Origin of the sequence: Thalassospira sp. TSL5-1 (assembly GCF_001907695.1) — a bacterium.
Classification (GTDB): Bacteria; Pseudomonadota; Alphaproteobacteria; order Rhodospirillales; family Thalassospiraceae; genus Thalassospira.
This window is the reverse complement of the sequence record NZ_KV880643.1, coordinates 57,672-115,342: the sequence shown is the minus strand read 5'-3', so window position 1 is coordinate 115,342 and position 57,671 is coordinate 57,672. Positions and strand designations below refer to the sequence as shown.

General features: G+C 54.7%; 49 protein-coding genes (2 of these 49 cut by a window edge). 21 read left to right on the top strand and 28 right to left on the bottom strand.

Annotated elements, in window-relative coordinates; all coding sequences use genetic code 11:
* Positions 1 to 237 carry the 3' end of a substrate-binding periplasmic protein gene (locus LF95_RS21970; protein WP_143182145.1) on the top strand. The gene continues 699 nt to the left of window position 1, outside the view, so the window shows 237 of its 936 coding nt (coding positions 700-936); the start codon falls outside the window, past its left edge; the stop codon is at positions 235 to 237.
* 100 nt (positions 238 to 337) lie between these two features.
* Here the strand turns inward: LF95_RS21970 and LF95_RS21965 are convergent, their stop codons facing one another.
* From LF95_RS21965 to LF95_RS21955, 3 genes are all read right to left on the bottom strand, one after another.
* Complete coding sequence (locus LF95_RS21965) at positions 338 to 1,615, bottom strand: Zn-dependent hydrolase (RefSeq protein WP_073957346.1); 1,278 nt, start codon at positions 1,613 to 1,615, stop codon at positions 338 to 340.
* Between the two features lie 69 nt (positions 1,616 to 1,684).
* Positions 1,685 to 2,962 (bottom strand): NAD-dependent dihydropyrimidine dehydrogenase subunit PreA, encoded by a 1,278-nt coding sequence (gene preA / locus LF95_RS21960; protein ID WP_073957345.1) that lies wholly within the window; start codon positions 2,960 to 2,962, stop codon positions 1,685 to 1,687.
* Between the two features lie 25 nt (positions 2,963 to 2,987).
* Positions 2,988 to 4,334, bottom strand: a complete 1,347-nt coding sequence (locus tag LF95_RS21955) for an NAD(P)-dependent oxidoreductase (RefSeq protein WP_073957344.1) — start codon at positions 4,332 to 4,334, stop codon at positions 2,988 to 2,990.
* 714 nt (positions 4,335 to 5,048) lie between these two features.
* Here LF95_RS21955 and LF95_RS21950 point away from each other — a divergent pair.
* Both LF95_RS21950 and LF95_RS21945 read left to right on the top strand, forming a co-directional pair.
* Positions 5,049 to 5,483: a universal stress protein gene (locus LF95_RS21950; RefSeq protein ID WP_073957379.1), complete on the top strand. Its 435-nt coding sequence runs from the start codon at positions 5,049 to 5,051 to the stop codon at positions 5,481 to 5,483.
* Between the two features lie 86 nt (positions 5,484 to 5,569).
* The gene (locus LF95_RS21945) at positions 5,570 to 7,090 is read left to right on the top strand and encodes an alanine/glycine:cation symporter family protein (protein ID WP_073957343.1); all 1,521 of its coding nucleotides are present in this window, start codon (positions 5,570 to 5,572) and stop codon (positions 7,088 to 7,090) included.
* A 72-nt stretch (positions 7,091 to 7,162) separates the two neighbouring features.
* Here LF95_RS21945 and LF95_RS21940 read toward each other — a convergent pair whose 3' ends face one another.
* The 6 genes from LF95_RS21940 to LF95_RS21915 form a co-directional block, all read right to left on the bottom strand.
* Complete coding sequence (locus tag LF95_RS21940; RefSeq protein WP_073957342.1) at positions 7,163 to 8,224, bottom strand: osmoprotectant NAGGN system M42 family peptidase; 1,062 nt, start codon at positions 8,222 to 8,224, stop codon at positions 7,163 to 7,165.
* Positions 8,225 to 8,267: 43 nt separating this feature from the next.
* Complete coding sequence (locus LF95_RS21935; protein WP_073957341.1) at positions 8,268 to 9,134, bottom strand: FadR/GntR family transcriptional regulator; 867 nt, start codon at positions 9,132 to 9,134, stop codon at positions 8,268 to 8,270.
* Between the two features lie 77 nt (positions 9,135 to 9,211).
* On the bottom strand, positions 9,212 to 10,189 hold the full coding sequence (locus tag LF95_RS21930; RefSeq protein WP_073957340.1) for an ABC transporter ATP-binding protein: 978 nt from the start codon (positions 10,187 to 10,189) through the stop codon (positions 9,212 to 9,214).
* Positions 10,182 to 12,167 (bottom strand): dipeptide/oligopeptide/nickel ABC transporter permease/ATP-binding protein, encoded by a 1,986-nt coding sequence (locus LF95_RS23605; RefSeq protein ID WP_083607894.1) that lies wholly within the window; start codon positions 12,165 to 12,167, stop codon positions 10,182 to 10,184. The genes LF95_RS21930 and LF95_RS23605 overlap by 8 nt, the downstream gene beginning before the upstream one ends.
* Positions 12,164 to 13,111 carry an ABC transporter permease gene (locus LF95_RS21920; protein WP_073957339.1) on the bottom strand — a complete coding sequence of 316 codons (948 nt, stop codon included), beginning with the start codon at positions 13,109 to 13,111 and terminating at the stop codon, positions 12,164 to 12,166. Before LF95_RS21920 ends, LF95_RS23605 begins: the two co-directional genes overlap by 4 nt.
* Before the next feature lie 111 nt (positions 13,112 to 13,222).
* Positions 13,223 to 14,791, bottom strand: a complete 1,569-nt coding sequence (locus LF95_RS21915) for an ABC transporter substrate-binding protein (RefSeq protein ID WP_073957338.1) — start codon at positions 14,789 to 14,791, stop codon at positions 13,223 to 13,225.
* Between the two features lie 231 nt (positions 14,792 to 15,022).
* On the opposite strand from LF95_RS21915, the gene LF95_RS21910 reads away from it, so the two are divergent.
* The 3 genes from LF95_RS21910 to LF95_RS21900 all read left to right on the top strand — a co-directional run bounded on the left by LF95_RS21910 (position 15,023) and on the right by LF95_RS21900 (position 18,781).
* A complete protein-coding gene (locus tag LF95_RS21910) occupies positions 15,023 to 15,688 on the top strand; it encodes a DUF1028 domain-containing protein (protein WP_073957337.1) in 666 nt (221 codons plus the stop codon).
* 46 nt (positions 15,689 to 15,734) lie between these two features.
* Positions 15,735 to 16,973, top strand: a complete 1,239-nt coding sequence (locus LF95_RS21905; protein ID WP_073957336.1) for an allantoate amidohydrolase — start codon at positions 15,735 to 15,737, stop codon at positions 16,971 to 16,973.
* A gap of 161 nt (positions 16,974 to 17,134) precedes the next feature.
* Positions 17,135 to 18,781, top strand: coding sequence for a U32 family peptidase C-terminal domain-containing protein (locus LF95_RS21900; protein ID WP_073957335.1), 1,647 nt, complete (start codon positions 17,135 to 17,137; stop codon positions 18,779 to 18,781).
* 42 nt (positions 18,782 to 18,823) lie between these two features.
* On the opposite strand, the gene LF95_RS21895 is transcribed toward LF95_RS21900, so the two are convergent.
* The 3 genes from LF95_RS21895 to kduI form a co-directional block, all read right to left on the bottom strand.
* Positions 18,824 to 19,360 (bottom strand): hypothetical protein, encoded by a 537-nt coding sequence (locus LF95_RS21895; RefSeq protein WP_073957334.1) that lies wholly within the window; start codon positions 19,358 to 19,360, stop codon positions 18,824 to 18,826.
* Positions 19,361 to 19,674: 314 nt separating this feature from the next.
* Positions 19,675 to 22,143 carry a hypothetical protein gene (locus LF95_RS21890; protein ID WP_073957333.1) on the bottom strand — a complete coding sequence of 823 codons (2,469 nt, stop codon included), beginning with the start codon at positions 22,141 to 22,143 and terminating at the stop codon, positions 19,675 to 19,677.
* Between the two features lie 3 nt (positions 22,144 to 22,146).
* Entirely contained in the window at positions 22,147 to 22,977 is an 831-nt protein-coding gene (gene kduI / locus LF95_RS21885; RefSeq protein WP_083607893.1) for a 5-dehydro-4-deoxy-D-glucuronate isomerase, read from the bottom strand.
* A 226-nt stretch (positions 22,978 to 23,203) separates the two neighbouring features.
* On the opposite strand from kduI, the gene LF95_RS21880 reads away from it, so the two are divergent.
* Positions 23,204 to 24,220, top strand: coding sequence for a LacI family DNA-binding transcriptional regulator (locus LF95_RS21880; RefSeq protein WP_073957331.1), 1,017 nt, complete (start codon positions 23,204 to 23,206; stop codon positions 24,218 to 24,220).
* A gap of 58 nt (positions 24,221 to 24,278) precedes the next feature.
* Here LF95_RS21880 and kduD read toward each other — a convergent pair whose 3' ends face one another.
* The 3 genes from kduD to LF95_RS21865 are packed head-to-tail and all read right to left on the bottom strand — an operon-like array spanning position 24,279 to position 26,877.
* The gene (gene kduD / locus LF95_RS21875; protein ID WP_073957330.1) at positions 24,279 to 25,019 is read right to left on the bottom strand and encodes a 2-dehydro-3-deoxy-D-gluconate 5-dehydrogenase KduD; all 741 of its coding nucleotides are present in this window, start codon (positions 25,017 to 25,019) and stop codon (positions 24,279 to 24,281) included.
* Positions 25,020 to 25,049: 30 nt separating this feature from the next.
* Positions 25,050 to 26,372 carry a TRAP transporter large permease gene (locus LF95_RS21870; RefSeq protein ID WP_252509859.1) on the bottom strand — a complete coding sequence of 441 codons (1,323 nt, stop codon included), beginning with the start codon at positions 26,370 to 26,372 and terminating at the stop codon, positions 25,050 to 25,052.
* Between the two features lies 1 nt (position 26,373).
* Positions 26,374 to 26,877, bottom strand: coding sequence for a TRAP transporter small permease (locus LF95_RS21865; protein ID WP_168173742.1), 504 nt, complete (start codon positions 26,875 to 26,877; stop codon positions 26,374 to 26,376).
* A 428-nt stretch (positions 26,878 to 27,305) separates the two neighbouring features.
* Between LF95_RS21865 and LF95_RS21860 the strand changes: the two genes are divergently transcribed.
* Together LF95_RS21860 and LF95_RS21855 are read left to right on the top strand one after the other, a co-directional pair.
* Complete coding sequence (locus LF95_RS21860) at positions 27,306 to 28,280, top strand: TRAP transporter substrate-binding protein (protein WP_073957328.1); 975 nt, start codon at positions 27,306 to 27,308, stop codon at positions 28,278 to 28,280.
* Between the two features lie 50 nt (positions 28,281 to 28,330).
* Positions 28,331 to 29,425, top strand: a complete 1,095-nt coding sequence (locus LF95_RS21855; RefSeq protein ID WP_073957327.1) for a beta-galactosidase BglB — start codon at positions 28,331 to 28,333, stop codon at positions 29,423 to 29,425.
* 60 nt (positions 29,426 to 29,485) lie between these two features.
* Here the strand turns inward: LF95_RS21855 and LF95_RS21850 are convergent, their stop codons facing one another.
* The 3 genes from LF95_RS21850 to LF95_RS21840 form a co-directional block, all read right to left on the bottom strand.
* Positions 29,486 to 30,712, bottom strand: coding sequence for a serine hydrolase domain-containing protein (locus tag LF95_RS21850; RefSeq protein ID WP_073957326.1), 1,227 nt, complete (start codon positions 30,710 to 30,712; stop codon positions 29,486 to 29,488).
* 70 nt (positions 30,713 to 30,782) lie between these two features.
* The gene (locus LF95_RS21845; RefSeq protein WP_073957325.1) at positions 30,783 to 32,033 is read right to left on the bottom strand and encodes a thiolase family protein; all 1,251 of its coding nucleotides are present in this window, start codon (positions 32,031 to 32,033) and stop codon (positions 30,783 to 30,785) included.
* A gap of 1 nt (position 32,034) precedes the next feature.
* Positions 32,035 to 33,900: a feruloyl-CoA synthase gene (locus LF95_RS21840; protein ID WP_252509858.1), complete on the bottom strand. Its 1,866-nt coding sequence runs from the start codon at positions 33,898 to 33,900 to the stop codon at positions 32,035 to 32,037.
* A 299-nt stretch (positions 33,901 to 34,199) separates the two neighbouring features.
* On the opposite strand from LF95_RS21840, the gene LF95_RS21835 reads away from it, so the two are divergent.
* The 9 genes from LF95_RS21835 to LF95_RS21795 all read left to right on the top strand — a co-directional run bounded on the left by LF95_RS21835 (position 34,200) and on the right by LF95_RS21795 (position 42,685).
* On the top strand, positions 34,200 to 35,672 hold the full coding sequence (locus tag LF95_RS21835; RefSeq protein ID WP_073957323.1) for a benzaldehyde dehydrogenase: 1,473 nt from the start codon (positions 34,200 to 34,202) through the stop codon (positions 35,670 to 35,672).
* Positions 35,673 to 35,759: 87 nt separating this feature from the next.
* Positions 35,760 to 36,875, top strand: a complete 1,116-nt coding sequence (locus tag LF95_RS21830) for an NAD(P)-dependent alcohol dehydrogenase (protein WP_073957322.1) — start codon at positions 35,760 to 35,762, stop codon at positions 36,873 to 36,875.
* Positions 36,876 to 37,010: 135 nt separating this feature from the next.
* Complete coding sequence (locus LF95_RS21825) at positions 37,011 to 37,775, top strand: SDR family NAD(P)-dependent oxidoreductase (RefSeq protein ID WP_073957321.1); 765 nt, start codon at positions 37,011 to 37,013, stop codon at positions 37,773 to 37,775.
* 40 nt (positions 37,776 to 37,815) lie between these two features.
* Positions 37,816 to 38,595: a crotonase/enoyl-CoA hydratase family protein gene (locus LF95_RS21820; RefSeq protein ID WP_073957320.1), complete on the top strand. Its 780-nt coding sequence runs from the start codon at positions 37,816 to 37,818 to the stop codon at positions 38,593 to 38,595.
* A 171-nt stretch (positions 38,596 to 38,766) separates the two neighbouring features.
* Complete coding sequence (locus tag LF95_RS21815) at positions 38,767 to 39,819, top strand: TRAP transporter substrate-binding protein (protein ID WP_073957319.1); 1,053 nt, start codon at positions 38,767 to 38,769, stop codon at positions 39,817 to 39,819.
* Position 39,820: 1 nt separating this feature from the next.
* A complete protein-coding gene (locus LF95_RS21810; protein WP_073957318.1) occupies positions 39,821 to 40,372 on the top strand; it encodes a TRAP transporter small permease in 552 nt (183 codons plus the stop codon).
* Positions 40,369 to 41,691 (top strand): TRAP transporter large permease, encoded by a 1,323-nt coding sequence (locus LF95_RS21805; protein WP_073957317.1) that lies wholly within the window; start codon positions 40,369 to 40,371, stop codon positions 41,689 to 41,691. Before LF95_RS21810 ends, LF95_RS21805 begins: the two co-directional genes overlap by 4 nt.
* A 22-nt stretch (positions 41,692 to 41,713) precedes the next feature.
* Entirely contained in the window at positions 41,714 to 42,193 is a 480-nt protein-coding gene (locus tag LF95_RS21800) for a MarR family winged helix-turn-helix transcriptional regulator (RefSeq protein ID WP_143182144.1), read from the top strand.
* 21 nt (positions 42,194 to 42,214) lie between these two features.
* The gene (locus LF95_RS21795; protein WP_073957315.1) at positions 42,215 to 42,685 is read left to right on the top strand and encodes an acyl-CoA thioesterase; all 471 of its coding nucleotides are present in this window, start codon (positions 42,215 to 42,217) and stop codon (positions 42,683 to 42,685) included.
* A 35-nt stretch (positions 42,686 to 42,720) separates the two neighbouring features.
* On the opposite strand, the gene LF95_RS21790 is transcribed toward LF95_RS21795, so the two are convergent.
* The 7 genes from LF95_RS21790 to LF95_RS21760 all read right to left on the bottom strand — a co-directional run bounded on the left by LF95_RS21790 (position 42,721) and on the right by LF95_RS21760 (position 49,329).
* Complete coding sequence (locus tag LF95_RS21790) at positions 42,721 to 43,551, bottom strand: phosphodiesterase (RefSeq protein WP_073957314.1); 831 nt, start codon at positions 43,549 to 43,551, stop codon at positions 42,721 to 42,723.
* Positions 43,552 to 43,571: 20 nt separating this feature from the next.
* Positions 43,572 to 44,657: an ABC transporter ATP-binding protein gene (locus tag LF95_RS21785; protein ID WP_073957313.1), complete on the bottom strand. Its 1,086-nt coding sequence runs from the start codon at positions 44,655 to 44,657 to the stop codon at positions 43,572 to 43,574.
* Entirely contained in the window at positions 44,654 to 45,478 is an 825-nt protein-coding gene (locus LF95_RS21780) for an ABC transporter permease (RefSeq protein ID WP_371440840.1), read from the bottom strand. The genes LF95_RS21785 and LF95_RS21780 overlap by 4 nt, the downstream gene beginning before the upstream one ends.
* Positions 45,475 to 46,383 (bottom strand): ABC transporter permease, encoded by a 909-nt coding sequence (locus tag LF95_RS21775; RefSeq protein WP_252509857.1) that lies wholly within the window; start codon positions 46,381 to 46,383, stop codon positions 45,475 to 45,477. The genes LF95_RS21780 and LF95_RS21775 overlap by 4 nt, the downstream gene beginning before the upstream one ends.
* On the bottom strand, positions 46,384 to 47,394 hold the full coding sequence (locus LF95_RS21770) for an ABC transporter substrate-binding protein (RefSeq protein ID WP_215905734.1): 1,011 nt from the start codon (positions 47,392 to 47,394) through the stop codon (positions 46,384 to 46,386).
* 11 nt (positions 47,395 to 47,405) lie between these two features.
* Entirely contained in the window at positions 47,406 to 48,440 is a 1,035-nt protein-coding gene (locus tag LF95_RS21765) for a LacI family DNA-binding transcriptional regulator (RefSeq protein ID WP_073957311.1), read from the bottom strand.
* 241 nt (positions 48,441 to 48,681) lie between these two features.
* Positions 48,682 to 49,329: a TetR/AcrR family transcriptional regulator gene (locus LF95_RS21760; protein WP_073957310.1), complete on the bottom strand. Its 648-nt coding sequence runs from the start codon at positions 49,327 to 49,329 to the stop codon at positions 48,682 to 48,684.
* Between the two features lie 292 nt (positions 49,330 to 49,621).
* Here LF95_RS21760 and LF95_RS21755 point away from each other — a divergent pair, with 292 nt between their 5' ends.
* From LF95_RS21755 to LF95_RS21745, 3 genes are read left to right on the top strand one after another with little or no spacing between them, the layout of a single operon-like run.
* On the top strand, positions 49,622 to 51,784 hold the full coding sequence (locus tag LF95_RS21755; protein WP_073957309.1) for a TonB-dependent siderophore receptor: 2,163 nt from the start codon (positions 49,622 to 49,624) through the stop codon (positions 51,782 to 51,784).
* Positions 51,785 to 51,844: 60 nt separating this feature from the next.
* Positions 51,845 to 52,957, top strand: coding sequence for an ABC transporter substrate-binding protein (locus tag LF95_RS21750; protein WP_252509856.1), 1,113 nt, complete (start codon positions 51,845 to 51,847; stop codon positions 52,955 to 52,957).
* 44 nt (positions 52,958 to 53,001) lie between these two features.
* Positions 53,002 to 54,105 (top strand): siderophore-interacting protein, encoded by a 1,104-nt coding sequence (locus LF95_RS21745; RefSeq protein ID WP_073957307.1) that lies wholly within the window; start codon positions 53,002 to 53,004, stop codon positions 54,103 to 54,105.
* An 82-nt stretch (positions 54,106 to 54,187) separates the two neighbouring features.
* Here the strand turns inward: LF95_RS21745 and LF95_RS21740 are convergent, their stop codons facing one another.
* The 3 genes in view from LF95_RS21740 to LF95_RS21730 are tightly spaced (at most 7 nt apart) and all read right to left on the bottom strand, a layout consistent with a single transcriptional unit that may run on beyond the window.
* Positions 54,188 to 54,649, bottom strand: coding sequence for a hypothetical protein (locus tag LF95_RS21740; protein ID WP_073957306.1), 462 nt, complete (start codon positions 54,647 to 54,649; stop codon positions 54,188 to 54,190).
* Entirely contained in the window at positions 54,649 to 55,890 is a 1,242-nt protein-coding gene (locus LF95_RS21735; protein ID WP_073957305.1) for an MFS transporter, read from the bottom strand. Before LF95_RS21735 ends, LF95_RS21740 begins: the two co-directional genes overlap by 1 nt.
* A gap of 7 nt (positions 55,891 to 55,897) precedes the next feature.
* Positions 55,898 to 57,671 carry the 3' portion of a TonB-dependent siderophore receptor gene (locus LF95_RS21730; protein ID WP_168173741.1) on the bottom strand. It continues 713 nt past the right edge of the window, so 1,774 of the gene's 2,487 nt are visible here — the last part of the coding sequence; the start codon falls outside the window, past its right edge — the gene reads right to left on this strand; its stop codon occupies positions 55,898 to 55,900.

The window sequence follows — 57,671 nt, the reverse complement described above, 5'->3', positions numbered from 1 at the left end:
GTCGATTACGTGATGCTGGGGCGATATGACGGGTTGGCAAATATCGCCAATGACAGAATAGCCGACCAAATACATATGGTAGAAACCCCACTGGTCAAAAATCCGGTCATGTTCATGTTTTCACGCAAGTCACCCTGCCTGGAACTCGTGCCGCAGCTTAATCATTTTATCGCCGAGCTGGAAAAAACGGGTCGTTTGATGGAAATGACCGAAATCCACCTGCCAACCGTGCCGTAAAACTGACCGCATTGGACGACATAAAAAAGCGGGCCACCCAAAAGGCGGCCCGGAGGTAACACTTTCACCAGATAAATCGGCTTTGTCCTTAAATGCTGCGTCAGGCGGCGGTTTCCGCCGGTTTTTCATCCGCCTTGGCCAAAACCGCATCCAGCAGCACCTGCCCGCCCGCATCTGACCAGTGTTTATGCACTTCCTCGATCTCGTTATGGGAAATGCCATCCACACAGGGGATGAAGATCATCGCGGTGGGTGTGACCTTGGCAAGATAGCAGGCATCATGCCCGGCACCGGAAACGATTTCGCGGGCCTTATACCCGCCGCGTTCCGCGCCCTTGCGCACCGCGTCCACACAGGCCGGGTCAAATGGCACCGGTGCGTAATAGAAGATCTGCTCAAATTCGCAGTCAAGGCCAATGCCGGATTTAATCTCCTCCACCCCTTTGCGAAGGGCGGCATCCATATCGGCCAGAACGGCATCATCGGGGTGGCGGAAATCGACGGTCAGGAACACACGACCGGGGATGACATTGCGCGAATTCGGGTGGATTTGCATCATGCCGACCGTGGCACAGGCCAGCGGCCCGCGATCGAGGCCAATTTTATTGACCAGTTCAATAATGCGTGCCGCCCCCAACAGCGCATCCTTGCGCGAGGTCATCGGGGTCGGTCCGGCATGGGCCTCCACCCCGGTCAGGGTAATTTCATACCACCGTTGACCTTGCGCATCGGTGACAATGCCAATATCCATGCCTTCATCTTCCAGGATCGGCCCCTGCTCGATATGGGCTTCAAAATAGGCCCCCATCGGATGGGCATCAATCGTGGCATCGTCATCGCCCATATAGCCGATGCGCTGAAGTTCCTCGCCCATGGTTTTGCCATCAACATCGGCGCGGGAATGGCCGTATTCCAGGTCAAACACTTTGGCAAACACGCCCGATGCCACCATTGCCGGGGCAAAGCGCGATCCTTCCTCGTTGGTCCAGCACACAACCTCTACCGGGGCTTCGGTTTCGTATTTGGCATCATTCAGGGTGCGGATCACCTCAAGCCCGCTTAGCACCCCATAAACGCCATCATATTTGCCGCCGGTCGGCTGGCTATCAAGGTGGCTACCGGCAACAATTGGCGGCAGGTCGGGGTTTTTGCCTTCGCGACGGGCAAAGATATTGCCCATCTTGTCAATGCGGATCGAGCAGCCTTCATCCTTGCACCATTTGATGAACAAATCACGGCTTTCCCGGTCCAGATCGGTCAGGGCCAGGCGGCAGACCCCATCCTTGGCGGTTTTGCCGATTTTCGCCATTTCCATCAGGCTGTCCCAAAGGCGGTCGCCATTGATGTTCAGGTTACGGGCGGTTGACGCAGCAGTCATCAATCAAAGTCCTTTCATATGTGGGGCATATAAATGCACATAAATGCACAATTTGCGGGGCTGCTGCGCCTATTCGGCGGCGTCACGCATCGGGTTAAGCGGATGTTGCGGCCAGGTCATATAGGGCTTGTCGGTTTTGACCGGTTCCATCGTGATACAGTCGGGCACCGGGCAAATGTGGTAACACAGGTTACAACCCACACATTCCTCGTCAATCACAACAAATTCCTTGCCGCCTTCGGGCTTGGCATTCATGGCAATCGCCTGGTGCGATGTATCTTCGCAGGCAATATGGCAACGGCCACATTCGATACATTTATCCGGGTCAATCACGGCCTTGGTATCGAAATTCATGTTCAGTTCGTTCCAGTTCGCCACCTGCGGCACCGCCTTGCGGGTAAACTGGTCAACACTGCTATAGCCCTGATCATCCATCCATTGCGACATGCCATCGATCAAATCATCGACAACGCGGAAACCATAAATCATCGCGGCCGTACAAACCTGCACCGCATTGGCGCCTAACGCCATAAATTCGGCGGCGTCTTTCCAGGTGGTAATGCCGCCAATGCCGGAAATTTCCAGCGCCCGGGTTTCCGGGGTGCGGGCAATTTCGGCCACCATATTCAGCGCAATCGGCTTCACCGCCGACCCACAATAACCCCCGTGGGTTCCTTTGCCATCCACCATCGGTTCAGGCACCATCTGATCAAGATCGACGGAAATGATGGAGTTAACAGTGTTAATAAGCGAAACGGCATCCGCCCCGCCCTTAAGCGCGGCCTCGGCCGACCACAGGATATTGGTAATATTGGGCGTCAATTTGGTGAAAACGGGAATATCGACGGCTTCCTTAACCCAGCGCGTGACCTGCTCCACCATTTCCGGCACCTGACCAATGGCGGAACCCATGCCGCGTTCGCACATGCCATGCGGGCAGCCAAGGTTAAGTTCAATGCCATGCACCCCGCTTTCGGCAATCTGCTGGGCCAGGTCTTTCCAGGCGCGTTCTTCAATCGGGGCCATCATCGACCCGATGATCACATGATCGGGCCATTCTGCCCGGCATTCGCGAATTTCCTGAAGGTTGAGCGCCAATGGGCGGTCGGAAATCAGTTCGATATTGTTAATGCCCAAAAGGCGACGGTTTTGGTCGTGATGCGCCCCATAACGTGACGATACATTGACCACGGGCGGGTCAATCCCCAGCGTTTTCCAGACAACGCCGCCCCAACCGGCCTGAAAGGCGCGCACGACATTGTATTTCTTGTCCGTCGGCGGTGCGGATGCCAGCCAGAACGGGTTAAGGCTATCGATACCAGCAATCTTGCAGCTTAAATCAGCCATGTTCTCTCTCCTCGGCGGGCAATGCTCAGGCGGTTTTCAAAAAGGCATCAATGGCGATGGCGGCACATTTGCCATCTTCAACCGACTGAACGGTCAAATCCTCGCCGCTTTTGATACAGTCGCCCCCGGCAAAAATACCCGGTGCCGTTGTTTGATAGGTGTCATCCACCACAATCTTGCCGCCGGAAATTTCCATGCCTGCAAGGTCATCGGTTTTGATCTTCTGACCAATCGCCTTTAAAACCTGATCGGTTTTGACCTCAAAGGTCTCGCCGGTTCCCACCAGCTTGCCGCTGGCATCCAGGGCGGTTTTTTCAAACACCATGCCCATCAGGCGGCCATTGGCCTTGATCTCAACCGGTTTGGCCCAATACCGCACGATCACGCCATTGATCTTCGCCAGTTCCTGTTCAAATTCAGTGGCGGACATATGTTCGGGACCGCGACGGTAAACCAGGGTTACTTCATCGGCCCCCAGGCGCTTGGCCTGCACGGCGGCATCAATCGCGGTATTGCCCCCGCCAATCACCACAACCGAATTACCGACCGGCAGGGTGGATTTGTCACTGGCCTGACGCAGGTTTTCAATAAAATCAATCGCATCATCAACGCCGCTGGCGGCCTCTCCGGCCAGGCCCAGATTATTGGTGGCGCCAAGGCCAACGCCAACAAACACCGCATCAAAGGATGATTTAACATCCGCAAGCGCAATGTCACGGCCCAGCGCCTTGCCATATTCAATGGTGATGCCGCCGATACCCAGCAGGAATTCAACCTCGCGCTGGGCGAAATCGTTGGTCATTTTATAGGCCGCAAGGCCATATTCATTCAGGCCGCCCGGTTTCGGCTTGGCTTCAAATACCGTCACATCATGGCCCAGCATGGCTGCCCGGTGTGCGCAGCTTAACCCGGCGGGACCGGCACCAATCACGGCAATTTTTTTGCCAGTGGCCTCTGCCCGTTTAAACGGATGCGGCAGGTTTCGCGCCATTAAATGGTCAACGGCGTAGCGTTGCAAACTGCCAATTTCGACGGCTTCGTCTTCGGCAACGTTGCGCACACAGGCCTGTTCACACAGAACCTCGGTCGGGCAGGCCCGGGCACAGGTGCCGCCCATGATATTGGCCGACAAAATGGTTTTTGCCGCCCCATCCGGGTTGCCGGTGCTGATTTTACGAATGAAACTGGGAATATCAATCGATGTCGGGCACGCCGTGACACAGGGTGCATCATAACAATACAGGCACCTGTTGCTTTCGGCCATGGCCTGCAAGGTGGAAAAAGGCGGGTGCAGATCGGAAAAATTATCGGCAATGGCAACAGCCGACATCTGGCCGGTTTGCAAAGCGGGCTTTGCCTGCTGGGTCGTCATTTCATGTCTCCCTGCGCTAAAGGCGTCCTCTCCTGCGCCAGCGAGAGACATGCGACAGAAATACAGCAAACAGATACATCACGAGCGTTGATGGCATGCACGATGCTGCCAACCCTGATATATCCGGTATTTTGTAATCCTGGCGTTTTTCAACAGACCCGCCGCATTTTTGCGATCAGGGCCGTCGATCCCTTATTTTTATCCCGCCGTGTTTTTGTCTTTTAACATTGCTTACACGGTCAGGAGCCTCTCTCTGACTTTGACAGCATGATCAATCCTGATCATTTGGTCAAGATTAATTTTACCCGCAAAATTGCACTTTTCCTGTCTCGAAAAAAACACTGTTATTTCAAAGATGTTTCCGCAAAACCCGCCAGATGGACGGGTTAAATCATAAATTGATTTCGTTTTTTTCGGAACAACCTGCAAACCGGCACGTTGAATTTCTAATCTGCCGATGCCAACGTCCGCAGCAAACGACCTACCGCGAACCGGCGCCACATCGGTACGATTACAGCGCAAGGCACATCCCGCGGGTAGGGGAGGCAAAGATGACCACGATTGAGGCACAATCGGGCAGTTCGCAGGGCGATGGCACACAAGCAGGCCCTATTGCCGTTCGCCGCAATTTTCAGGTGGCGAACATCGTTGACATCGGGCTTTTCCAACACGCCGCCGGACGCTTTAAAAACCATCCCTTATGGAGCAAAAGCCATGTCCGATCATCCCATCCTTGTCGGGTTTGATGGCACTGATGCGGCACATCGTGCCGTTGAATTTGCCGGTTCCCGCGCCGAAGCTGCAGGATGCCCCATTCATATTGCCTATATTCTTGAATGGTCGCCCTACAGCTTTCTTTCCGCCCAGGAACTTGAAGAACGCCACCAACGCCGCACCGAAGAACTTGGCCGCGCCGAAGCCACACTTAACCCCGCCCTTGAAATCCTGCGTAAACGCAACATCGCCGTAACTTACGAAGTCCGCTACGGGCATTCGGGCGAATTGATGTGCAAAATCGCCAAGGAAAAACAGGCCTGCCAAATTGTGATTGGCCGTAAGGGGGGATCGGGTCTTGGTGCCCGTCTGCTCGGCAGTCTGGCCCTGACCCTTGTTCAGGCGGCCCCCCTGCCTGTTACCGTTGTTCCCTAAGCCCTGCCCTTTTCGACATCACACAACCTCAGACGGCGCAAAGCCGCAAATACGGGAAATAAAAAAGACAAGATCAGGAGCATCTCATGTTTTCAACAAAATGGATTCCCGCCTCGGTGGCGGGTGTGGCCATTTTATCCTGTGCGCATGTGGCACAGGCCCAGCAGGGCGGTATGGACCAGGCGATTAACGAAACAGTCGCCCCAATTTCCAATGTGATTGCCGGTGCCATTTTTTACAGCGTGTCAGTAGGCGATGTTGACTTTCCGCTGATTGTTGGCTGGCTGGTTCTCGCCGCAACCATTTTCACCCTTTATTTTGGATTTGTTCAATTTCGCAAATTTGGTCATGCAATCTTGCTGGTCAAGGGGGATTATTCCGACCCCAACGATGCGGGCGAAGTATCCCATTTCCAGGCCCTGGCAACCGCGCTTTCCGGCACCGTCGGGCTGGGCAACATTGCCGGGGTCGCCGTTGCCATCTCCATTGGCGGCCCCGGCGCCACCTTCTGGATGATTTTGGCCGGGCTTTTGGGCATGGCGTCAAAATTCACCGAATGTACGCTGGGCGTTAAATTTCGCAATGAATATGCCGATGGCCGCATTTCCGGCGGGCCGATGTATTATCTGTCTAAGGGACTAAAAGAACAGGGAAAACCCGGCCTTGGCCGCGTGCTTGCCATTCTGTTTTCCATTTGCTGCATTGGCGGTGCCATTGGCGGCGGCAATATGTTTCAGGCCAACCAGGCCTTTCAGCAAATTGTCAATGTCACCGGCGGCGAACAAAGTTTTCTTAGCGGAAATGGGTGGTTGTTCGGCCTGGTCATGGCCGCCATTGTCGGGATGGTCATTATTGGCGGCATCAAGTCGATTGCCAAAGTGACGGAAAAAATCGTGCCCTTCATGGCGGTTATTTACGTTATTTCCGGCCTTATCATTATTGGCATGAATCTGGACCATGCCGGGGATGCCATCTATCGCATTTTCAACGGGGCCTTTACCGGTGCCGGTGTGGCCGGCGGCATGATCGGCGCGCTGATTCAGGGTTTCAAGCGGGCGGCTTTCTCTAACGAAGCCGGTATTGGCTCTGCCGCGATTGCGCACTCGGCCGTGCGGACCAAGGAACCGATTACCGAAGGTTATGTTGCCCTTCTCGAACCGTTTATTGATACGGTTGTTATTTGCACCATGACCGCCATTGTCATCACCATTTCCGGCGAGCTGCAAACCGACCTGACCGGTGTTGAGCTGACATCCGCGGCCTATGCCACCGCCTTTACCTGGTTCCCCATCGTTCTGGCGCTGGCGGTTGTGCTGTTTGCCTTTTCCACCATGCTGTCCTGGTCCTATTACGGGCTTAAGGCATGGACTTATCTGTTTGGTGAAGGCAAAGGCAAAGAAACGGTGTTCAAGGGCTTTTTCTGCCTGTGCGTCATTATCGGGGCTAGCATGAATCTTGGCCCGGTCATCGACTTTTCCGATGCCATGATCTTCGCAATGGCCCTGCCCAACGTGGTTGGCCTGTATTTCCTGATGCCGGTTGTCAAACGCGAAGCCGCCCAATACTGGCAAAAAATCGAACGTGGCGAGATCAAAAAGGTCAAATAAACCTGCTTTACCAACACCGTCAAATCAGAACCGGCACCTTCTGAAGGTGCCGGTTCTGTCGTTCCAAACGCCTCAGGATACCACCGGCGGGCTTTGCACATAAGCCAGCAACAGGCGGGCAACGGCAACAAAACTGTCCATATGGGCCCGTTCATGCCCGTGCGAGGCATCAAGGCCAAAACAGATCAGCGCAGCGCGGGTGTCGTACCCCGCCTCAAGGGCGGAGGCCACATCGCTGCGGTAAAATTTGAACACATCGCGCGAATGTTCAATATCGCTGGTCTTGCATAAATCAATCAGATGGCGGTTCAGCTTCCGGTCAAACGGGCCGGACATATCCATCATGGCGATGGTGACACCATATTCGCTGGTATTTTGTCCCGGTGCATGAGTGCCATTATCCACCGCCACCAGTTCCCCTACATCACCATCAAGCACATGCGCCCCGCCCAGGCCGACTTCCTCGGCAATAGTGAAAATCACCCGGCAATTGACCGGCAGGGAAATGCCGTTTTCCATCACGGCCCTGATCATCGCCAAAACCGATGCCACACCGGCCTTGTCATCGAGATGGCGCGACACGACAAAGCCGCTATCGGTAAATTCGGTATTGGTATCAATGGCAATCAAATCGCCAATATTAACCCCGATCGCCATCACATCCTTACCATTGGCAACCCGTTCATCCAGGCGAACTTCCACCTGGCTCCAGGCCACCGGCTGGCTGTCAATTTCGGTATTATAGGTATGGCCCGATGCCTTGTTGGGCACAATCGTGCCGCGCCATTTTTTGCCATCATCACCATAAACCGTCACCCGCGCCCCTTCGGCAAAGCGCGATGACCAGTGCCCGACCGACATAATCGCCAGGCGGCCATTATCCTTGATTTCCTTCACAATCGCGCCCAGCGTATCCAGATGCACCGCAACTGCCCTGTCCGGCGTTTTGCGCTTGCCTGGCAGCAGGGCACGAATAGCCCCGCGCCGCGTCAGCTCAAATTCAACACCCAGCCTTTCCAGTTCATCGCAAACAAAGGCGACAATCTCGTCGGTCATTCCCGTCGGGCTGTGAATTGCCAGCATTCGGGCCAGAATATCGGCCAGATAATCGCGATCAATGTGCGGGGCAGACATGGATACTCCTGTCAGTCTTAAGCCGGGTACAATCCCGGTTCCGTCAATGTTTGGTGATAATCGAGGATAGCGCCTGCAATTCCGGGCTCAGGGGCTGGTCAGGCGGCACATCATTGCTGCCCACCCGCAAAAACCGGCGTTCCACCACCGCTTCCTGTTCTTCCATCAAACGCTGGGCGGCACACATATGCTGGTAAATCATCGCCCGCGCCGTTTCGCCGTCGCCATTTTGCAGGGCTGTAATCAAACGCAATTGATAATTGCGGCCCACCTCGCGCAGTTCGGCATTGGGTTCATCATAAATCTTTTTGCACACTGTCAAATTCATCAACAGGTCAATCATGAACCGGCAAACAAAGGCCAAAAGCGGATTGGGGCAGATCTCGACCAGAACCAGATGAAATTCCAGTTCCTTGATGCGCTGACGATGCGCTTCCTCGATACTGGCGGGCTGGCGGGCATACCAGGTCATCTTTTCTTCCAGCCGGGCAAAATCATCCTCGGTCATATGACCAATGCAGGCGGCCGCCATTTCGGGTTCCAGCAGGATGCGCAATTCGTAAATATCGCGGATCGACAAATCCTTGAAAAAGAAATAATTGCCCAGCAATTCCACCGCACGCTGTTCGGGAACGCGGTCAATAAATGCCCCGCCGCCAGGCCCGGTGCGGGTGGCAATCAGGCCTTGCGTTTCCAGCGATTTAAGGGCTTCGCGCACCGTTCCCTTCGATGCCCCCAACAGCGAAATCAGCTCTGCCTCCTGCGGCAGGCGCGATCCGGGGCGCAAGCGTTTTTGGGCGATATAATCCTTGATCGCCTCGCTGATTGCTTCGGGGCGTTTGCGGTCCCGTTTGCGTGTTTTATCCAGCGCATCCTGCCGGGATTTGGGAAATGTCGGTCGATCGGTCATTCACGCTCCATATGCCGCCAGTGCGACCTGTATGCTGCCCTGCTGTGCGGGCAAATCAATTTTAGTATTGGTCTGTCTTATGTCATCCCACCCAACGGGTGAAAACAGGCCGTAGCATGATTATCCAACCCAAAGTCGGCTTCCGGTACATTTTTTCGACAATCATCCTGCGCATATGGACAGCGCGGGGCAAAGGCACAACCCGGCGGGGGTGCCATCGGGTCGGGCAGTTCGGCGTTTGCTTCCTCGCCCTGCAAGCCACGCTTGCCCGGCACCGGCGCACTATCGAGCAACAACCGGGTATAGGGATGGTGCGGGTCCACAAACAGGGCCTTGCCCGCTGCCTGCTCCACCACCCGGCCAAAATACATCACCGCCACCCGGTCACTTACGGCCTCCACCACCGATAAATCATGGCTGATGAAAATATAGGTCAGGCCAAAGCGCACTTTTAAGTCATCCAGCAGGTTCAAAACCTGCGCCTGTACCGACACATCCAGGGCCGATACCGGTTCATCAAGCACGATAATTTCCGGCTCCGCTGCCAGGGCCCGTGCAATACCAATGCGCTGCGCCTGCCCGCCGGAAAATTCATGCGGATAACGATCCAGGAATTCCGGGCGCAAATTCACGCAATCCATCAGCTCTTTTAACCGGTCCTCCAGCGCCTTGCCGGACAGATTGCGCAAATAACGCAACGGCGCGCTTAAGGTTTCGCGGATCAATTTACGCGGGTTAAGCGAACTGATAGGGTCCTGAAACACATATTGAATGCGTCGCGACAGGGCATGACGATCCTGGCTTAGCAAATCATTCAACTGCGCACCCGAAAGCTGAATATCGCCGTCACTGGGCCGGTCCAGCCCCACAAGCATGCGGGCCAGGGTGGATTTGCCACAGCCGGATTCCCCGACAATACCCAGCGTCTCGCCCTTGCGCACGGCAATATCCACCCCGCGCACGGCATAAACCGATGGCTTTTTGCCCATAAACAATGTGCGCCCGCCACCAAACACCCGCACCAGATCACGGGTTTGCAAAACAATATCAGGCATGGCGAACCTCCATCGGTTTGATGCAACGCACGGCATGGCCGTCACCCAGAGGATCAAGGTCAATGGCCCCGGCCCGGCAGGCATCCGCCGCACGGTCACAACGATCAGCAAAGGCGCAGCCCACCGGCAAATCATTGACCGCCGGGGGCAGGCCCGGAATGGCGGCAATTTCGCGCGCGGCTTCGCCCAAACGCGGCACACAATCGATCAGGCGTTTGGTATAGGGATGCGCCGGGTTTTCCAAAACCTGCTGCGTTGTGCCCATTTCGACAATCTGCCCGGCATACATCACAGCAACCCGGTCGCAAATTTCCGAAACCACGCCAAAATCGTGGGTAATGAACAAAACCGACGTACCATGCTGTTCGCGCAAATTGTTCATCAGTTTCAAAATTTGCGCCTGCACCGTCACATCAAGGGCGGTTGTCGGTTCATCGGCAATGATCAGTTCGGGTTCGTTGGCCAGCGCCATGGCAATGCCTACACGCTGGCGCATCCCGCCCGATAATTGATGCGGGTAACTATCGGCCCGTTTTTCCGGGTTGGGAATGCGCACCATGCGCAAAAGTTCAACCGCCTTTTGCCAGGCTTCCTTGTAGCTGACGCGATTATGGGCGCGGATCGCCTCGACCAACTGGTCGCCGACCGAAAATAACGGATGCAGCGTTGAAAGCGGGTCCTGAAACACATAAGCCACACGCCCGCCACGAATGGCGCGAATTTCCTGTTCGTGCATGTCAAACACATCGCGCCCGGCCAGCATCACCCGGCCCCCGGCAATGGTACCGGGTGGGGATGCCACCAGCCCCAACAGCGACAATGCAGTAACAGATTTGCCAGAGCCGGATTCCCCCACCAGGCCAACACATTCGTTGCGCCCGACATGGAAGGATACCCCGCCAACCGCCTTATAGACATCATCGCCCAGGACAAATTCGGTGCGCAAATCCTCGACCGACAAAATGGCGTCCTTGTCGGCATCACTTCTGGCATCCGGCTGACCATTGGCCTGCACCGAACCCACAACTGCCGGGCCATCCCATGTACTGCGATCAATACGTGTTACCGGGGCCGGACGGGCCAGCGCGCCCGATTTCAAACGCGGGTCCAAAATGTCGCGAATACCATCGCCCAGCAAATTGATGCTCATGACCAGTAAAAAGATCATGCCACCAGGAATGGCCGATAAATGCAGCGCGGTGGTGATCAGCTTGCGCCCCTCGCCCAGCATCGAGCCAAGGTCCGCCTGCGGGGGTTGTGCGCCCAGCCCCAAAAAGCTAAGCCCTGCCGTTTCCAAAATCATCCAGCCCACCGTGGTGGACATGGTAATCACAATCACCGGCATCACATTCGGCAAAATCTCGCTCAGCAAAATACGGATATGCCCGTTGCCCGACAAACGCGCAGCATCGACAAATTCCCGATGCGCAATCCCCACCGTCACCCCGCGAATGTTACGAGCAAAAAACGGTATATTGACCACGGCAATGGCATAAAGCGCATTCATCAGCCCCGGCCCCAGGGCCGCAACAATCGCCAGTGCCAGCAAAATATAGGGAAACGCCATCACCATATCGATGCCACGCATCATGATATTATCGGTACGCCCGCCGAAATAGCCGGAAATAATACCAATGGCAGAGCCGAAAAACGCGGCAAACAACGATGCCGAAATCCCCACCGCCAGGCTAACCCGCGTGCCCCATAACAGGCGCGATAACAAATCGCGTCCCAAATGGTCGGTGCCGAGAAAATGCCCGTCGCTTAACGGCGGTAACAGGCGGTTGGCCGGGTCGGTCACATCGGGGTTAACCAGCGGCAACCACGGCGTAATCAGCGCCAGAATGATCACCCCGGCGAAAATTACTGCCCCCATCAGGGCCAAATGGTTCCGCGCCAGAAGTTTGAACGCCGAAGGCCGTGCCGAACGTTTACGCGGCTTTGCCGCCATATTGGTTGAGGATGCCGGGTTACTCATGCCTTGACCCTCGGATCGATAAGGTGTTGCAACACATCGGCAAACAGATTGAACAGCACATAACTTGCCGCCACAATCACAACGCCACCCTGTACGAGCAAAATATCGCGGGTCGCAATCGCCGTAACCAGCATGCGGCCAATACCGGGCCACTGAAACACGGTTTCAATATAAACCGCCCCGCCCAGCACAAAGCCCGCCTGCACGCCAATCACCGGGATGACATTAACCAGTGCGGCCTTAAAGGCATGGCGATAAATCACCCGTCTTTCATCCAGGCCCTTGGCGCGCGCGGTGCGAATATAATCCTGGCGCAACACTTCCAGCATGTTGGAACGGGTCAGGCGCGCAATCACCCCGGTTGCCACCACCGCCAGCGTCACGGCAGGCATAATCAGATGACGCAACAAATCGGGCAAATCGCCACCGCCATAAATCGCATACATGCCACTGACTGGCAGCCAGCGCAATTTGACGGCAAACAGCAACATCATCATCAGCCCCAGCCAGAATGACGGTATCGAAATGCCAATCAGCACCACAAAGGTCAGGGTTTTATCCGCCCAGCCATATTGCCGCACCGCCGAAACCACGCCGGTCAGAAGGCCAAAAACCGTACATAACATCAGCGACGCCCCTGCCAAAATCAGCGTCGCGCCAAACCGTTCCAAAACCTCGTCCAATACCGGGCGGTTCAGGCTATAAGACCGGCCAAAATCGCCATGCAGCATATTGGAAAGCCAGATCCAGTATTGACTGAACAGCGATTTATCGAGGCCAAGATCGGCCCGTAACTTGGCGATGTTTTCCGGCGTCGCATAGGACCCCAAAATCGCCAGGGCCGGATCACCCGGAATAAGGGACATGATCAAAAAGACAATCACGGTCAGACCCAGCAAAACCGGAATCATCAAAACCAGTCGGCGCAAAATATAGACGTGCATGACAGGGCTCGTCAGTGTGAGTGCGGGAAAAATGCCAGGTGCAAACAAATGTATTCACTTGCACCCGGCGTAAGGTCAAACTGGCGCATCAGGCCAGCAACAGCCAAAGGCCTAATCCTTGCTGACATCCTTTAACAGCAGGAAGAAGGACGGTTGCAGCTTGAAGCCCTTCACCGCGGCACTGGTCACGGCGTTCTGTTTCCAGTTGGCAATAAAGGCCCAGGGTGCATCGTCATGCACAATCTGTTGCATTTCACGATACAGCTTTGCCCGTTCATTCTGATCGGTTGAGGTGCGGGCCTTTTCCAGCAATTCATCCACTTTGGGGTTGGAATAATAACCGGAATTAAAGCCGCCCTTGTCGGGCCAGGCATCGGTGCGCAGCGCCAGATACGGCAATGTATCGGGGTCGTTGGTCATCCAGGCCATTTCGGCCATGTCCGCCTTGCCCTCAAGCCCGGGATTAACCTTGCCCAGGAAGGTATTCCATTCATAGGTTTCGATCTTGACCTTCAGGCCAACCTTCGCCAAATCAGCCTGGATCGCGGCGCCCATCGGGATCGGGTCCAGCATGCCCGAGCCGCCTTCGGTCACGTAAAAGGTCACTTCCTTGCCCGATGCCCCGGCTTCATCAATCAGCTTTTTGGCCTTTTCAACGTCATAGGGGTAAGGCTGAAGGCTTTTGTCATAGGCCCAGGCAAAGGCAGGCGGCGTCGGCCCGGCGGCAATATCGGCCGTGCCCTGCAAAACGTTATCCACCAGCGCCTTTTTATTGATGGCGTAATTGATCGCCTGGCGCACACGCTTGTCCTTAAACGGGCCATCCTTGGTATTGAGGATCAGGAACCACAAATGCGGCCCGGCCTGCTGATAGACCGTAAAGTTGGCATCAGATTCCAACTGCCCCAAATTATCTGGCGGCACCTCGACCATCAGGTCAATGCCACCGGCCATCAGTTCGGCAATGCGGGTATTGGCATCGGTAATCGGGCGAAAAACAACGGCATCCAGTTTCGGGGCGCCATCCCAGTAATCATCATTCCGGGTGACAACGACCTTGGAATTGCTTTCCCATTCCTCGAATTTAAACGGGCCGGTGCCCACCGGATGACGGCCAAAATCCTTGCCATATTTCTTGACCGCCGTGGGCGAAACCATCAGCCCCGTGGGATAGGCCAGGTTGGACAGGAACGGCGCATAGGGTTCCTTGAGGGTGAATGTGACCGTGAGGTCATCCACCACGTCAATTTTGTCAATCGCGCTAAAGAAAAACGCCAGCGGGAACGGCCCGGTATCATGCTGCGGGTGTTTTTCATCCAGCATGCGGTCAAAATTGTATTTTACCGCCTCGGCGTTAAACGGCGTGCCATCATGGAAGGTCACGCCCTCGCGCAGTTTAAAGGTATAAACCTTGCCGTCATCCGAAATGGTCCAGCTTTTGGCAAGGTCGGGTTCGACCTCAAGCGTGCCATCCTTATAGCGCACCAGCCCATCATACATATTGACCAGAATGCGGAAATCGTTGACCGCCGTATCGGCGGCCGGGTCAAGCGATTTGGGTTCGGCAATCTGCCCGACCAGCAGAACGCCCGGCGGTGTCTGTGCATCAGCCGTCCCGGCTGAAAATGCTGAAACTGTCAAGGCCGCTGCGACCAGCGCCCCTTTAAACAGGCTTTTCATTCAAGCCTCCCTTCTCATAAGCCTCTCGATCTGGGCCGGATCACGATCCGAACCTTACGGTGACAACCCTTTTTTGTTGCGTTGAACGTTTCCACGTCAAAGGCCGTTGCCAGCCCTGCCGGTTGTTGCGGTTGCAATGTCTATTTATAATGATAAATTGGCATCGGGCAATTATTTATCATTATAAATTTAGCCGTCCCGCATAACAGCCCTTCTGACCTGGCAGGAAAAATGACCTATTCGCTGATTGCAAAAGACCCGAAAACCAAGGCTCTCGGGCTGGTAACGGCCACCGGCAACCTTGCCGTTGGCGGCTTTGTTCCCCATTTGCGCGCCGGGGTTGGCGCGATTGCCACACAGGGCTATTCCACCAATTACTGGTATGGCGTTAACGGGCTAAATCGCCTGCAAGCCGGTGAAAATGCCGAGTCCGTGGTGAAAAACCTGACCGACGCCGACGAGGGCCGCGCATATCGGCAAATGCTGTTGCTTGATGCCAATGGCAATGGTGCGGCCTGGACCGGGTCGGCCAACAGCCCCCATCATGACCATATCATCACGCACAATCTGGTTGCGGGCGGCAATATTCTGGCAAACGAAACCGTCATCCCCGCCATGAAGCAAGGGTTCGAGAACGCCGTTGAAAATGGCTGTTCTTTTGCGTTGGCTCTGCTGCATGCGCTGGAAGCCGCCTTTGACGCAGGCGGGGATAAACGCGGCACCAGTTCGGCCACCATCCAGGTTGTGACCCCCAATCAGCTCCCGCTTGACCTGCGGGTCGATGACCATCCCCATCCGATTGCCGAGCTGAAACGCCTGTATGACATGACCCGTCAATCCGACTACCAGTCCTTCTTCGTCCGTTTGCCGACACCGGACCATCCACACCAGCATTGATCAACATTGATCAATATATTTTTCCACCCCGCTATTCGGAGGCCCCATGCTGGGACAACTTGTTTATGATCGCCTGGAACAGGCCGCACAATTTTCCCGACCCGGCCCCGGTGTCACCCGCCTGTTTTTAAGTGCCGAACACAAACAGGTCGCCATCCTGATTAAGGAGTGGATGGAACAGGCCGGGCTGGAAACCGAAATGGATGCCACCGGCAATATTGTTGGTCGCGATGAAAAAGCACGTAATGGCGCCCCGACCCTGATCATGGGGTCGCATCAGGATACGGTTGTGTCGGGCGGCAAATATGACGGCATGCTGGGTGTTGCCCTGCCAATCACGGTGGTCGGGGACCTTTATAAACGCAAAATCGATCTGCCCTTTGGCATCGAAATTGTCGCCTTTGGTGACGAGGAAGGTACGCGGTTTCAATCCACCCTTGTCGGCTCCCGCGCCCTTGCGGGGACATTTGACCCAGCCGCCCTTGATGCCATGGATGATAATGGTGTTACGGTACGCACCGCCCTGCAGGACTTTGGCTGCACCCCCGACAGTATACCCAGCCTGAAACGGTCGCGCAAAAACACACTGGGCTTCCTGGAAGTGCATATCGAACAGGGCCCGGTGCTGGAAGGAAGAAACCTGCCCGTCGGGATTGTCACTGCCTTAACCGGGATTGAACGCCACCGCGTGGTCATCAAGGGCAAGGCCAGCCACGCCGGAACCACCCCAATGGATCACCGCCAGGATGCCCTGCTGGCAGCCGCCGATATTGTTCACAAGGTCAACCAGGTATGCCGCGAAACCGAGGGCATGGTTGGTGTGGTCGGCAAGCTGGAAGTATCGCCCAACGCGGTAAATGTGATTCCCGATAGCGTTGACCTGACAATTGAACTCCGCGCACCGGAACGCGCCGTGCGGGTCAATGGGCGTGGGGCCATTTTATCGGCTTTGGGCGGCATTGCGCAAAACCGGGCAGTAGCAATTAATGCCGATCAAACTTACGAGGCAGAAGGTGTGCCCTGTGCCGACTGGATGATGAACGGGCTGGAAGCCGCCATAACCCAACACAACATTCGCCCCCTGCGCCTGTTTAGCGGGGCGGGGCATGATGGCCTGGCCATGCACGATTTATGCGACATTGGCATGTTGTTTGTCCGCTGCAAGGACGGGTTAAGCCATCATCCCGATGAAGCCATCACCGCCGAAGATGCCGACATCGCGGCACAGGTACTGGCGACCTATTTGCAAAATCTGGCGCAATTCTGCTCGAAACTGGCGGGATAAAAACACAGGTTTATCGTTGCGCATTGCCGCCCTGCAAAGCCAGGCCTTTGCAGAATGCCTGAAATATGCGATTTTGGGCGCATCAATGCTGGTAAATATGATATGACCCGCCAGCAAGAGAGAGAACATTTCCCGCATTCCCTAAATAAAGACCCGACGATATGAGTGATCAATCGCGCCGTTCCGAATTGTTGATGCCTGCTGGCTCTTTGGAAAAGCTTAAAATTGCCGTGCTGTATGGCGCGGATGCCGTTTATATGGGCACGCCTGATTTATCACTGCGGGTCAAAAGCCAGATGTCGCTGGATGATGTGGTGGAAGGCATTGAATTTGCCCATCAGCATGGGGTGCGGGTTTACCTGACATTGAACCTGTTTTCGCACAACAAGGACATTTCCAAACTGCCGGAATATGTTGAAACCGTGCGCAAGGTAAAGCCGGACGGACTGATTGTCGCTGACCCCGGCGTTTTCATGTTTGTGCGCGAACAGGCCCCTGAAATTCCGTTACATGTCTCCACCCAGGCCAATGTCTGTTCGTGGCAGTCCGTCAAATTCTGGCAAAGCATTGGTGCCAAGCTGGTGGTGCTGGGCCGCGAGGTTTCCTACGAGGAACTGACCGAAATTCGCGAAAAATGCCAGGACATCAAAATCGAAGCCTTTGTGCATGGTTCCATGTGCATGACCTATTCCGGCCGCTGCCTGCTATCAAACTTCATGGCAGAACGCGGGGCCAACCAGGGGGCGTGTGCCAATAGCTGCCGCTGGAAATACAAGGTCCATATGAAGCTGAAAGATGGCACGGTCAAGGAACTGAACCTGACCGAAGAAAATATGGAACTGTTTGATTTCTTCCTGGAAGAAGAAATGCGCCCCGGCGAACTGATGGAAATTCAGGAGGATGAACGCGGATCTTACATCCTCAATTCGCGTGACCTCTGCATCATGCCGAAACTGGAAGACTACCTTAAAATCGGTGTCGATAGCCTGAAGGTAGAAGGCCGCGGCAAAAGCCCGTACTATGCCGGGCTGGTCGCACGCGCTTATCGCATGGCGATAGATGACTGGTACGAAGACCCCGAAAACTGGTCGGCAGAACCCTATATGAAGGAACTGGCAACCATCCCCAACCGGGGCTATACCCTGGCCTTCCATGAAGGACGGCTGACCAATTATGCGCATGGCTATGACAGCTCCAGCAACGTTTCGGACTGGGAGTTTGCCGGGCTGATCGAACGGGTGGAAGACGATGCCTTTATCGTGTCGGTCAAAAACCGCCTGCTGGCTGGCGACGTTTTGGAAATTGTCCCGCCCAAGGGCCGTAAAACCATTTTCATCCGCATGTATGAATTTATCGATGCCAATAGTGGCAAGGTTGGCGAAGCCGTGCATGCCGGGGCCAAACCAATGGTCCGTATTCCGTTTTCACTGTTAGAGCAGGAAGACCCGGACTATCTGCGCACCGCCTTCCCGCCGCTGACCATCATCCGCAAGGAAAAGGCCTTAACGCCGGACGAATGGGAACGCATGAAGCTGGACCAGGAAGGCCATAAAATTGAAATGGGTAAAGGCAACCCGGCACGGTACGACGCCAAACGCGACGCCCTGCAGGACGCCCTTGATGAACGCCAGAAAGACCGCACCTTCCGCACCCCGCGCGTGGGAACACAAGGCTGTTGTGGCCGGGGCTGCAATGGCTGCCTGATCTTCTGGCACGACCCGCAATATGCCAAGGCCCGCGACATCCTTGCCAAACGCAAACAGGGCGAAATGCTGGAACGCGACGGCAAAACGGTGGCGGCGGAGTAATTCCGCCCCCTCCCCGATACAAAGAAAAAACGTTGAACGCTATTATAACGGTTTACACCCAAGCTGGGTGATTGAATTATATACCCTACATGCAATCGTCGACGCTTCAACTTGCAGTTTTTCTAAAATGCCTTGATCAAGTGGCGTATCAAAAATTCTTAGTTCTCTATCAATGTAAAATAATTCTGAAAAACCATTCCCATCGGGTATACGCCAAGAACCATGACATAAAGGATTTCGATACTGAGCAACTTTTTTTAAGTCCTCAATCAACTCATCAACATTCAAAACATGCGCTTTAGGATGATCCTTAAGTGCTTTATGATACATGTCAATTAGTACACCCAACGGGCGATGCAATGCCTTTTCCACTATTTTTTGCCACACGTCCAATGCCTCTTGGGCATCAGTTTCTGGAACCTGTTTAGAGCCAGTAATTGCTATGATGGCCCTTCCCAGCATTTCCTCTAAAAAGCCAAAAGTAGCAATAGCTCGACCGAACTGCTCCCAAAACTCTGGCGGATGCCGATGTGTAGGAAACTGAGAAGGCCGCTTAAAAGGATCGCATTCCATCATCATAGCTTCTCATACTCAACATCATTTCAGCTTAGATAAATAATTTACTCCCTCGCTTACGCCAATTCAAACCGAATATCCTTTGCACCTTTCTAAAATACCCTCGACCCGTCAAACATGTGCGAGGTTGATCATAAAAGGCAGCAACTAGAAAAAACCGAACCAGATTATCAATACAGCTTAAGTTTCCAGTTTTGCATGAAGAAAACGTGCAACACACATTACGAAAATACAAAGAAAAACCCCTTGATGCCATGTTGCATTCAAGGGGTTTTCCATAAGGCCCGCACCAGCGGGAGGTTAAAGCCAGGTGCAGGCTATTTGATCAGCGGCAGTTCCACGCGGCTGCCTTGCAGGGTCCATTCCATCGGGTCGAGGATGCGGCCTTCTGCCTTCACAACACCGTTGGCCTGAAACAGCACAGTGCCATAATCGGCATCCTCGATACGGTAGGTGCCGTCATCCCCGGCCTCAACCGACAGAGCATGGCGCGCTGCAAACCCGGACAAATCCTGTGTATGGCCCAGCCGGAGCACCCAGATGCTGTCCCGCCCGGCAAGGCGCAATTCATGGGCGGCGGAGCTTCCCGTTTTCACCAGTTCCAGCGGACCGGAGGCCGAAACCAGCAACGCCCCCGCGCCCGAACGGGCACAGGCCCTGTTCGCATCAACCTGCCATTCGTCAAAAATGGGGGTCGGGAACCAGGCATGGGTGAAATCGGGCTGCGGGGCGACCCCTTCAAACCGCACAATGGCAAGGTCTCGATATTGCTGCACACGCGGCACACTGGCCGACCCGCCCCAGAAGGATGGCCGCCCAAAACCCGATTGCACAATTTCACCGGGATGGTTGATGAACAATTGTGCGCCGGGTTCGCGACCAATACGGGCCTGAATCAGGGTTTCCTGATAGCCCCAGTCGCGCCAGCGATAAAGGGCCGCAGACCCCATTGCCGTTTCACTGGTTTTATAATGATACAACCGGCAAAAGGCGTTTTCCCCCTGCCAGAAGGTCCATTCCTGTGCCGCATCGGGCTTTTCCCAACAGGCAATATCGGCAAGGTCCGGCAGATTTAAGCCATAATCACGCAAGGCCAGCGCCACCTGGGCCAGGCAATTGACATGTGCGCCAAATTGCCCCTTGCCCCACAGCAAACGGGCAAGGCCGGTCAGTTCCAGGGTGTCGGCCACACATAGGGAATGTTCATAACTGCGCCCCTGTGCCCCGGTAATCACCCCGTGATGGGCGGAATGGGCGATCATGGTGATCAGCCGGACAATGGCACGCGACGCCCGATCGCGAATAACCGCATCCGGGGCCAGGGCAAACAGGGCGGTTAACCCCTTAAGGTCAATCGGGAAATAGGTGCCCGAATTGAATTCCGCCATTTCGGCGGCTTCAAAATGGTCAAACCACGCCATCAGGCGGTCATAGCCCGCCTTGCGATGCGCCACACCCGAACGATCCGCACGCCTGAAATGGGCATCGGGGAAATGGTTGCCTGCCAGATAGGCCGCAGTATGAAACAGCAGCGCGTGATTTTCCGAGAAATACCACTGCACATCATTGCCCGGTTCATCCATCCAGTAGCGGAATTCAAAAATCGCGGCATCAATCCGTTTCACCAGATCCGCGGGCAAACGGTCCTGATAGACAATGCGGGTCCACAGTAACGGCACCAGCGCAAAATCCGCACAGTCGAAACAATCCTCGATCCCCGGCAAGGCGGTATTGATGATTTCGTAAGCCCGGTTAAGCGACGCATCGTCGCCCTGGGCGACGCAGGCCAGCGCCGTTTCGGTATCAGTTTCGGCGTGACACGCAATCCATTCCAGCATTTCGGCAATGCGGGCCGACATATCTGGCGATGGCTGCGCGGTGGAGGACCGCCAGCTTACTTCCGCACCCAATCGTGCTTCGGTGGCAAAATCGCCGCACTGAAAAGACATCTCGAAATAGCGGTAATCGGCCGGGAAATCATTTGATGCCGCCAAACGCACCCGGTCCGCCCCGGCAGGAATATCAAACGGCACATCATCATGGTCATGCGACATGAAATGACCGGCAACCCTGATCCGGCCTGTCACGGCACCGGGAAACGCCACCGGCAAAACCAGCCAGATATCGCGATCATCATAAAACTTGCGATCCAGGTGCATCGCATCCACAGCGGCCTCAACCGCCGAAACGGTGTGCGCTGGTGCGGGAAAACAATTGCCCGCCCGGGCCTTTGGGCCGTCAATCCAGGAGAGCGCAATACGAATCACCGCATCGCGTTCGCAAAGATCCTCGAACTGGACCGTAATTTCATTATGCCCCGCCACCAGCGGTGCTTCAAATTCAAGTTCGTCCAACGCATTGCGGGTGGCTGGCGACAGCCATGCCACCGCAGCGCCATTGACGTAAACCTTCGCCGCGCCGCAAATGCCAACCCGCAAGCGGGCCAGACCGGCTTCGTCTGCGACAATCGCGGTTCGGGCCCAGCCGAAAATTTGCGTTGCCCGAAACCAGAAACCGGAAAGATCCAGAAACGGCGACCCACCCGGCAAAATATTGCGCGCCCCGGACCAGTCCGGAAAAGACCGGGCCGGAAGCTCTTTACCCCGGCGTTCCTCGATATAGGCCGTCCGGCAAGGATAGGTATGCGGGATAAAGTTCTTTTCCTTGGTCAGGAAAAAGGTTGAATCCATCTCTCCTTCCATTGGCATATCGGCAACGTCATAGCGGCTTTCCTCAAGCGACGTTACCTGCCAATAGGGAACGGGCGAACCGGGGTAAAGAACCATGATTTAGCGCAGCTCCTTTATGGCAACCGGCGACACGTCGGTATATGCCTGGTTTTCACCTGTCATGCCCCAGACAAAGCCATACGGCCCGGTCCCGGCACCCATATGAATCGACCATGCCGGTGACAAGACAATATCACCATTGGCAACAACCAGATGGCGGGTATTATCCGGCCGCCCCATAAAGTGCATCACGCGGTCTTCATCAGACAGGTCAAAATAGCAATAGGCCTCCATACGCCGTTCATGCAAATGCGGCGGCATGGTATTCCAGACAGAGCCTTTCGCCGGGTCGGTAATCCCCATAAGCAGCAGGCAGGAAGGCGACACTTCAGGGTGGATATACATTGCCAGCGACCGGCAATTGCTTTTTTCAGCGTCACCCAGTTCAAGAATCTTGGATTCCGCGCGCGTAATCAGCCGCGTTTCAATCGCCTGCCCGGCAGGAACGGAATTCATGTAAAACCAGGCGGGCTGTGCCGCGTCATTGCTGCCAAGCTTCACAGCCTTCGTCCCGCGGCCCACATACAAGACGTCGCGATTGGCGAGTTCGTAACGGGTGCCATCCACCTCGATCCAGCCCGCACCGCCGAGATTGGCAATTCCCATCTCGCGAGCGTCAAAAAACAGCTCGGTCCCTACATCTTCGCCGCCGCCAAAGGAAAGCGCGCCATCAAGCGGCACAGCACCCCCAACAATCATGCGATCAAAATGGGTGTAGGCAAAGCGGATCTCGCCCGGCGTGAACAGGTTTTCAACCATAAAATTCTCGCGAAGCTGCGATGTATTCATGCCGTCAATCTGGTCCGGCCCGGCACCATAGCGTTGTTCCATTGCCACGGGACTATCTCCTTCGGATGTTCCTGCACGTTTCAGGTACCGTTTTTCGGCACCTTAACTTTTTAAAACGGAAGGTTCGGGAAACATCAGCAGCACCAATTACTCACGGCACGAACTGGTGTCGTGTCCCTCACCACAAGAAAAAACATCACATTAAGAAATTTATCGTGCAACATGTAATTAAATTCCACATACTGATATTATCAGAAAAGAGGAAATCATGTCAGTTAGTGGTCGAACAAAAATCAGTGACATTGCATCGCGCCTTGGGGTTTCAACCGCGACGGTCTCGCGCGCACTTAGCGGAAACGGCTATGTGCGCGAACAGCTTGCGTCCCGTATCCGGGCGACGGCCATTGAAATGAATTATGCACTTCCCAGCACGGCATCGGGCCAAAAGGTGCTGATCGTGTCCTCTCAGGAGGCCATGATCGACTTCAAACGCAGTCAATTTACGATGTATGTGCTGGAAGGCTTGCGCGAACGGGCCGAAAGCCGGGACATCCGCATTGAGTCCTACATTTATCAGCCCAATCAGCGGTTTGAAGACCTTTATGACGCCGCCCAGGCCCCGGACCTGATTGGTCTTTTGCTGGTATCGGTCGATGATGCCACCCTTGAATATGTGCGCGGCTCCGGCATACCGGCTGTCATGGTCAATGGCGATGACCCGGAAATGGCGCTTAGCTCTGTCACGCCCTGTAACCGATCAGCCGCGACGCTTGCGACCAAACACCTGATGGCGCAGGGACACCGGCGCATCCTGTTTCTCAATCGCCCGGGTCGGCGCACCATCCAGCGGCGGCGCGAAGGCTGGCAGGATGCAATGGCAGAGCATTACAACCCGGATTACGTGATTGATGTTGATGACTGGACCGCCGAAGCCGCCAGCCAGCGCGTGGCGGAAGTGGTTGACAGCAATTTACCCTTTAGCGCCATTGTTGCGGCAGGTGACATTTTGGCGGTGGGTGCGGTATCCGCGCTTCAGGCCAAGGGGTATGTGGTGCCAAAGGATGTTTCCGTGATCGGCATCGATGGGTTGCCGCAGGGGCAGTATATGTCCCCCGCCCTGACATCGGTTAAAATCCCCATGCAAACCGTTGGCGCCCTGTCGCTGGATTTGCTGATCGAGACGTGCCGCCTGGTCAATGCGGGCATAGATATGCCCGCCCGCCGGATCGAACTGGCGTGCGAGCTGATAAATCGTGAAAGTGTGTGCCCGCCAGCAAAAAAATAGGCGCAAACCTTCTGGTTTGCGCCGATATGGGAATATCACGGTTGGCAAACAGCCCGCCCTAGCGGGCGAGCCAGCCGCCATCAACATTCAGGATTGCCCCTGAAACATAGTCCGACGCCGGGGCGGCCAGATAAACCGCACTTTCAGCAATGTCCTCCGGGCGGCCCCAGCGACCGGCGGGAATACGGTCCAGAATGGCAGCAGAGCGGTCCGGGTCATCGCGCAGGGCCTGGGTGTTATTGGTAGCAATGTAACCCGGCGCAATCGCGTTGACATTAATCCCGCTTGCGGTCCATTCATTGGCGAGAATACGGGTCAAGCCCGCCACACCATGTTTGGCCGTCGTATAGGATGGCACACGAATGCCGCCCTGAAATGACAGCAAAGATGCAATATTAACGATCTTGCCCGTGCGGTTCTGGTCCAGCAGTTCTTTGGCAAACGCCTGCGATGTAAAGAACACCGCCTTGACATTGACATCCATCACCGCATCCCAGTCTTCTTCGGTGAAATCAACACTGTCGGCCCGGCGAATGATCCCGGCATTATTGACCAGAATATCAATGCCCTCGCCTTTAAACAGGGACGCACCAGCCATAGGGTCCGCAAAATCAACAATGATTTCGCTCGCCGTTCCCCCGGCATCGGTAATGGCCGATACGGTTTCGGCAGAGCTTCGGCGACCGGCACAAACAACCGTCGCACCGGCACGGGCCATTGCAATGGCAATCGCCTGCCCGATACCGGCATTGGCACCGGTAATCAGGGCTTTACGACCATTCAGGGAAAACGCATTCATAAGGTAACTCCGTTCCAAAGAAGGGACATATCACATCAGGCCAAGGAAACGCGGCAAAGCCAGCGTCAGCCACGGCACATAGGTGGTCAAAAGCAGGGCGGCGGTTGTGGCAAAGAAAAAGGGCATGATCGGGCGGATCACCTGATCAATCCGCAAATTGGCCACCGCACAGCCGACAAACAAAACGCTGCCCACCGGCGGCGTCATCGAACCCACACCAAGATTGAAAATCATGACAATGCCCAAATGCACAGGGTTCATGCCAATTTCATGGGCGATGGGCAAAAAGATGGGTGTGAAAATCAGTACTGCCGGTGTCAGATCCATGAAAAACCCGATCACCAGCAAACAGACATTCATAACCAGCAAAATCATGATCGGGTTGTCGAATGTCAGAATTGTATCGGCAATCACATCGGGGATACCGGCAATCGTCATGACATAGGACATGATGCCCGAAGCCGCGATCAGAAACAGGATCGAACAACTGGTCACAGCCGAACTTTTAAGGGCATCAAGATATTCGCGCCAGCTTGCCAGGCGATAGAGCAGCGACAAAATGAACGAATAAAACACGGCAACCGCCGCACCCTCGGTCGCAGTAAACGCGCCCACGGCAATACCGCCAATCACCAGAATAATCATCAGCAGCGCGGGAAAGGCCTGCCAGATAACGGTAAAAATCTCGGCCCAGCTTGCATGACCTTCGGTGCGATACCCCTTACGAATGGCGATAACCGTCACCACCGCCATCACCGACAGACCCATTAAAATCCCGGGCAAATAACCGCCCAGAAACAGGGCGGAAATGGAGGTACCGCCAGACACCAGCGAAAACAAAATCAGCGGCCCGCTGGGCGGAATAAGGATGCCGGTCGGCGCAGAGGCAATATTAACCGCCGCACAAAAGGCCGGATCATAGCCTTCCTTGCGCTGTAGCGGGCCAATCACCCCGCCAACACCGGCAGCCGCCGCAATAGACGAGCCGGAAATAGAGCCAAACAGCATATTGGCAAGAACATTGGTATGCGCCAATGCGCCGGGCATCCGCCCGCCCAGCAATTTGGCAAGATTAACCAGCCGGATGGCGATGCCGCCCTTGTTCATGATATTGCCCGCAAGCACAAAAAACGGGATCGCCAGCAAGGTGAAACTGTCGATGCCGGAAAACATCTTTTGCGCGCTGATAAAACCGATGACATTGGATGGCAGATAAGCAAACCCGGTAACAAAAGAAGACACGCCAATGGCGATGGAAATGGGTGTGCCGAGGATCAAAAGCCCAAAAAACAGCACAAACATGACAACGGCTGCGCCGGCAGGGTCGAGCATAAAATCAATAAGAGTATCCATGTCAGACCGTGTCCTGCGCTTCTTCGACGGGTGCCAGTTGCCCAGCCAAAATGAGAATTATATTAAGGCTTTGCAGCACAATGATCAGGCATGCCGCCACCGGCACGGCCAGATACACCATGCCCATTGGCACCTGCATGATCGGGGAGAGTTGCGACATCGCCGACATGGCGGCTTTCCAGCCCCCAATCAGCATGGCGAAGCTGGCAAACGAGATCGAAATCAGGCCGTTTAACGTTGCCAGCAGCTTTTTCCACCAGCCAGGCCCCATATAAATCAGCAAATCGAGCGACAGATGCTTGCGGGTGCCAAAACAATAGGCCGAACCCAACAGCGCCATCCAGATCATGGTGAATCTGAGGGTTTCTTCGGTAAATAAGGCAGGTGTCGCCAGCACATAGCGGGTAAAAACCTGCCAGAGCATGAGGGCGACCATACAGCACAAGGTGATGGAGATGACCCCCAGCAGCAGGTGCTCAAGACCGCGCTTGAATGAATGCAACACTTCGCGTTTCCTCCGTCGAAGTTGCCCGGTGCACATTGCGGCACCAAATTTTTTGTTTTGTGCAAAAACAGACCATGCGATGTGAAAACAACATCTGCAATCTGAAAATTATTTTCATATTCTATATGTCAAACTTATCTCTCATCAAACCTCCTTCGTTTTCCCAGTACAGGCCTGCCTGTTCAGCCGGATCAACATCGCATATGCGGAAATGATGACCATCTTCCACAGACAATAGCCGCCGGCAGCCATTGCCGTTTATCAATCCAAGCAAATAGCCTCCTAACGCCACAATCACGAATGAAAATTTATTACATATAGCAATATTATTTTCACAATGACATTTTTCCATACATGCCATCGAGCAAATCTGATGGCATTTTCGTCACCGCCTTAATAGCGGAAAGATGTCCCAAGGGAGGAAAATAATGAAATATCAGAAACTTGCTTTTGCTCTGGCAGCATTTGCAACACTTGCCGCAGGCCCGGTCGAGGCAAAAACCCGCCTGACACTTGCCAATTCTCTGTCGGCGGACCACCCGACCAGCACGGCCCTGCAGCAGTTTGCCGATGAAGTCAAAGAACGCACCGATGGCGAAGTCACGATCCGCCTGTATCTGAATGCCGTTCTGGGATCGGAACGCGAGGTTCTTGAACAGCTTCAGAATGGTGCGGTTGACATGACCCGTGTCAGTGCGGGGAACCTTGAAAATTTTGACCCGATCTTCAAGGCCTTCACCCTGCCCTATATCTTCAAAAGCGAAGATCATTTTTATCGCGTCATGACGGGGCCGGTGGCGGATGAAGTCTATAACGCAACCAAAGACAGCGGCTTTGTTGGCCTGACCTTTTTTGACAGCGGGGCGCGTTCTTTTTACACCGTCGACAAACCGATCAACAAACCAGAGGACCTCTCGGGCCTTAAAATCCGGGTGCTAAATTCAAACAGCTCCATCCGTATGGTCGAAATGATGGGTGGATCACCAACCCCGATGCCCTATGCCGAAATTTACACGGCCTTGCAAATGGGCGTGATTGATGGTGCGGAAAACAATGTGACGGCACTGACCATCGGCCGTCATGGCGAAGTTGCCAAATTCTATTCGCAGGATGAACATCTGCGCATTCCCGACTTCCTGGTCATTTCCAATGCCGCCGCCAAAAAACTGACCGATGCGCAATATGCCATCGTCAAGGAAGCCGCCGTTCACGCAACCGAATCCTTCCGCGGGATCTGGGACAAGGCCATCACCGATGCAAAAACCGAAGCGGAAAATATGGGCGTCACCTTTGTCACCCCGGATCAGGCGCCTTTCCGCGAAAAGGTCATGCCGCTGCTTGATGAATATCGCGATGACCCGGATTTTGGCGGCCTTTTGAACCAGATTCTCGATACCGAATGATTTCCACGCCGCGCCGCATGATTCTCAAATAAAAACAGCGAGAGATAATAATGGGAACCGATACCCTCAGCCTTCGCGACGACCTGCAAAGCAAAATATCCCAGATCGTTAAAGGCCTGCGCAACCTGCGTGATGAAGGACAGTTCAACGAACCGAACCTCGATGGAACGGCCGGGGATTATGTCAGTTTTGACAGTTGGGAATGGCCTCAGGGTGTCGGGCTTTACGGGATTGCACAATTATGGCTGCAAACCGGAGACGAACAGGCGCGGGAAATTCTGGAAAACTGGTACGAAAAACAGCTTAAACAGGGTCTGCCGCCGCAAAATGTGAACACGACAGCCCCCATGCTGGCGCTTTCCCTTTTATGGCAGCAGACCCGTGATCCCCGCTGGAAACCCGTGCTCGATGACTGGGCCAACCGACTGATCGAGGAAGCCCCGCGCACGGTTTCTGGCGGGTTTCAGCATGATGTGTCCGACAAGATCAACGATGGTGAATTGTGGGACGACACCCTGTTCATGCTGGCCCTTTTCCTGGCATCTTATGGTCAGGGGGCGGAACGCCCGGAGCTGGTGGATGAAGCAAAATTCCAGTTTCTGGTTCATACGCATTATCTGTGTGAACCTGAAACAGCATTGTGGTTTCACGGCTGGAGCTTTGATGGCAACCACAATTTTGCCCGTGCCCGCTGGGCCCGGGGGAATTCCTGGATTTCGGCCGGTATCCTGGATTTGATCGACCTGGCGGAGCTTGATCCGGCGACCCGCCGGTTCCTGCTTTGGGTGGTCAAGGCACAGCTAACGTCGCTTCTGGAATATCAATGTGAAAGCGGGGCCTGGCGCACCCTGGTGGATGATCCTTCCTCTTACGAGGAAATTTCGGCGACCTCAGCCATCGGCTATGCCCTGCTCAAGGGCTATCGCCTGGGTCTGGGCCCGGAAAACTGGAAGGACGCCGGAAACAAGGCCCTTCAGGCCGTGCTCCGCAACATTGATCATGAGGGCGTTGTCCAGCAGGTGTCCTATGGCACCCGGATGGGGCATGACCTTCAATTCTACAAAGATATTCCGCTGCATCCAACGGGATATGGGCAGTCAATGGCACTGCTGTGCCTAGTCGAGGCACTTAATCATATTAACTGATAAAGTTGGTTAAGATGGCAAAAAGGGCTTGTCAGGAAATCCCCCCGACAAGCCCTTTGTTTATTTCGACAGCCGGTCTGCAATCTGGTTAAACAAGCTGATATTTTCGTCTTCCCGGCCTTCGGGCTCTGGCGTGTAGCTGGCCTTGACGATCACCATATTGTTTGCCGGATCGACATAAATGAACTGGTGAAACAGGCCAATCGCCGAATAGGCATCCGATCCCGGCAGGGTCCACCATTGATATTGATAGCCAAACGGTTCACCCGCTGCCGTTGGTTCATAACCTTCATCGGGCACGGTGGCCTCTTGGACCCAGTCAGCCGGGACAACCTGTTTGCCATTGGCCTTGCCGCCATTTAAAAACATCAGGCCAAAGCGGGCATGGTCGCGGGCGGTGGCGTTTAATCCGGCACCAAAAAATTCCCGCCCAACATTTTCCGGGCCGTCCATCACCCAATAGGCATCATTTTCCATGCCTGCGGGCTGCCAGAGCTTTTTGGACATATATTCCGCCCCGGTCATGCCCACCACACGTTCGAGCACACAGCCCAACACACTGGTATCCAGGGTGGCGTAATTAAAAACCGCGCCGGGCTTGTTGGGGCCGGGCTTGGACTGATTGGCGGCATAATCACACCAGCGGTATTTATAGCCCACCAGCGAATTATCATGCACCTGAGTCAGTTGGGTTTCGCTGCCGAATTTATAAATTTCCTGCCAGTCCACGCCAGAGCGCATACGCAGCAGATCGCGGATTGTCGGCCCGTCATAGCCCGATCCCGCCATTTCGGGCAGGTAGTCTGTTACCTTGTCATCCAGGCTTTTGATGAAACCGTCATGCAGCGCCAAACCGATCAAGGTCGAGACATAAGACTTGGCAACCGAAAAGGTCATAAAGCGGGTATCGGGCGTGCTGCCATTACGATAGGTTTCATAAACAATCGCCCCATCCTTCACGACCACCAGAGCGTTGGTATAAACCGCTTCCAGATAGCCATCCAGGCTAACAGTTTTGCCATTCAGGGTATAATCGCCTTCCAGCGACACCGGCTTTTCCGGCAACTGCCAAACATGATCCCCCGCCTTGACGGTACGGGTGGCAAACATCTGGTTCATATGCTGAAAGGTCAAAAAGTTCAGATCCGGCGAAAACATATGCGCCCGGGCATTGATCATGGTTGGTGTTAACCAGCGTGACGTCTGCTCGGTGGCAAAGCCGGGAACAGCAGATGTTGCGATGGCACCGGCAAATGCTGCCGCCCCCCATAAACGACGATGTAACATTCTATTTATCCTCCCGTTTTGGCATGAATGACGGATGAACCGGACACGCCGCGATACACAGAAATAATAATCAGTTAACCTCTGCCCGCTCGATCAAAACAGCAATGCCCTGCCCGCCGCCAATACAGGCCGACGCAATGCCATAGCGCCCGCCACACTGATGCAACGCGCGGGCAAGGGTATTGGTAATGCGCACCCCCGTGGCAGCAAGAGGATGCCCAATGGCAATCGCCCCGCCATTGACATTGACCTTATCCTCGTCCAGTTCCAGTTCGCGAATGCAGGCGAGAATTTGCGCGCCAAAGGCCTCGTTAATTTCAATCCGGTCGATTTGATCCAGCGTCATGCCGGTATGGTCCAGCAGGGCCCGAATGGCCGGGACCGGGCCAATGCCCATAATTTCCGGCGGCACGCCTACCGATACACCGGCAATGATGCGCGCCTGCGGGGCAAGATTATGCGCCCTGGCATAGGCTGCACTGCCCAGCACAACTGCCGCCGCACCATCCACCACGGCAGACGAATTTCCCCCCGTTTGCACCCCGCCAAATGCGGGACGGATTTTTGCAAGAACTTCGTAAGAAGACGGTTTGACATGAGAATCCGCATCTACCTGATCAATGTTGCGCGGCAGGCGAATGTCACGATTGTTAAAACCATCAGTCGCAAATGTTTCGTTGGTAACAGGCGTAATTTCGCCCGCCAAAAAACCGTCTTCCTGGGCACGCACGGCGCGTTCAAAACTGCGCGCGGCAAAATGGTCCACCTCTTGCCGGGAAATATCGTATTGTTTCGCCAGGTTTTCCGCCGTATCGCCCATCGTGCAATTAACCGCCGGATCCAGCAGGGCCTCCCACAGGAAATCCTTGAACTCCACCTGCCCCATGCGAAACCCGCTGCGATGGGTATAGGCAGCAACAGGATTGCGGCTCATGGATTCCGTGCCCACACACAGGGCCAGGTGCCCACGCCCCAGCGAGATATGATCGGCCGCCTGCAAGATGACCTCGATCCCGGTGCCGCAAATACGCTGGACAAGATGGGCGGGACGATCCACCGGAACACCGGCATAAAGCCCAATATGGCGCGGCGTCATATAGGCATCAAACGATGCCTGGGCCATCGAGCCCGCCACGGTAAAATCAATATCCGCCGCATTCACGCCCGCCTGTTCGATGGCGGCCCGTGCGGCCTTGATGCCAAGGTCAATCGGTGAAATTTTGCCAAAGGCACCGGTATAATCAACAAAGGGCGTCCGCTTGCCGCCCAACAGCCACACATCCTCAAATTCGGTGCGCAATCCTTTCGTAATTCCGGTCATCTCAGTTTCCTTTCTGCGCGATCATCACATGTTCTGGCGCTGGCTCCCGGTACAGATCAGCAACCTTGTCGGCACGGCTGGTCAAAACGGCGCGCTGATTGATCGATCCTTTATCCGTGACTTCATGGGCATCAAGGTCCGGTGATCGATCCAGCAGGATGGCGCAGGCAACCAACTGGGCACTCCCGGTGGCCTGTGCGGCCAGTTCGTTCAGTTTTTGCTGGAAATGTGCCAGAACAGCCGGATGGGTTGCGATATCGCGTTCGGATGCGCCATCCGGCAAATCGGGGCATAATTTTCGGCAGGCGACAAAATCGGCAAACAGCAATGCGCCGATATGATTTTCATTAAGGCCGGTTAAAACCGCATCACGCACATAGGGGGCAAAGGTTTCGGCAATATTGGCCCGGATGGCAGCAACATGCACCCAAGTGCCGGTCGATAGTTTGAAATCCTCGCACACCCGCCCGTCAAACAGAAAACCACGTTCAATATGATCGGGATCGACAAATTTTAACGCATCACCAATCAGATAATAGCCCTCGTCATCAAATGATTCCCGGGTTTTATCGGGCTGTTTCCAGTATCCTGGCGTGATGCTGGGTCCGCGCAGGCGCACTTCAAGTTTTTCGCCATTGGGCACCAGCTTAACATCCAGCCCCACCGCCGGAAGGCCAACACTGGCCGCCTGATCCACCGCCCAGGTGGTGGTAAAGGCAAACGGGGCGGTTTCGGTGGAGCCATAACCCGTGACCATCACGATTTTCTCGCCGATGGTATCAAGGGCGATGCGTTCGAGATTGTCCCACACATATTGCGACAAACCCGCCCCGGCATATTGCATCAGCTTAAGCCGCCGAAAAAACGAGTCCCGCAAAGCCGGATTTTCCTGCAAATGCTGCACCAGCATTTCAAACCCCTTAGGGACGTTAAAATACATGGTTGGCGAGATTTCACATAGATTACGGACGGTTTCAAAAATGCCGTCCGGGGTTGGCTTGCCCTGATCGATGTAAAAACTGCCGCCATTATAAAGGGCGATGCCAAAATTATGATTACCGCCCGCCGTATGGTTCCATGGCAGCCAGTCCAGCATCACCGGGGGTTCGTCCTGCAAAAAAGCCAGGGTATGGCGCAACATCATCTGGTTAAAACAGATCATGCGTTGCGTGTTGATCACGGCCTTGGGCATCCCGGTGGAGCCGGATGTAAACAGGAATTTGGCAATGGTATCCTCGGTCACACGGGCATTGGCCCGGTCCACCGCATCCGTCACATCGGTGGCAAGCGCATTTGAAAACGTATCGACCGCAAATTCCGACAGGCCGTTTTCAACCACCAAAATCCGCGTTTTGGCAGGCAGCACGGCAGATAATGCCTTGGCGTATTTTGCCCCGTCTTCGACAAACACCAAACCGGGTTCCAGCAGTTCGCACACATGGCGCAGTTTGGCAAAGTCCTTTGAGATCAGGGAATAAGCCGATGAAACCGGCGCATAGGGAATGCCAACATACATGGCGGCCAGGGCCAATAAACCATGCGCAAGGCTGTTGCCCGACAGGATTAAAACCGGGCGATCCACTGAAAGGTCGAGACTTAACAGATATTGCGCTAACTGGCGGACTTCCTGGCGGGTTTGGCGATAGGTCCGCGTTTCCCAGTCACCGGATGGATCCCGGTCTGCCAAAAACACCTGATCGGGCGTCTGTTCGGCCCAGTAATCCAGTTTGTCGGTAATGGCGCGGGGATAGTCATCGGGTGTTTCACCTGAGTGCACATAAATGGTGCCATCGTCCCGCTTTGATGCCGAAACGCGAGTATCCCCCATGCGAACCGGACGCAATCCGGGTTCAGCAATCATAGGCATGATACGAATCCTCCACTGATCATTTTTTATTTGTTATAATTAATAACAATAATGATTCATTACATCAAGCGAAATATCGCGAAACGGGATTAGCATCCCTCAAATTTAACGAGCGCGCGACATTCGAGCCACCCCGAGCCACAAAAATGGCGTTGCCTAACTTGTATAACTATTATAATTTATAACAATATTGCACAGCGAAGCTTGACCCCCTTACTTCACCCACATTCCCCATTGACCCCATGTGGCGATGAAGCAAACAACAACGACAAATCAAAAAAACACACCGGGAGGAAGAAATGAACCAGAACACCAAAACCTTCATCGCCAGCGACAAATGGCAGGGCAAAGTGCTGTTTTCCGACTGGGAACCGGCAAATGGCGGCAAAATAGACGTCACAAACCCGGCCACCGGGCAGGCCATTGCCTCTGTCGGATTTGGCATAGCTGCCGATATTACACGCGCCGCCAGGGAGGCCCGCCTCGCCCAGCGCAGTTGGGCCAAAGAAGCGCCCGAAACCCGCGCAAAAATCCTCCATACAACAACCGATCTTCTGGAAGCCAACGCCGAAGAACTGATCCCGTGGATCATGAAGGAATCAGGCTCAACCCGCATCAAGGCGGGCATCGAAATTGAACATGGTGCCGCCTTTATCCGCCATGCCGCATCGCTGGCAACACAACCCATGACCATCGAACTGCCAGAGCTTGACGGCCGCCCCAATTACGCAAAGCGTATTCCGCATGGTGTTGTCGGGGTTATTTCGCCGTTCAATTTTCCCCTGGTCCTCTCTGTTCGGGCGATTGCCCCCGCCCTGGCCCTTGGCAATGCCGTTGTTCACAAACCGGACCCGCGCACACCCATTTCCGGAGGCATCATCATTGCCCGCATTTTTGAAGAAGCCGGTCTGCCAAAAGGATTACTGCACGTTATCCCCGGCGGCGCATCGGCGGGCGAAGCCCTGTGCACCAGCCCCGACATTGCGATGATCTCCTTTACCGGCTCGGCCAATGCAGGGGCACGGGTTGGCGAGCTGTGTGGAAAGCACCTTAAGAAAGTGCAACTGGAACTGGGCGGCAAAAACACCCTGATCATTCTGGACGACGCCGATGTCGCGGTGGCGGCCTCAAATGCCGCCTGGGGTGCCTTCCTGCATCAGGGGCAAATCTGTATGGCAACCGGCCTGGTGCTGGCCCATGAAAGCATCGCCGGGGAAATTACAAAAACCCTGGCGACCAAGGCGCAAAATCTTCCAGTCGGTGATCCCATGTCCGATCAGGTCGCGCTGGGGCCAATCATTTCCGATGGTCAGGTCAAAACCATTCAGGACATTGTTCATGATGCCATTAACAAGGGCGCACGCCTGCTTACCGGCGGAAAACCAACCGACAGGTTTTACCCGGCAACCGTACTGGCTGGCATCACCCCCGATATGCGCGCCTTTCACGAAGAAATCTTTGGTCCGGTTGCCTGCATCGCCTCCTTTGAGTCGGATGAACAGGCCATCGACCTTGCCAACAGATCACAATACGGGCTTGCGGCAGGTGTGATCTCTGGCTCACGCGACAGGGCGCTCAAGGTTGGCGAACAGCTAAATGTCGGCCATCTTCATATTAATGACCAGACTGTCAATGCTGGCCCATTTGCCCCCTTTGGCGGGCGTGGAAAGTCCGGCAATGGCACCCGCATCGGCGGACCAGCCGACATTGCGGAATTTACGCAGTGGCTTTGGGTATCGCTAAAGGATGAAGCAACGGCTTATCCTTTCTGACCATCTTTGCCAAAACGCCCCCCTTGTCCCGCACATATTTATGCGGGTTGAACGAAAACAGATCATAAAATATCCGGGAGAAAACACATGGAAATTTGTGCCGCAGTCGCACGCGAAAAAGGCGGTGACTTTTCGCTTGAAACACTTGAAATCGAAGCACCCCGGGCAGGCGAGATTTTGGTAAAGGTGGTTGCAACCGGCGTATGCCATACCGACCTTGCAGTCCGGGATGGGCATTTGCCAACCCCTTTGCCCGTCGTCCTGGGTCATGAGGGGGCCGGCATTGTCACACAGGTCGGTGCTGGTGTTACCAAGGTGGCACCGGGCGACCATGTGGTGATGACATTTAACTTCTGTGGTCACTGCCCAAGCTGCGAAGATAACGCGCCATCCTATTGTTATGAATTCTTTCCACGCAATTTCTTTGCCACCCGGCCCGATGGCTCCACGGCCCTGTCAAATCAGGATGGCAGCATTCATGCAAATTTCTTCGGTCAATCCTCGTTTGCGACCTATGCCATCTGCCACGAGCTCAATATCGTAAAAGTCAAGCCGGAGGCGCCGTTGAACCTTCTGGGCCCGCTTGCCTGCGGCGTACAAACCGGCGCGGGTGCGGTACTTAATGCCCTAAAGGTTGGCGCGGGAAAATCCTTTGCCGTTTTTGGCACCGGCTCGGTCGGGCTTTCGGCTGTGATGGCGGCAAAGGTGGCCGATGCGAAAACCATTATCGCCATTGATACAAATGACAAACGGCTTGAGCTTGCCAGGGAACTGGGGGCGACCCACACCATCAACCCGGGAAAAACCGGCACGATTGATGCGATCATGGCAACGCTGGAACACGGTGTTAATTTCGCCCTGGATACCACCGGCATCCCGGCGGTGATCCGCACCGCTGTTGAAAGCCTTGCCCCGCGCGGCACCTGCGGCATTTTGGGCGCATCGGGGCCGGATGTGGAAATTGTGTTGAATGAAACGCACCTGATGAGTGCAGGACGCAAACTTGTTGGCATTGTCGAGGGGGATTCCAGCCCCGATACCTTCATCCCGTTTTTGATTGATCTTTACCTTCAGGGACGCTTCCCGTTTGACAAACTGGTGACTTTCTATCCATTTGCCAAAATCAACCAGGCGGTCGAGGATTCCGCAACCGGCACATCGGTCAAACCCGTCGTCCTGATGGATCACGCTGAACAGTCCTGATCAAGGGTCGAGAGGCTGCACACATCATCCCTGAAAAGGAAAATTCTGAAGAGAGATAATCTTTCTACAGTTGACCCCCGGGCGATGATGTGTAAATATAATTGTTATAAATAATAACTAATTTCAGGTAAGGAAATGCACCTTGATCAGTTATCGGCCATCATAACAGGCGGTGGCAGTGGCCTTGGCGCTGCAACGGCGCGCAAATTTGCCAAAGCCGGTGCACGGGTTGCCGTCCTGGACCGTAATGAAGACGCCGCAAACCAAATTGCCGCCGACATTGGCGGGATCGCCGTCACAGTTGATATTGCCGACCCGGCCTCGGTTGCTGCGGCATTCAATACTGTGACCAACAAACTTGGCATTCCACGCATCCTTGTCAATTGTGCGGGGATCGGCACCGCAAGCCGCATATTGCCGCGCAGTGGCGACTTGCCGATTGATGATTTTATCAAAACGCTCAACATCAATCTGACCGGCAGCTTTATTACCTTGAGCCACGCCGCCAAATTAATGGCCGAAGCTGCCCCCCTGAATGACGATGGTGAACGTGGCGTTATCATCAATACATCATCGGTGGGCTATGAGGACGGCCAAATCGGCCAGTGTGCCTATGCAGCATCGAAAGGTGGCATTGCCGCGATGACGCTGCCCGCCGCGCGCGAACTGGCACGGATTGGCGTTCGGGTTATGACCATCGCACCGGGCCTGTTTGCCACCGCCATGACCGACACCCTGCCCGATGAAGCCCGCGAGGCCATTGCGGCCAATATTCCGTTCCCCAAACGGTTGGGTCATGCCAGCGAATATGCCGAACTGGCCTGCCACATCGTTGAAAACACCATGCTGAATGGCACCGTCATTCGTCTTGACGGGGCCGTGCGCCTTCAGGCGCGATAAATTACCTGAATAATGACAGCTTTACGTAAGGAAAAAGAACATGACAAATGGCGCGAATGACGTATTGGACGTGACAATCGATGGCACGGTTGCGCGTTTGACCATCACGCGGCCAGACAAGCGTAATGCCGTCAGTGACACGCTTATGGATGCGCTGGGTGCCTTTTTTGCCAACCCGCCCAAGGACGTGCGGATCGTGATCCTGAGCGGTGAAGGCGACCATTTTTCGGCGGGGCTGGACCTGTCGGAACATGTGGCGCGCGACGCCGCCGAAACCATGCGCCATTCGCGCAACTGGCACCGCATCATGGATTTAATCCAGTTTGGTGGCCTGCCCGTCATTTCGGTTCTGAGAGGCGCTGTGATTGGCGGCGGGCTGGAACTGGCGGCAGCAACGCATATCCGCATTGCCGACCCAAGCACCTTTTATCAACTGCCTGAAGGACGGCGCGGCATTTTTGTTGGCGGCGGCGCATCGGTGCGAATTGGCAAAATCCTGGGGGCGGACCGCATGATCGAAATGATGCTGACCGGGCGCAAATACACTGCCGAAGATGGCCTGCGGCTCGGCCTGTCGCATTATGTTTGCGACAGTGCGACTGAGGCCGAAGCAAAGGCAAACGAACTGGCCGCCAAAGTTGCCGACAATGCCCAGCTTTCAAATTACATTATGATCCAGGCCCTCGCCCGGATCGAGGATATGGCAAAGGCGGATGGCCTGTTTACCGAAAGCCTGTGCGCCGCCCTGACCCAAACCAGTGACGATGCAAGGGAAGGATTAAACGCCTTTTTGGAAAAACGGGCGCCAAACTTTAAATAACCGGCTAAATAAACAATCCGGTTATTCAAAATAATAGAGCCGCGATAGAGCGGCCACCTGTAAAACAACATAAAAAAGCGGGCAAAAGCCGCGCCAAGCGGCTGCCCTGATATTCAGGAAGGAACATGGCATCCGGGCATAACCGGAGCCTTCATCGTGAGGAGATGTTCAATGTCGGGATTTTCGATTAACCGCCGCCAAATGCTGGGCCTTATGGGCGGGGCGCTGGCGGCACCTGCCATCATCGGCAAGGCCCGTGCCGCAGAAGTAACGCTACGGCTGCACCATTTTCTGCCGCCCGTCGCCCCGATGCACAAGGCCTTTTTTGAACCCTGGACGCGGGAAATCCGCAAACAATCTGACGGGCGGATCGACATCCAGATCTTTCCGGCCATGCAATTGGGGGGCAAGCCATCACAAATTGCCGACCAGGTTGCCAGTAATGTTGTCGATATTGGCTGGACGCTAACGGGATATACGCCAGGGCGCTATCCGGTTGCCGAAACCGCCAGCCTGCCTTTCATGATTACCAATGCCCAGGCCACATCGGTTGCCATGCACAAATTCATGGATGAATTTGGTCAGGATGAATATCGCGGCATGAAACCCCTGGCCTTCCATGTTCATGCCAGCGGCAAATTTCATATGCGCGATAAAGCCATTGAAAAACAGGCCGACCTGGAAGGACTGCAAATTCGCGCCCCCAATCAGAGCTTTGGCCGTGCCCTTTCCATTCTGGGCGCTGAACCGGTCTTCTTCCCGGTTACGGAAATGGCGGTTGGCCTTGCCAATGGGGTGATTGACGGCACCTGCCTGCCCTATGAGGTTGTTCCGGCCTTCAAGCTGCACGAACTGACATCGGTACATTGCAGCACCCCGGCAAATGCCCGCGGCCTTTATACCAACTCCTTTGCCCTTGTAATGGCGGGTGACGCCTATGATGGATTACCCGACGACCTTAAGGCCGTCATTGATGCAAATTCGGGCCTTGATCTGTCCCGCCGCATCGGCAAGCAGTTTGACACATTCGAAGATGTCGGCCGTAAAATGTGTGCCGAGCACGGCAACAAATTTGTTGAAATTCCCAAGGCGGAAGTAGACCGCTGGCAGGCCTCCAGCCAGCCGGTGATTGATGACTGGATTGAAACGCTGAATGATGCCGGCCATGACGGCAAGGCCATGATTGACCGCATAAACCAGCTTATCGATGCCGAGACAGCCTGAAATGGCCGAAAACAGCACAAAACAGCAACAATCTGAACCGACGCGCGGCCTTGCCAAAATGATAGATTGGGCCTGCCTGACCAGTGCGGGCATGGCCGGTGCCATCATTCTTGGCGTGGCCGCCACCGTCACCCTGTCGGTCCTGATGCGTCATGTCGGTATTGGCGGCATTCGCGGTGATTTTGAACTGGTCGAAATCGGCTGTGGCATTGCCGCCTTTTTGTTCCTGCCGCTCTGCCAGCGCAAGGGCAACCATGTGATGGTGGATATTTTTACCACCGCCCTGCCCCAGCGCACCCGCAATATGCTGGACCAGATATGGGAAATTGCCTTTGGTATGGTGTGGGTCCTTATTGCGTGGCGTCTTATCGATGGCCTGATCGATATGCTGGCCTATCGCGACCACTCTATGCTGCTGCGCATACCGACCTGGATCATCTATGCGTTTGCCATTTTCGGGTTGGGACTTTCGGGGCTGGTTGCCCTGGTCAATACACTTGAAAAACTCCCGCTCTTTGCCTCATCCCCTGCCAAAACGGAATCCCTTAAATGAGTCCGGTTGAAATCAGCATCATCATGGTCGTCGTTTTGATGGCCCTGATCTTTTTGCGCATGCCCATTGCGCTGGCAATGGCGGTGGTTGGCGCGGGTGGATATATGGCTCTGTCAGGCTGGCTGCCGCTGATGGCCTATTTGAAAACCGCCATCGTCGATAAATATGTATCCTATGATCTTGCCGTCATTCCGCTGTTTATTCTGATGGGGCAAATTGCCACCCGCACCGGTATCAGCCGGGCGATTTTTACCGCGTCCAATGCCTGGCTGGGCCATTGGCGCGGCGGGCTGGCAATGGCATCGGTGGCGGGATGTGCCGCTTTTGGCTCCATTTGCGGGTCATCGATTGCCACGGCCACAACAATGGGCCGCGTTGCCTTGCCGGAAATGCGGCGTCATGGTTATTCCGGCGCGCTCAGTTCCGGCACACTGGCCGCTGGCGGCACCCTTGGCATTCTGATCCCGCCTTCAGTTGTCCTGATCATTTATGCCCTGCTGACAGAACAAAACATCGTCAAACTGTTTTTGGCGGCCACCATTCCCGGTATTCTGGCGGTGTTGGGGTTTGTTCTGGCCATTGGCGTTTATGTGCGCCTGTTTCCCGATGAAGGCCCGGCACATAAAGGACTGCCGTTGCGTGAACGCATCCGGTCCCTGGGCGGGATATGGCATGTGGCCCTGGTTTTTATTGCCGTCCTGGGCGGGATTTATGGCGGCGTTTTCACCCCTGCCGAGGGGGCATCGGTCGGCGTGATCCTGATTGCCTTAACCGGCATTTTAATGCGAACCCTGTCCCTGCGCGGGTTGTTTGAGTGCGTGATTGAAACGGCTGGCGCGACAGCGATGATCTTTGCCATCATTTTTGGCGCTGACCTGTTTAATGTGGCCCTGGCCTTAACCCGCGTGCCAACGATGGCGGCAGACTGGGTGGCAACTGCGGGTATCGCACCCATGACGGTTTTATTGATTGTCATTGCCTTTTACATCGTCATGGGCTGTATCATGGACAGCCTGTCGATGATTTTGCTGACGGTGCCGGTGTTTTTCCCCGCCTTTATGGCAATGGATTTTGGCATGGACCCAACGCACCAGGCCATCTGGTTTGGGATCATTTCTCTGATTGTTGTCGAATTGGGGATGATCACGCCCCCTGTCGGTTTGAACCTTTTTATGATATCGGCAATGGCACCCGATATTCCAACCCGCAAAATTTTTCGCGGTGCGGTCCCGTTCCTGATCGTTGAATGCCTGCGCGTTGCGATCATCGTGGCCTTTCCCGCACTGACTTTCTGGCTTGTCGATATCGTGACAGGATAGCGCGCCAAAAAAGGAGACGCCCTTGCAAACAAGGAAAAAGAAAAACACAAATCCTGATATGGACAATGCCGATTTTGTGCCCGACAGCCAGTTGCGCGGCTTTATCGGCTACAATCTCAAACGCGCCTATATGTCGCTGCACAGCGATTTTGTCGCCAGCCTGACACATCTGGACTTAAAACCCACCACCTTTAGTGCGCTTGCGGTAATCAATACAAACCCGGATATCAGCCAGACCGACCTGGCACGCTCGCTGGCAATGGAACGGTCGAACATTGTTGTGATGATTGACGAGCTTGAATCACGCGAACTGATTGTGCGCAACAAGGTCCCCACTGACCGGCGGGTCTATGCCCTGCGCCTGACGGACAAGGGCACAGCCCTGTTTAACGATGCCAGCCGGGCGGTTCAGCATCACGAGGACAAACTGCTGGAAGATTTCAGTTCTGATGAAAAAGAACAACTGGTGCAGATGCTGATCCGCATTCAAAAAGTGAAATAACCCGGAAACAGGCCAAAACAGATGCTGAAGCTGACGCGCGAAATTCGCATTGAATGGGGCCATTGTGACCCCGCCCGGATCGTCTATAACCCAAATTACTATCACTGGATGGAAGGCGGCCTGCTGGAGCTGTTTTTCGCAGCCGGGCATGATATGGCCCCCATCATGAAAAAGGATGAAGCGTTTCGCGGCACCCCGCTGGTACGCGGCGATGCGGTGTTCAAGGCCCCAGCCCGTCTGGGCGATTTGATTGTTCATTACATTACGGTGTCTCGCTGGGGCCGCACATCCTTTGACGTCGCCCATCACTTTACCCTGGGCGATACAACGTTGCTTGAAGCGACCCAAACGCGCGTCTGGGCGCGCGCCCACCCCGAAAATCCGAACGGCATTATCCCTGTCGAAATTCCGGAGAATGTCAAAGCCGCGCTCTCAAGCGACATCTCGATCCATCAGTCCCTGCACCAGGAAACAGTTCATAACCCGGTTTAAGACCTGCTGGACCACAGTGGCAGACCGTCTAGCTGCTAAACAATCAACTTGCCGTCCGGTCCGAAAAACGGATGTGGCCCGTCGTAACGCCCAATATAAGACAGATGTGTCGTCAGACTTTTGGCATTTGCATCCCAAACATGCAGATGCAGGCCTGGGGGTTCCATCACAAAGGCCGATGGCCCGTCGGCGCGCAAATCCAGCGCCACCTGATGGGCAACCGACGGGCCGACCATCACCGGCACCCCGGACCAGATTGTGTGTATCGGCCGATGAATATGACCACAAAAAACCGCCCGGATCGTGTCGCGATGTTCTACAACAATGCGTGCCAATTCATCCGCGCCAGCACCCAGATTTTGCTTATCCATATGCACAATGCCAGTACGAAACGGCGGATGGTGCATGAAAATGGCGCAGTCCCTGCCTGTGCCATCCGAAAGTAGGGTTTCCAGCCACTCAAGCTGGGCAGGTGGCAAAATGCCACCTGGTTTGCCTTCATCCAGGGTATCAAGCGCGATCAGGCGCAGGGGAAAATCATCCACCACATAATTGACAAAACCGGCCCCATCGGCCACGGGCGTGGGATGGGGAAATGCCGCCCGCAGCGGCCCGCGACGATCGTGGTTACCCGGCACCATGAAATAGGGGATTGTCAGCTTTGCCAGGATTTCGGCGACCAGCGCATATTCCTCATCCGTGCCAAGGTCGCCAATATCGCCTGTAAACAAAACCACATCCGGGCGCGGAAGCATCGTCATTACATGATCAATCGCCTTTTCAAGCGCGCCTGCAGTATCCACCTTGCGATATGCCAGCCTGCGGCCCGCCGCAATGTGAAGGTCGGTGAGTTGTGCAATCAGCATTTTTGTTATGTCTTTCCTGATTAAATCGCGCCAGAATCTGCATTATGTGCCGGGAATATCGTGAGCCGTTCGACATTGAACCGGCAATGCACATCCGATCCCACCCTGGTCAGATCATCGGCATGGGTATCAATCATCATCGCCTGCGGGCCGATGCCCGAAACGGTCAAACGCTGTTTATCGCCCAAATAGGCAACGGCTTCGATGCGACCGGTAAAATGGGCGTCCTCTCGATCACAGACCGACAGGCCATCAGCCCGAAAGAACAGTTCCACCGGGCCGGTTTGATTGATCATATCATTATGCGTGTTCCAGCCCTCTACGGCCTCAAACACCCGGCTTCCAATATGCAGGCGCCCATCGCGCATATCGCCCGCCAGCCGGTTGGCCGCCCCCACAAAATCGGCGACAAACGGGGTTTTGGGGCTGCGGTAAATTTCACGCGGGGTGCCGATCTGGGCGATTTCGCCCTTTTGCATCACCACAATGCGGTCGCCAAGTGCCAGGGCCTCTTCCTGATCATGGGTGACATAAACCGCCGTAATACCCAGCTTGCGCAACAGCGCATTAATCTCGGTCCGCAGACGCACCCGCAATTTCGCATCCAGCGCGGTGAGGGGTTCATCAAGCAATAACACACGCGGTTGCACAGCAATGGCGCGCGCCAGGGCCACACGCTGGCGCTGCCCGCCCGAAAGCTGGTCAATCCGCCGGTCGGCCAGCATATCAATGTGCATCATTTCCAGCATCGCCGCGACGCGCGTTTGCCGTTCCGCTGCCGAAACGCCATTAACCTTCAGCCCATAGGCGACATTTTCCGCCACCGACATATTGGGAAACAGGGCATAGGACTGAAACACCATGCCCACCCGGCGCTTTTCAATCGACTGACGGGTCACATCATCGCCATCAAAGGTGATCATGCCGCCCGCATCGGGAAATTCCAGCCCGGCAATCATGCGCAAAATTGTGGTTTTGCCACACCCGGACGGCCCCAGCAGCACTATGGTTTCGCCGCCTTCAATCGTCAAATCAAAGGGGGCCAGGGCGCGCGTACCATCGGCAAAGGTTTTGGCACAATGGCGCAATTTGATTTGCGTACTCATAACCTATCCTCCGCCGTATCAACGCGCTTGCGCGGGCGTTTGCCCCGTTGGGCAAGGGCCTGCATCGCAATTAGCAACGGCATAATCAAAACAAAGAAAATCAGGGTATAGGCACTGCCCACCTCAAGACGCATTGAGGCATAGGCATCGGCAAGGCCAACCGGCAGGGTTTTGGTCAGCGGGGTATGGAGCATCCAGGTCAGGTTGAATTCGCCAATCGATAATGTCACCACCATCAAGGCCCCGGCCAGAATGCCCGGCTTGGCATTGGGGATGATCACGGTGAAAAACCGCCGCCAAAAACCGGCCCCCAGGCTTGCCGCCCCTTCCTCAAGCATTTTGATGTCCATTGCCGCCATCACCGCCGCCACCGAACGCACCATAAAGGGCAGCGTAAACAGGACATGCCCGGTCAGGATAAACAGCCAGCTTGAGCGATAGCCACTAACCCCGCCATAAGTGATCAACAGGGCCAGAGCCAAAGCCAGGCCCGGTATGGCGACCGGCAGGGTCAATAATTCCTCGAAAATGCGGGTCAAACGGCCGGGCCTGCGCACCAGTACATAGGCCAGCGGCACCCCGGCGAGCAATGTCACCACCAGGCAGGCCAGCGCAATCATCACGGATAATAAAATGCTGTGCGCATAAAGGTCCCAAACCTGAAAGATCCAGCGTAATGTCAAACCCGATGACAGGCCCTTGAAAACATTCACCGTCACACCGGCCAATGCCGACATGACGACGGGCACCACAATAAAAAGGCACAGCACAATGGTGAGCAAAAGCTGGGTATAAAACTTGGCGTCGCGCTGCATGGTCATGCCCCTCCGCCAGTGCCAGAGGAGGCCGTGTTTCCGGCAAAGCAGCGAACAGCGGTTAACACCGCCCAGGTCAAAAGACCCAGTGCAATGCTGAGTGCGGCAGCCACGGCCACATTGGCGTTACGGGTAAATTCGGTATAAATCACCATCGGCAACACATCGATGTCGGTGGCCAGGGTAAAGGCGGTGCCAAAGGCCCCCATCGCGGTGGCAAAACAGATCGCGCCCGACGAAATCAGCCCCGGCATTAACCCTGGCAAAATCACATCCTTGATCACGCGCCATGTTGGCGCGCCCAGCGAGCGGGCGGCTTCTTCAAGTTGCGGGTCCAGTTTTTCGGCCGATGCCATCACCGCCAAAATCACCCGCGGGATCGAAAAATAAAGATAACCAATAAATAAACCGGCAATGTTGTAGGCAAAAACCAGTTTGTCGCCAAACAAGGCGTCGGTCACACTGCCGATCACCCCTTGCCGCCCGGCCAGCATGATCACCATAAAGCCGACAACTGTGCCCGGAAATGACAGAGGCAGGGTTAAAAGGGCAATCATCACATTGCGCCCGGCAAAATGATTACGCACCAAAAACAGCCCGCAAATCCCGCACAAAACCAGGGCCGTGATCGTTACCCCCGCCGACATCACAAGGGTTTGCACCAAACTGGCAAAATAGCGCCCATTGGTCAGAATAATAAAATAGGTTGCCAAACCATCTGGGCCGTCCGCCACCCGCATGGCAACCAGCGCCATCGGGATCAGGAAAAATGCCGCGACAATGATCAGCCCGGGTGTCAGCAATAACGCCAGAATGGCGGGGCTTCCCACACCGGGGCGCACCTGCCCGACCATAAAGGATGGCAAAGAAGGGCGCGAACGCCCCCCTTTTATTGTATGAAGCGACGACACTTAACGCACCTCGGACAGGTAACGTTCGCTAAAGCCAGCCTGGACTTCGGCCATTTTGGCATAATCCACCGGCTGGGAACGGGCATAATCAGATGCGGGCAGGAACTTGGCCGATGCCTCGGGCGACATGGCCGAGGCAATCACCGGACGCAAAAAGGCATTTGCCCAATGGGCCTGCCCGGCATCGGACAGCACATAATCCAGAACCTTTTTGCCATTTTCCGGGTGCGGACCATTTTTAACCAGGCTCATGACATAGGGAACGGCAACTGTACCTTCGGTCGGAATGACAAAGGCAACATCGGCCGCATCTTTGTATTTTGCCCGATAAGCATTGAAATCATAGTCAATCAGGATCGGAATTTCGCCCGACAAAACACGGGCATAAGCCGTTTGTTTGGGGACAATCGGGTCGTTTTCCTTGAGCTTCTTGAAAAATTCGATACCCGGTGTGAAATTATCCAGCCTGCCACCCATCGCCCGGTTGATCGCCACCGCACCGGCATAACCAACAAACGCGCTGGACGGATCCAGATAGCCCACCATGCCCTTATATTCCGGCTTTAACAAATCCGCCCAGCTTTGCGGCACCGGCGCACCGCCCAGGGCAGCGGTATTGACAAACAGGCCAATGGTGCCGGAATGAATGGCAAACCATGCGCCGTCCCTGTCTTTCAAACCATCGGGAATTTTATCGAAATTGGCGGGTTTGTAATTGGCAACCACGCCTTTCTCCTTGGCCTTGATGCCAAAGGACACACCGTAATAGGCAACATCTGCGACCGGGTTATCCTTTTCCGCCAGAAGCTGCGACAGCGTTTGGCCGGAATTTTTATTGTCCTGGGGCACATCGATTTTAAGGTCACGGGCAATATTCTTAAGCTGCCCACCCCAATCGGCCCATTCCGGCGGGCAGTTATAACAAATGGCAACTTCGTCGGCGAAGGCGGGCTGTGTGCCAGCGGCCACAGCCGCCAATGCCAAACCCATAACAAGTTGTTTGAAACGCACCTTTGATCTTCCTATATTCGGGTTGATGATCGGCGTTGGAAAGGTCCTATGGACTCCCCGTCGCTTAGATGATGGGGCAGCAGCAAACTTTGCGGGTTTGACTGCCCCGTAATCAGGCCGCGCAGGAATGCAAGCGCCTGCCGGCCCATCTCCTGGGTGGGTTGAACTGCCGAACACAGCTTTGGCGTGATCAGCCCACCCACCGAAATTCCATCAATACCGCCTACCGACACATCACCGGGTACGGAAAAACCATGTGCGCGACAGGCATTTATTGCCGCAATCGCCAGCATATCGGTCGAACATACAAGCCCGGTCACGGCAGCGGGACCACATAATAAATCTCGCAGGGGTTCGATCAGGTTCGTCTCGCCAAACCCCACCTGCACCAGATGCGGCGAATCAGTCTTGATGCCCGCATCGGCAAGGGCGCGGCGAAATCCGTCATATCGTTGCCGCGAGCGGTCAGAACTTTCAAACCGGCCTGCGACCATCGCCAGCGACCGGTGCCCGCATTCAATCATGGCCCGGGCAATGTCATAGGCGGATTGCGCGTTATCAACGCTAATCGCGGCAATATCGGCCCGGCTGGGCTGGTTAAACAACAAAACAAACGGAATTTTTTCCGCCAGCAGCAAATCCACCACGGGGTTGTTATCCGCATTGGCCAATGTCAGGATCAGTCCATCGACACGGTTGTTCAAAAGGGCTGAAACTGCCCCCATTTCACGATCCGGATCATAATTCGAGGATGTCAGAAGAACAGTCAGCCCTTCGGCATGGGCTGCCTGTTCAATGCCCTGAACGGATGTTGCAAAAACCGGGTTGGCAAGGGTTGGCACCAAAACGCCCACTGTGCGGGTGTGGCGCATTTTTAACCGGCGGCCATTGATGTTGGGCCGGTAATTCAGATAACGCATGGCGGCGTTAACGATTTCGACGGTGGGCGCAGGGACATCGTCGGGCGAATTGATCACCCGCGAAACCGTCGCAATCGACAAACCTGACTTTCGCGCAACATCACGCATGGTGGGCTTGGGGGACATTCGAAAACTCCTGTAACGCCCCCAACCATACGGAAGTTACAAGTCAGTCTGATAACGCATTTATTGCGTTTTTATGAAGGTTTGAAACGTTTACATTGGCAGAAAAGCAAGGGATTTCACAAAGGACGATCACCGCGATTGATCAGATCCCGGGTCTGCCTTGCCGTGGGTATTTGTTTTTCCCCGCCACTATGGTTTAGCAGGCAAACCCGCATCAGTGCTTTTTTAAGCAGCAGACCTGTTACCCGGCAGCCCCATGCAAAAACAAATCCCAAGCCCGTTGGAAATAGTCGCTCCGCGCAGCCGCGTCATCATAGTTCCGTCCGCCCAGCATGGCGTGGTTTGACGGGCCAAAAACGATAGAGTGAATCAAATGGTCCGCAATTGTTATCGGGTCACCATGCCGTAAAAACCCTTCCTGCTGCGCATCATCCACAAGTTCAACAAGGCGGCCCATAATCGGGTCCGTGCCCGTTTGATCGGGATCGGCAGCCCCAAATACGACTGCCTCACTCATGGCGATACGTTTGAAAGCAACCATCTCGGGACGCAGGTTAACCGATAAAAACCACCAGGCCACCAGGCGCAACCGTTCAAGAGCATCACCACTTCCGGTTATTGCCGTGATTTCCTGTTCAAGATTGTCCAGAACGCCGGCACGCAATTGACCAACCACCGCCGCAAATAAATCCGACTTTGAGGGAAACCGGCGATAAATCGTATCTTTTCCGGCGTTGCAGGCCGAGGCAACCTGCTCCATCGATGTTGCAGCATATCCCTGGGCGGCAAATAATTGCCCTGCCGTCTCGATAATCCGGTTGGATGTTTCGACAGAATCTTCTTTTGGCGGGCGTCCCATACGCCGTTTGGGCGCGACAGTTTTTGTCATGATCCCTCTCTTTATCGTCCACAGCACCCGGTTGCGTGTCGGTGAATTATGCCTGTTCTGAACAAACAGCGCCTTGGAACAAACCTGCGATGTTCCTAGCAAATGGGACAAGCAGCGTCCACGGGCAATCCCAGCCTGCGAATGACGATATTCCTAATATGTTAAAAAATTTGAAAAATTAACTGGACGGAACCGTCCCGTTTGTTTTACATGAGTCGCAATTAATAATGATACGCATTAAAACCACGATCTGCTTCCCCGCAAAGCGACGACACAGAAAAGGCTTCGACTGATGACAGTGATATCTCCGATGCGTGCGCGCATGATATTGCTTGCGACCTCCACAATCCTGAGCCCCGTTGCTGCCCTTGCACAAAATACGGCGGTAACGCTTCCGACCATCGAAATCGAGGCGGATGCACCAGATCAAAACACAACCCGGGATTCCTATGTTGACGAGCTGCCAAAAACAGCAACCAAGTCATCAATACCGGTTCTGGAAATTCCGCAATCCATCAGCACGCTTACCCGCCGGCAACTTGATGACCAAAATCCGCAAAGTGTCAAAGATGCGTTGAATTACAGTGCGGGCGTTTTGTCCACACCGGATACGACCAGCCGATATGACAGCCTGTTCATGCGCGGATATGGCGGGTTTGGCACATCTACCCGCATCGTTGATTTTCTCGACGGGTTGCGCCTGCCGCGCGGTCAGGGATTTGCCCTTCCGTCAATTGATGCCTTTCTGGTTGATCATATCGATGTGCTGCGGGGACCATCCGCCGTGATGTATGGACAGACCAGCCCCGGGGGGATGGTCAACCAGATTTCACGTGCGCCAAGCGATGTTTCCTACAACGAAGCCCGGGTTGAATATGGTTCGCACAATCGGGTTCAAACAGGACTGACCAGCCAGGGATCACTCGATAAAACCGGGCAATGGCAATACAGCATCACCGGGATCGCGCGGCGCGCCGGAACACGCTATGACGATGTAAATGAAGAACGCCTCGCAATTTCCCCCGCCTTAACGTGGCAGCCAACAACCGATACCTCGGTTACCGTTCAGGCCTATTATCAGGATGACCCGGAGGGCGGGTACTTTAACTCGATCTATCCCAAATTCCTGGCACCGGAACAATATCGCGGCGCACTTGCCCGTGACTTCAATATCGGCGATCCCACGTATGAAAGCTACGATCGCCAACAATATGGCTTTGGCTACCATTTCGATCATCGCATCAATGACACCGTCAGCATCCGTTCGGCAACGCGATATTCGGCACTGGATCTGGATTTTCAAGGCATCCAGATGACGGGCACGTTGACGGCAGGGGGGCTCCTTCCCCGTCAGGCAACCAAATCGACCGAAAATGTTGATGGGGTTTCATCTGATAATAGTGCGCAGTTTACATTCGCAACCGGGGCCCTGAAACACACCACCGTTGCTGGCATCGATTTTCAACGCTCGGTCAGTGAATGGAAATACCAAGTGGGAACCGCACCGTCGCTAAGTGTGACCAACCCGCAATACGGCGTCGCATTTGGTCCCTTCGCCACCTATATCGACAATCGGCAAACTTTGCAGCAAACCGGTCTTTATCTTCAGGATCAGGTCACAGTTGGCGGATGGCATACGTTAGTGGGAGCCCGTTACGACTGGACCAAACAGGAAACGCTTAAACGTCTTTCCAGCACGACCGATGATCAGTCCAGTCATTCACCCTCCTATCGCGCTGGCTTGCTGTACGAATTTGACAATGGCCTTGCCCCTTATGTCAGTTATTCAACATCGTTTGAGCCAACTGTCGGTGTTGATGCTGCCAAAAACCCGTTTGATCCGACCAAGGCAAAACAGTGGGAAGCGGGTATCAAGTTTGAACCGCGCGACATGAACGCCTTGTTCACGGTTTCCGCCTTCCATATCGTACAGGAAAATGTCCTGACGCCGGACCCGGTAAATACCAATTTCCAGGTCCAGGAAGGCGAAATTCGATCTCGCGGGATTGAGCTGGAGGCCCGTGGCCAGGCCACCGAGAATCTCGAACTGATCGCTGCAGCAACGTTGATCAACACCGAAGTCACACAATCCACCACCGCCAGCAATATTGGCAAACGCCCCCAGGCCGCACCAAAATATTACGGGTCTGCCTGGGCCAACTATCACTTTAGCCAGGGCATGCTTGATGGCCTTGCTGTGGGGGGCGGCCTGCGGTTTGTCGGTAGCAGCTTTGCTGATAGCGCCAACACCGTCAAAGCCGATGGCTATGTCCTGGTGGATGCGGCTCTCAGTTACCCGCTTGGCCGTGTCAATTCGTCGCTTAACGGCGCGGAAGCAACGCTGAACGTCACCAACCTGTTTGACAAGGAATATTATTCAAGCTGCAGCTCGAACTATTACTGCCAGTATGGCAACGGTGCACAGTTCCTGCTGGGTCTTCGATATAAATGGTAAAAGTGACGTTTTGACATGCTTTTGAACAGACGGAAATTTTCCCTGCTTCTCGGCACTGCGATGGCTGTTCCTGCGATGGCCATCGCAAAAACCGATGTCGCACCCGCCACTCACATTACCGACATGGCCGGGCGCAGTGTCATGCTTCCAAAGAAAGTCAAACGCATTGTGCTTCTTGATGCCCGTGACATTCTGGCAATTGCCATGCTGCACCCCGCCCCGTCCGAACTGGTGGCAGGATGGGCCGACACCGCCCGGTTAGATAGTGAAGCCCTTCGCAAGACCTATGAACAACGCCCGGACGGAACAGTAATCGAGGTTGTTGGCGGCTCATCGCCAGACACCCTATCGCATGAAAAAATCATCGCCCTTCAACCCGACCTGGTGGTGGCAACCGCCTATTCCGTCCCGGATTTGGGAACAGGTGAACTGGCCCAACGCCTGAGCCGGGCCAATATTCCAATTGTTTTTAGCAATGTCTCGTCAAATACGATTACCCACACAGATACCGGGTCAAATCCATTTGATGAAACGGCCGCTTTGATGCGGATGTGGGGCAAAATTCTGGGTTCCTCCAGCAGGGCAGAGGAGTTCATTGCATTTGTCGATAAACATCGCCGGATCATTGCTTCGCGACTTGGCAATGTCGCACCAACCAAAACCTATCTTGAAATTCAGTCAACCTATGAGGACTGTTGCTGGGCTGCGGGCCAACAGATATGGGGAAATCTGCTAGAGCAGGCGAGCGGGCGCAATTTATCGGCGATCAAGGCCCCGTGGTATGCGCATGTTTCAACAGAACAATTAATGATAGAGGCCCCTGACGTTTATATCGCCACTGGCGGCGCATATGCCGCCGACATGCGCCCAGCCGTCGGGCCGGGCCTTGATCCGGTATCTGCGCGCGCCGGGTTGAAACGTCTGACAGAACGTACCGGCTTTGCAACACTTCCGGCCGTTCAAAATGATCGGGTTCATTGTATCTGGACCGGGCTTCTCACCATTGCACCCTTGCAAATCCTGTTTCTGGAGGTGGCGGCAAAATGGCTCCATCCCGACATTTTCACCGATCTTGATCCAGGCGACACACTGGAGGAAATCAATCATCGCTTCCTTGGCAAGCCTCTCGCCCCGCCCTGCTGGATATCCCTGAAAGACGATCCGACAAGGTAACACCTGCGGACCTCCCGGAAAGAAAAACAACAAGGATAGAGATGATGTCCACTTATACAGCCAGCGCCACACTCGACTTTCCCGACATTTGGCAGGAATTTCAAAATATTACTGATTTGCTGTGTGCGCATAATATGGAGCACGAACCCCGTAAGGACGCGGCTTTTTTTTCCTCCCCACTGGGCACCGCACTTCTCGTTCCCGAAAACGGTCAGCTCCATATTCACGTCACGGCAAACCAACCCGCCTCGTTTAATCGCCTGAAACATGACCTCACCATTCTGATCGATTTTATTACCCAGCCAAAAACCATTGAATTTGACTGGGCAGGTGATGCCATTGGCGCCACCTACCCGCCAGACCTGCGCATCCTCGACGTTTTGGAAACCGCACACCCCAGTCCGGGCATCCGGCGTATTCGATTTCGCGGGGAAAATCTGGCGCAATATGCCGTCCCGGATCAAATCCATTGCCGCCTGATGTTTCCCAAAACGCACGGGAAGCACAGCCAAGCCCAGTGGCCCAAACTTGATGATAACGGCAAAATCATCTGGCCCGAAGGAGGCAAGCTCGCCTCACGTATTTATACAATCCGCAAGATCGATATATTAGCCGGTACGCTTGATATTGATTTTGTCATTCATAAATCTCCTGGCCCCGGAATATCCTGGGCAATGGCCGCACAGCCAGGAGACAGTGTCGGCATGCTGGGCCCGGCAGGGAACGGCCCCAAACCGGCAAGCGAATATCTTTTGATCGGTGATGAAACCGGCCTGCCCGGTATTGCCCGCATTCTGGAGGGTTTACCTACCAATGCACGAGGAAATGCCTTAATTGAAGTCTCCGATAAATCTGAAATCCAGATCCTGAACGCACCACAAGGCTTTCAAATCCATTGGCTCTGTCGCAATGGAGATGCCCCGGGGACAAGCACAGTCCTGATCGAAAAACTCCGCATACTCGACCTTTCAGCACATTCCGACACCCTGTTTTGTTGGGTCGGGACGGAATATACGGGCTTTAACGATATACGGTCCTATTTGCGCACAGAAATTGGCATTCCCAAATCGCGACTGGTCGCCTTTGCCCACTGGCGTCGCAGCATGAGTGAGGAAGATGTCATTGCCGCCGGATCTGAAAAGATCTGACCACTCAAAACGGGGCGAGGAAAACCGCAAAAGCCTGTCTTCCTCGCAAACGCTCCCTCAAAACCGGTTATACATGACAGTATCAACCTGGCGAAACACCATTGCTGGACAACATATACTCTCCTGCTTGCAGGGCTTCTTTGTGGTCTTGCACCACCTTCATCGGAAACGTAAAAAGCCTTCCCGATATTATGGCGATACGATCCGTTAACAAAGCCGCAAGTGCGGTGTCGCGCGTGATGTAGACATAGCCCTTACAATAGGTATTCAGCGCATCGCGATGCTGTTTGATCCATTTATTGGATGCGATTTCATCTTCATGCGGTTCGTCATCATGGTCATGGCTCGCAGGTATCCAAACGGCAACAAAGGGAACCTTCTGATCCAGAAGCCGTTCCAGCCCGCCAAGCACCCCTTCCAGACGGTCCGCGTCATCAAGTTCGGGAAACCGGACAAAGGCAATCGGCCATGCCGACATATCAAAAAAAACCGGGCTTGGCGCAGGCCCAACAAAACCAGAAGGCACCAGGTCAACATCAGACATCAATCATTTCTTCCAATAAGAGCCAGCAACAGAACGACCATGACCAGCAGCGCAATCGCCCCGAAGCCATAAAACAGTCCCCAATTTACAAACGCTACAATCTGTGCTGCCGCCACCGTCATCAGGGTGCTGGCAAGTCGGCTGATCCCGTAATAGGCGGCATAATCGGTGGCTGGCTGCGTTCCCGCCGACCATCCGATGATTTTTGTCGCAAGAACAACGTATATGCCGCTAACCCCCGCCCCGATTGCAATCGCCCCGCCAATACCCGCCAACCGGTTTTCAAACGCAAAACCAAACGTCATGGCACCAATCGCGGCAAAGGCAACGGCGGCAAAGATCAGCATGCTGCGCTCAAGGCCCAGATAGCGCATCAGGGGGATGGATACCGCAGATGTCAGCAACATCGATAACGGACCAAGGGTGCCGACAATCCATCCGATTTCAGAAACCGGCACACCAATATCAACCAGCATCAGCCGATTTAACCCGACAAGCGGGAACATGATGGAACAGGCTATACAAAGCAAAATCAGCCTCTTGCGCAACCTGGCATCCCGCAGAAGCCTCAGAAGGCTTGCTTTGCGACTGTTTTTGGCAGGCTCTGTTCCTGTTCCGGTCAATTCATCGCGTTTTCCAAGCGTCAGCACCGGGCACAGCAACACAACAAGTGCCAGGGCCAGCACAAGAAAAGTCACCCGCCATCCCAGATCACCGGCGAGCGCCACAAAAACCCCGCCACCAATCATCGTGCCGATCGAAAGAGCCGCGAGCTTGGTCGCCGACGCCGTCGATCGCCAGTCGGGTGCCACAATCCGCACCGCAAGCGCATCAAGCGCAATGTCCATTGTGGCAATGGCAAGAACAACGCCAAAACCCAGCCCAAACAAAACAAGCGGTGAGGCCCCGTTGCTAAAGGCAACAATAACAAGCCCCAAAACCGCAATCGCCTGCATGGTGACGATCCAGCCAGTCCTGCTCGACAGGAACGGCAGGCGCAGGCGGTCAATCAACGGCGCCCACAAAAAAGTCAGCCCAAAGGGAAGATACAAAAGGTAAATCCACCCTGCCGTGGAAATATCAATCCCTTGGGCACGCATGACGGTCGGAAGTCCGCCATTCACCACGCCCATAATCATGCCAAACCCGACATAAAGCGCGTTAAGCCCGAAAAGGATTACGCCATGTCGGCGCCATGCGGCGGGGATGGCCCCCGCCGCATCTGCATTTATGCCCGACATCAACGCCTCACCAGTTATATTTCAACGAAACATAAACCGTCCGGCCATTGCCATAATTGCAAAAATTATTGGCAAGACAGGTGGCATAGGTTTCATCGGCAAGGTTGGTGACATTCACCTGGGCCGAGACATTTTTCAGATTGTTGCCAAGCACGCCAAGATCATAACGCATCATCGCATCAAAAAGCGTGTAGTCTGGCACATCGATCCGTCTTGCCCCGGCGGTAAAGGCGTTGGGGCTATAACCACCAACCGTTTCCCCGACATAACGAACACCAGCACCAACCGTCACACCATCGACCACACCCTGATCAAAACTGTGGTCAAGCCAAAGAGATGCCGTGACGTCCGGAATGGCAATAGGTGCGTCACCAACATCATATCCCCGGCTTTTGGTCACTTCCGCATCGGTAAAGGTGACATTACCGATCAGGTTGGTCTTATCGCTCAGGGCAACCTTTGCTTCCAGTTCAACCCCCTTGGACTGGACCTCGCCGGTCTGATAACGCTGCACGGGATTGACCACCGCAACGACATCTTTCTGGGTGATGTCAAAATAGGCCAGAGTGAACATCGCATCAAAGGATTGCGGCTCATATTTGATGCCGATTTCATATTGTTTTGCCGTGGTGGGATCAAGCGCATCACCAAGATAGTCCGTGCCACTGACCGGCAGGAATGACGTGGCATAGCTGGCATAAGGCGCAATACCATTGTCAAAATTGTAAACGGCCCCGGCCTTCCAGCTAAAGGCATTGTCATTCTGGGTCTGTCGAACATTTGTACGGTTGTTATCGGTTACCGTCCGCACTTGATCAAACCGCCCCCCCAACAGGAAATTCCAGCTGCCGATCCCCAGCTGATCCTGCGCATAAAACCCGGACTGGGCGATGGTTTGGTCCTGATCGATAAAGGGCGACAATGTCAGCGACGTTGCGGTGCCATATACCGGGTTGAGGTAATCAATCGACGGTGCATTTCCATTGTAAAGACGGAGCTGCGATGAATCACTATATTCGTAATCAAACCCCAAAAGCGTCGTATGCGTGACGGCACCGGTTGCAAAATCCGCCTGTGCCTGCAGGTCAGATGTAACGCCCCGGGTTTGTTCATCGGTCGAGAGTGCATAACGCGAAATCGTATGGTTATCGGCCTGCAGACTTGAGGTCGCGACATCCTTGGTCCTCACATCGACATCAAGATACCGAAGATTGTGCCGCATCGTCCAAATGTCGTTGACAAGATGCTCCAGTTCGTACCCGACCGAAAATTGTTCACGGTCAAAGTCTGAGAATGCCGGATCGCCATCGTTAAAATCACGCGGAATCTGGCCTGCCGGGCTGGTCCACACCGACCCGACTGTCGGCAGGATACCGTAATATCCGCCTTCGGGATCTCGCTGATAATGGCTAAGAAAGGTCAGGGTCGTGTCATCCGCCGCCTTCCATGTCAGCGATGGCGCAAGATAAACACGCTGTTCCTTGGTGTTAACGACCTGGGTTTCACTATCGCGTCCCAGTGCGACCAGACGATACAGCACCGAACCGTCCTCCATCACCGGGCCTGATACATCAATCGCGGCCTGATAACGCGCGTGGCTACCGACAAGAAATTCGATCTCGCCGCGGTCTTCCTCAGTCGGACGTTTGGTAACGACATTGACCAGCCCCCCAGGCATTGCCGAACCATAAGTCGTTGATGACGGACCTTTAAGAACCTCGATACGCTCCGAACCATATGTTTCGGTTTGCGGAAAGGCATATCCCGGCCCGCGCAACATG

Bases quoted from the DNA above. Each gene is read 5' to 3' on its own strand.
- LF95_RS21930 (WP_073957340.1), bottom strand. From the start codon at position 10,189: ATGCCTGATATTGTTTTGCAAACCCGTGATCTGGTGCGGGTGTTTGGT.
- LF95_RS21910 (WP_073957337.1), top strand. From the start codon at position 15,023: ATGACCTATTCGCTGATTGCAAAAGACCCGAAAACCAAGGCTCTCGGG.
- LF95_RS21870 (WP_252509859.1), bottom strand. From the start codon at position 26,372: ATGGATACTCTTATTGATTTTATGCTCGACCCTGCCGGCGCAGCCGTT.
- LF95_RS21965 (WP_073957346.1), bottom strand. From the start codon at position 1,615: ATGACTGCTGCGTCAACCGCCCGTAACCTGAACATCAATGGCGACCGC.
- LF95_RS21945 (WP_073957343.1), top strand. From the start codon at position 5,570: ATGTTTTCAACAAAATGGATTCCCGCCTCGGTGGCGGGTGTGGCCATT.
- LF95_RS21765 (WP_073957311.1), bottom strand. From the start codon at position 48,440: ATGTCCCCCAAGCCCACCATGCGTGATGTTGCGCGAAAGTCAGGTTTG.
- LF95_RS21815 (WP_073957319.1), top strand. From the start codon at position 38,767: ATGTCGGGATTTTCGATTAACCGCCGCCAAATGCTGGGCCTTATGGGC.
- LF95_RS23605 (WP_083607894.1), bottom strand. From the start codon at position 12,167: ATGAGTAACCCGGCATCCTCAACCAATATGGCGGCAAAGCCGCGTAAA.
- LF95_RS21940 (WP_073957342.1), bottom strand. From the start codon at position 8,224: ATGTCTGCCCCGCACATTGATCGCGATTATCTGGCCGATATTCTGGCC.
- LF95_RS21755 (WP_073957309.1), top strand. From the start codon at position 49,622: ATGACAGTGATATCTCCGATGCGTGCGCGCATGATATTGCTTGCGACC.
- LF95_RS21835 (WP_073957323.1), top strand. From the start codon at position 34,200: ATGAACCAGAACACCAAAACCTTCATCGCCAGCGACAAATGGCAGGGC.
- kduD (WP_073957330.1), bottom strand. From the start codon at position 25,019: ATGAATGCGTTTTCCCTGAATGGTCGTAAAGCCCTGATTACCGGTGCC.
- LF95_RS21900 (WP_073957335.1), top strand. From the start codon at position 17,135: ATGAGTGATCAATCGCGCCGTTCCGAATTGTTGATGCCTGCTGGCTCT.
- LF95_RS21780 (WP_371440840.1), bottom strand. From the start codon at position 45,478: ATGACCATGCAGCGCGACGCCAAGTTTTATACCCAGCTTTTGCTCACC.
- LF95_RS21810 (WP_073957318.1), top strand. From the start codon at position 39,821: ATGGCCGAAAACAGCACAAAACAGCAACAATCTGAACCGACGCGCGGC.
- LF95_RS21915 (WP_073957338.1), bottom strand. From the start codon at position 14,791: ATGAAAAGCCTGTTTAAAGGGGCGCTGGTCGCAGCGGCCTTGACAGTT.
- LF95_RS21795 (WP_073957315.1), top strand. From the start codon at position 42,215: ATGCTGAAGCTGACGCGCGAAATTCGCATTGAATGGGGCCATTGTGAC.
- LF95_RS21830 (WP_073957322.1), top strand. From the start codon at position 35,760: ATGGAAATTTGTGCCGCAGTCGCACGCGAAAAAGGCGGTGACTTTTCG.
- LF95_RS21905 (WP_073957336.1), top strand. From the start codon at position 15,735: ATGCTGGGACAACTTGTTTATGATCGCCTGGAACAGGCCGCACAATTT.
- LF95_RS21860 (WP_073957328.1), top strand. From the start codon at position 27,306: ATGAAATATCAGAAACTTGCTTTTGCTCTGGCAGCATTTGCAACACTT.
- LF95_RS21740 (WP_073957306.1), bottom strand. From the start codon at position 54,649: ATGTCTGATGTTGACCTGGTGCCTTCTGGTTTTGTTGGGCCTGCGCCA.
- LF95_RS21855 (WP_073957327.1), top strand. From the start codon at position 28,331: ATGGGAACCGATACCCTCAGCCTTCGCGACGACCTGCAAAGCAAAATA.
- LF95_RS21950 (WP_073957379.1), top strand. From the start codon at position 5,049: ATGTCCGATCATCCCATCCTTGTCGGGTTTGATGGCACTGATGCGGCA.
- LF95_RS21920 (WP_073957339.1), bottom strand. From the start codon at position 13,111: ATGCACGTCTATATTTTGCGCCGACTGGTTTTGATGATTCCGGTTTTG.
- LF95_RS21745 (WP_073957307.1), top strand. From the start codon at position 53,002: ATGTCCACTTATACAGCCAGCGCCACACTCGACTTTCCCGACATTTGG.
- LF95_RS21825 (WP_073957321.1), top strand. From the start codon at position 37,011: ATGCACCTTGATCAGTTATCGGCCATCATAACAGGCGGTGGCAGTGGC.
- LF95_RS21805 (WP_073957317.1), top strand. From the start codon at position 40,369: ATGAGTCCGGTTGAAATCAGCATCATCATGGTCGTCGTTTTGATGGCC.
- LF95_RS21760 (WP_073957310.1), bottom strand. From the start codon at position 49,329: ATGACAAAAACTGTCGCGCCCAAACGGCGTATGGGACGCCCGCCAAAA.
- LF95_RS21890 (WP_073957333.1), bottom strand. From the start codon at position 22,143: ATGGTTCTTTACCCCGGTTCGCCCGTTCCCTATTGGCAGGTAACGTCG.
- LF95_RS21850 (WP_073957326.1), bottom strand. From the start codon at position 30,712: ATGTTACATCGTCGTTTATGGGGGGCGGCAGCATTTGCCGGTGCCATC.
- LF95_RS21790 (WP_073957314.1), bottom strand. From the start codon at position 43,551: ATGCTGATTGCACAACTCACCGACCTTCACATTGCGGCGGGCCGCAGG.
- LF95_RS21935 (WP_073957341.1), bottom strand. From the start codon at position 9,134: ATGACCGATCGACCGACATTTCCCAAATCCCGGCAGGATGCGCTGGAT.
- LF95_RS21880 (WP_073957331.1), top strand. From the start codon at position 23,204: ATGTCAGTTAGTGGTCGAACAAAAATCAGTGACATTGCATCGCGCCTT.
- LF95_RS21895 (WP_073957334.1), bottom strand. From the start codon at position 19,360: ATGATGATGGAATGCGATCCTTTTAAGCGGCCTTCTCAGTTTCCTACA.
- LF95_RS21820 (WP_073957320.1), top strand. From the start codon at position 37,816: ATGACAAATGGCGCGAATGACGTATTGGACGTGACAATCGATGGCACG.
- LF95_RS21840 (WP_252509858.1), bottom strand. From the start codon at position 33,900: ATGCCTATGATTGCTGAACCCGGATTGCGTCCGGTTCGCATGGGGGAT.
- LF95_RS21955 (WP_073957344.1), bottom strand. From the start codon at position 4,334: ATGACGACCCAGCAGGCAAAGCCCGCTTTGCAAACCGGCCAGATGTCG.
- LF95_RS21845 (WP_073957325.1), bottom strand. From the start codon at position 32,033: ATGACCGGAATTACGAAAGGATTGCGCACCGAATTTGAGGATGTGTGG.
- kduI (WP_083607893.1), bottom strand. From the start codon at position 22,977: ATGGAACAACGCTATGGTGCCGGGCCGGACCAGATTGACGGCATGAAT.
- LF95_RS21735 (WP_073957305.1), bottom strand. From the start codon at position 55,890: ATGTCGGGCATAAATGCAGATGCGGCGGGGGCCATCCCCGCCGCATGG.
- preA (WP_073957345.1), bottom strand. From the start codon at position 2,962: ATGGCTGATTTAAGCTGCAAGATTGCTGGTATCGATAGCCTTAACCCG.
- LF95_RS21750 (WP_252509856.1), top strand. From the start codon at position 51,845: ATGGCTGTTCCTGCGATGGCCATCGCAAAAACCGATGTCGCACCCGCC.
- LF95_RS21785 (WP_073957313.1), bottom strand. From the start codon at position 44,657: ATGAGTACGCAAATCAAATTGCGCCATTGTGCCAAAACCTTTGCCGAT.